Here is a 56,907-nt window from a genome sequence, read left to right on the forward strand (position 1 = left end):
TGGGAAACGCCAATCTGTAGAGAAGCTCACTACCAAGAATCTAGCCTGGACTTCAGCTAGGGCGCGATTTAAGCTACCCTCATAACGACGAGCCGGATCAAAATAATCTAGCGCTCTCGTAATCAGCAAATAAGTGTTGGCATCAAAGTAAGTGGAAAACTTATCGCCTTGATGGCGTAAATAACTTTCAACCTCAAACTCAACATCAAAACTAAAACGATAGTCCTGGGATTCGCCATGGGGTCTTTGCAGCTCGCGCCCAAACTTTTCTGCCATGTCATCGTCAGATAAATAGGTAATATGGCCTACCATGCGAGCGAGTTTTAGGCCGCGCTTTGGCACTACGCCATGCTCGTAGTAATTACCACCATGAAAGTCGGGATCTGACAAAATCGCATTGCGTGCTACTTCATTAAATGCAATGTTCTGTGCGCTCAGTTTTGGCGTCGAGGCGATTACCAAGCAATGAGCAAGGCGTTTTGGGAATTGAATAGACCAGGCTAATGCCTGCATTCCGCCTAAGCTTCCACCCATTACTGCGGCAAAACGGCGAATGCCTAACTTATCGGCTAAGCGCGCCTGGGTGTTTACCCAATCTTCCACCGTAATCACTGGGAAGTCTGCGCCATACGGCTTGCTAGTGGCAGGATTGATGCTCATGGGACCAGTAGATCCAAAGCAAGAACCTAGATTATTAACGCCAATCACAAAGAAGCGATTGGTGTCTACCGGCTTGCCTGGCCCAATCATGTTATCCCACCAGCCGATATCTTTTGCATCATCTGGATTAGGACCAGCTACATGGTGTGATGCATTGAGCGCATGACAAACTAGAACAGCATTACTTTTATCGGCATTGAGCTTGCCGTAAGTTTCAATAACTAAATCGTAGCTCGATAAAATGGCGCCACTTTGCAAAGGCAAGGGCTCGGCAAAATGGATAGTATTTCTAGAGAGGTTTAGCTCGCTCATTCGGATAGAAGAATGCGAAGACTGATGTCAGACGCTTCAGTTGGAAGCTTTTTAAAGCCGCTACGAGCAAAGCGATGCCAACGGCCCAAAACATAACTCATCAACATCGCCGCACGAATGCTGACTTCATCTTGAGATACATTTGCCCACGAACCACCTTGAGTTTGAGCGATACGCAGTGCCTGCTTTAAAGATGCCTCAACACGATCAAGTACTTGTGTAATACGCTCTTGCAAGCGATCGTCTTCTTGCAATAGAGCGTCACCCAAAAGCACGCGCGTCATACCAGGATTCTTTTCTGCAAAGAATAAAAGCATCTGCAAAATGCCACGCGCTTGCGCAAGCCCAGACTCTTCTTTTTGGTTAATCTGATTAATCAGACCAAAAACCGTTTGCTCAATAAATGCAATTAGGCCCTCAAACATCTGCGCCTTACTGGCGAAATGTCGATAGAGCGCCGCTTCTGAGACTTGAATTTTTGCAGCTAATGCCGCAGTCGTTACACGCTCACCTTTGGGGTTTTGCAACATCTCTGCCAACACTTGCAAAATCTGTAGGCGGCGCTCCCCCGGACGTGGGCGCTTGCGTGTCTTGCCCTCTTCGGCAGTTGTCGTCTCAATCTCTGAGGCGCTAGGGTCAAAAGAATCACGCATATTTATATCTCTTGTTCAACTCTTAACGGGAACGGATCATTGTTCCAAATGCTTGCTCTGTCAGAATCTCCAACAATAGGGAGTGCTCAATTCGTCCATCAATGATATGTACTGAATTGACGCCGCTCTTTGCGGCATCTAATGCAGAAGAAATCTTTGGCAACATACCGCCAGAAATAGTACCGTCAGCAAATAGACCATCAATTTCACGTGCAGTCAGGTCCGTTAAAAGCTTACCGCTTTTATCCATCACTCCAGGAATATTCGTCATCATGACTAATTTCTCTGCATGCAAAATTTCTGCCATCTTACCAGCCACTAAGTCGGCATTAATGTTGTAGGCCTGACCCTCTTCGCTAAATCCAATCGGAGAGATCACGGGAATAAAGGCGTCGTCCTGTAATGCTTTTACAACTGCAGGGTTAATCGCCTCAATCTCGCCAACAAAACCTAAATCAATAGTTCCACCAGCCTTTTTTTCATCGGCAACCAGCATCTTCTTTGCACGAATCAAGCCGCCGTCTTTGCCAGTCAAACCGACTGCCTGACCACCAAAGTGATTAATCAACATCACAATATCTTGCTGTACTTCGCCACCGAGAACCCACTCCACCACTTCCATAGTCTCTTCATCGGTGACGCGCATACCTTGAATAAAGGTACCAGTCTTACCAATCTTCTTGAGGGCTTCATCAATTTGCGGGCCGCCGCCATGCACTACTACGGGGTTCATACCAACCAGCTTAAGCAAAATGACATCGCGCGCAAAACTTTCTTTGAGGCGCTCTTCGACCATCGCGTTTCCGCCGTACTTAATCACAATCGTTTTACCGTGATAAGCACGAATGTAAGGCAGGGCCTCGGCCAAAATCTCTGCCTTTAATAAAGGAGGGATTTCGCTAATGGATGGGGATTGCTTAGTCATTGCTACTTTTATATTCGGTGTAGTAATTAATCGCCAAACAACTTTTGACGTAGTTCACGGCGCTCTTGCGCCTCTAGAGATAGGTTGGCCGTTGGTCGTGCAATGAGGCGGTTCAAGCCAATTGGCTCACCAGTCTCTTCACACCAACCGTAATCACCCGATTCAATGCGGGCTAAAGCCTGCTCTACTTTTTTCAATAGCTTACGCTCACGATCACGTGTGCGTAGCTCAAGAGCATGCTCTTCTTCAATCGTTGCACGGTCCGCAGGATCGGGAACCAAAATGTTTTCGCGTAAATGCTCTGTCGTTTCTGAAGCATTCTTCAGAATGTCAGACTTTAAGGTCAATAACTTCTGACGGAAAAAATCTAACTGGCCTGCATTCATATAGTCCTTTTCGGACATCTTGAGTAATTCAGCTTCTGTTAAAGGGGCACCTTTGGCAACTTTTGCGCTTGCCGCTTTACTAGGGGCTTTTGCTGCAGCCGTAGATTTCGTTGGTGTTTTTACCGTCATTTCATTCTTTCCATGGATCTAAATCATTATTGCTTCATTCTGCCAAAGTTTTACTACCCTTTTAGCCAATATTTATTAATCTTGGCCGTGGCGCGGGATTGTACTTTAAATTTCCTAGGCCAAACAGCCTTCAAGCCCAGCCAGCAGGGTGTCCTTGGGCAAATCTATCCCGATAAAGACCATGCGGGTTTGCTTGGGTTCTGCACCCCATAAACCAGCCATATCACTGCCCATCATCTGATGGACGCCCTGGAACACGACTTTTCGGTTGCTACCCTTCACATAGAGGACGCCTTTGTAGCGCAACATCTTCTCCCCGAAGACCTCCAAAATTCCGCCCAGGAAGTCCTCTAATTTTTTATGGTCAAAGGGTTTATCACTACGAAAAACGAAGGATTGGATGCGGTCTGTATGCCCCGCATGACCATGATGATCGTGGCTATGGTCATGGCCACAGCTACTGTGATCGTGGTGGTCATGACTGTGATCATGACCACAAGTAGCATGGTCATGATCATCTTGCTCCAAGAAGTGAGGATCAATATCGAGCTTCGCGTTTAAATTAAAGCCCTTAAGATCCAAAACGGCATCTAATGGAACAACTCCTTTAGAGATCCCCTGAATCGGTGCGCGCGGGTTCATATGCATTAGGCGATTACGTAAGGCGTCCACTTCGGCGGGCGTCACCAAATCCGTCTTGGTAATGAAAATTTGATCTGCAAAGCCTACTTGGCGTTGCGCCTCCTCATGCTCAGTCAGTTGCTGCGGGCCATGCTTGGCATCCACCAAAGTGACTATGGCATCCAGAACATAGTGGTCCGCTACGTCATCGTCCATAAAGAAGGTTTGAGCGACTGGGCCTGGATTAGCCACTCCAGTGGTTTCAATAACCACGCGCTCAAAACTAATTTTTTTGTCCCTACGTTGCTCCCAAAGCTCATTCAGGGCTTCAACCAGATCCCCACGGATGGTGCAGCAAATGCAGCCATTGCTCATTTGCACAATATTCTCTTGATTGTCTTGAACCAAGATGTCGTTATCGATATTTTCTTCGCCGAACTCGTTCTCAATCACAGCAATTTTTTTGCCATGCTCTGCAGTCAGGATATGTTTGAGCAAAGTGGTTTTGCCGCTCCCCAAAAAGCCTGTGAGAATTGTTACCGGAATTAACGCCATTTTTGATCCTATCAAAAGCTATAAATACATTCCCCAAACGGGAAACCTTCTATCTTACCGAGTTCCTCAAGCTTTGCCGGCTTTTGCACGAGGATGAGCCTTATCGTATGCCTGCGCTAAGTGCTGGAAATCTAAGGAGGTGTAAATTTGGGTGCTGGCAATGCTGGCATGCCCTAGCATCTCCTGCACCGCCCTCAAATCCTGAGAGGACTGCAATACATGGCTAGCGAAGCTATGACGCATCATATGTGGATGAACATGGGTTGGTAGGCCCGCCCTCATCGCCAAAGTCCGTAAACGCGCCTGAACCGTCCGGGGAGATAAGCGAGCGCCTGTTGCAGAAATAAATAAAGCCATTGATACATCTGCCTGCGCAAGCAGGTCTCGAGCTGCACGCCAGACTTTGAGAGATTGCATTGCTGGCCCACCTATGGGAACTGAGCGACGTTTGCCGCCTTTACCCAAAACCGTGACCTCTGCAGCATCCCAATCCAACCACCCGGCAGACTCCTGTTGGCGATCTTTGCTTTGCATTACATCAATCCCAAGAAGTTCTGATAAACGTAGGCCCGAGGAATAGAGCAAATCAATGATCGCTGCGTCACGCACAGTCTCTAGATCTTTTTTTTCTTCAGCCTCTTTTACGGCTTGATTTACTAAAGAGAGTGCCTGCTCAACTGAAAGTGCTTTAGGTAAAGACTTTAAACGTTTGGGTGCCTTTACATCATCAACAGGATTAGCCACTAGATTTGCAGTCAACCTTCCCGCCTGCGTATCTCGACGCGCATCTTTCTCGGTCAACCAGTCATACCAGCCACGCCAAGCAGAAAGCGCTCTTGCAATCGTGCGAGATGATTTTCCCTTTGAATGTAAGCGACCTGCCCAGCGACGTACATGAGCATTGCTTACCTTTAATAAGTCAATAGCATCATCTGCTGCCAGCGCCTGCAACTCACTGAGATCCATACGGTAGGCTTTAAGCGTATGCGGTGAGAGCTGTCTCAATACATGCAGCTCATGCAAATATTCCAGCACCAGGGGATGCAGATCAGCTGGCGCTTGGCTCATAAGCCTGGGTACGATCCAAAGCTGCAGCGGTGAGTTCAGCAATCTGACGCAAATAGAACGCGCCCATATCGGCAGTAAAACGGGACTCGTCTTTGCTTGCCAACAAAAGTACTGCTGGCGATTGCGCTACGCCAATACTTTTACCTAGCGGTAGACCAATAGCCACCATACTTTGCCACTCAGGATCGATAGTCACTTGGGTTGCCAGCAAATCCACACTCGCTGCAGCCAGCTCTTTGGCTGAGCCACATAATGGCGTATCAATCCATGGGCCAAATGCAGTATTGGGTGACAAGAGTTTTGCTGACTCGACTTCAAACACTTCGGCCAAACCTGCAGTCACTGCAGATTCCACATCCGCCTTGGTGTTGGCCCGCATTAAACGTAATAACCAAGCCACTAAGCTTTGCTGGGTTTTGTCATTACGACTTCCAAAATGCAGCATCTCACTCAAGCGACGATTGAGCTCTTGATTCTGTGTGCGCAACAAAGTCATCTGGCGTTCTTGCAAAGAGATTGCACGATCCTCGTGAGGATGTTTTAAACGAATCTCATTCAAGAGATTGGCATAACGCTCAAAAAAACCTGGGGTAGCTCGCAACCACTCTGCTACCAATTCTTCTTGCTCGGCTTGCTTAGGATCGATTGCGCTCATCTGTGTTTTTCTCGCTTATTTTCTAATTTAATTTTTTAGCTCAGCTTTTTACGCAGAAGCTCATTCACTTGCCCTGGATTAGCCTTACCTTGCGAGGCTTTCATGATCTGACCAACTAAAGCGTTAAATGCTTTTTCCTTACCAGAGCGGAACTCTTCAACCGACTTCTCGTTTGCCGCCAAAACCTTATCAATCATGGCCTCAAGTTCGCCACTATCGCTAATCTGCTTTAAACCCCTAGCTTCAATCACTTGATCAACAGTGCTGATGGCTTTGCCTGCGATAGCCTCTTCCCACAAAATTGCGAAGATTTCTTTTGCAATTTTGTTGGAGATCGTGCCGTCTGATACGCGAGTTAATAGCGGTGCCAAATGCTCTGCTTTTAGTGGCACATCTGCAGTAGCAATTCCAGCGCGATTGAGCGATGAAGCAAGCTCACCCGCTATCAGGTTAGCCGCAGCCTTTGCCAAAGACTTACCAACAATCGCTAGTAGCTCTTCAAATATCTTGGCAGTGTCGCGATCTTGCGTAAGCAATTGCGTATCGTAGGCGCTTAAGCCAAATTCGCTTTGCCACTCTTCACGAAGCTGTGCCGGTAACGCTGGCATCTTGCTGCGGACATCCGCAATCCAAGCATCATCAATCACTACTGGCAATAAATCTGGATCCGGGAAATATCGATAGTCATTTGCGTCTTCTTTACTGCGCATGCTGCGAGTCTCTTGACGATCGGGATCGTATAGGCGGGTTTCTTGGACAACTTTGCCACCATCCTCAATCAATTCAATTTGTCTACGCACTTCGTATTGAATCGCCTCTTCTAAAAAGCGGAAGGAATTTAAGTTCTTAATCTCGCAACGGGTGCCAAATTCTTTTTGACCTATAGGGCGAACAGATACATTCGCATCACATCGGAAAGAACCTTCTTGCATATTGCCATCGCATACTCCCAACCAGACCACGAGAGTGTGAAGTGCTTTTGCATAAGCCACCGCCTCAGCAGCACTACGCATCACTGGCTCTGTCACAATTTCCAACAATGGGGTGCCGGCACGATTTAAGTCGATACCACTAGATGCCTCACCGTGGGGGCCTAAGAAGCCTTCTTCATGAACCGACTTACCGGCGTCTTCTTCCATGTGGGCGCGTGTGAGCTCCACCACTTTGATTTGATCACCAACTAATATTTCCAAATGACCACCAACGACTATGGGAAGGTCCATCTGACTAATCTGGTAACCCTTTGGCAAGTCAGGATAGAAATAATTCTTGCGCGCAAAAATACTTGCTGGCGAAATCTTGGCATTTACTGCCAAGCCAAATCGAATAGCATGCTCAACCGCTTGACGGTTTAATACTGGTAATACCCCAGGTAAAGCCAAGTCAACTGCGCAGGCTTGGGTATTTGGGCCGGCACCAAAACGTGTACTAGCCCCACTAAAGATTTTAGATTGTGTTTGTAACTGCGCATGGGTCTCAAGACCAATAACGATTTCCCATTGCATCATGCCACCTCGCTTGCTTGCCGCAAATGCCAATCAGTGTTTTGTTGATATTGATGTGCTACTTGAAGCAGGCGCGCCTCAGAAAAATAGTTGCCAATTAACTGCATGCCAATCGGCAAATTACTCGCGTTGAAGCCACAAGGAACGCTCATTGCGGGCAGCCCTGCTAAGTTGGTGGAGAGTGTATAAATATCTTCTAAATACATTTGTACAGGGTCTTTTGATTTTTCGCCTAAGCGCCATGCAACGTCTGGAGCCACTGGCCCTAGGATGACATCGCATCGCTCAAATGCTGCTTGGAAGTCCGCAGCAATAATGCGACGTATTTTTTGAGCCTGCAAATAATAAGCATCGTAATAGCCATGACAAAGTACATAAGTGCCAACTAAGATGCGACGCTTTACTTCTGCGCCAAATCCTTCCGTACGTGATTTCTTATACATGTCAGATAAATCACGATATTCATTTGCTCGATGTCCGTAACGCACACCATCAAAACGACTCAAATTGCTTGAGGCTTCAGCTGGAGCTAAAACGTAATACACCGGGATTGATAGCTTCGTTTTTGGCAAACTCACTTCAAGCAACTCTGCGCCTAATTCTTGTAAAGCTTTTGCTGCAGCGTTGACTGCATTGGCCACTTCTGGTGCAAGCCCTTCTGCAAAGAATTCTTTTGGCAAGCCCACTCTCAATCCTTCTAAAGGCTTCGCTGAGTTAGCGCCGCCTTTTTTCCAAGACTGATTGAGATAGCGCCCATAGTCTTCTCCAGAATCAGCCAGCGAGGTTGAGTCGCGGGGATCATGCGAGGACATCGCCGACAGCAATAAAGCGCAATCTTCAGCTGTTTTTCCCATTGGACCCGCCTGATCCAGAGAGGAGGCATAGGCAATCATCCCGTAACGAGATACACGCCCATAACTAGGCTTGATACCAGTCAGCCCGCAAAAAGCTGCTGGCTGACGTATGGAGCCGCCAGTATCTGTACCTGTTGCAATGGGAGCTAATCCCGCTGCCACTGCCGCTGCAGATCCTCCAGATGAGCCGCCAGCAACATATTCTGAATTCCAAGGATTTAAGACTGGTCCATAGGCTGAATTTTCATTGGAGGAGCCCATTGCGAACTCATCCATATTGGTCTTGCCAAGGCAAACCATGCCAGCGCCATTTGGGTTTAGCTCATCGGGAATTCCGAGATTTGAGACTACTGTCGCATCAAATGGACTGAGGTAACCCTCGAGCATTTTGGAAGCGGCTGTCGACTTCCAGCCACGTGTCACAAAGACATCTTTATGGGCAACCGGGATGCCCGTTAACTTTCCAGCCTTGCCAGAGGCAATAATTTTGTCTGCTTTAGAAGCTTGGTCTAAACTTAAGTGAGCACTTACATCAAGATATGCATTCCAGTGCTTTCCGGCTTCAATGCGACTCAGAAAGTACTTCGTCAACTCCACACTGGAGACCTCTTTGGCGGCTAATGCTTTAGCCATCAATGCAATGGGGGTTTGATGCCAGCTCATTCGATCACCCGTGGAACTAAGAAGTAGCCATCCTGAGTAGCAGGGGCAGATTGCATGTTTTCAGCGCGATGATCTACCTCGGTCACCGCATCATTGCGCAAGGGTTGCGCCAAATCGCGCAAAAATAGAATTGGGTGCGCCAAGGGGTCGAGACCGGTGGTATCGACAGCCTGCATCTCCTCGACTAAAGCAAAAACTGCCTGTAATTGAGGTAATACCGCCTCGGCTTCTGCCTGACTTAAGTCAAGGTTGGAAAGGTGCGCAATGCGCTGGACATCGTTAAGTTTCATGGGGCGCTAGAGTATCATTCATATATATATTTTTTAACACTTACTTATTTTCCCACTACATCATGTTTGGTTTTTTTCGCAGCTACTTTTCTAATGACCTGGCCATCGACCTAGGCACCGCTAACACCTTAATTTACATGCGTGAACGAGGTATTGTGCTTGATGAACCTTCAGTTGTGGCAATTCGCACTGAAGGCGGTCCAAATGGCAAAAAAACCATTTTGGCCGTTGGAAAAGAAGCAAAAGCCATGCTGGGACGGGTTCCTGGAAATATTGAGGCTATTCGCCCAATGAAAGACGGCGTTATCGCCGATTTCACCATTACTGAGCAAATGCTCAAGCAATTTATCAAAATGGTGCATGAGAGCAAGCTACTCAAGCCAAGCCCCCGCATCATTATTTGCGTTCCTTGTGGCTCCACCCAAGTTGAGCGTCGCGCTATTCGCGAATCCGCATTAGGTGCTGGCGCATCACAAGTATTTTTAATCGAAGAGCCTATGGCCGCTGCGATTGGTGCAGGTCTACCAGTCTCCGAGGCGGCCGGCTCTATGGTCGTTGATATTGGTGGCGGCACAACTGAAGTTGGCGTGATGTCACTAGGTGGCATGGTTTACAAAGGCTCTGTTCGTGTTGGTGGCGATAAGTTTGATGAAGCCATCACAAACTACATTCGTCGTAACTACGGCATGTTGATCGGGGAGCAAACCGCTGAGTTGATTAAAAAAACGATTGGCTCCGCTTTCCCTGGTGCTGAAGTACGCGAAATGGAAGTGAAAGGTCGTAATCTTTCTGAAGGTATTCCACGCAGCTTCACTGTGACCAGCAATGAAATTTTGGAAGCGTTAACCGATCCATTAAATCAAATCGTTACTGCTGTAAAAGCAGCCCTCGAACAGATTCCGCCCGAGCTCGCATCTGATATCGCTGAGCGCGGCATGATGCTCACTGGTGGTGGCGCACTATTGCGCGACCTCGATCGTCTATTGCTAGAAGAAACTGGTCTGCCAATTCATGTTGCTGAAGATCCTCTCACTTGCGTCGCTCGTGGTTGCGGTATTGCTTTAGAGCGCATGGACAAGCTGGGCGGCGTGTTCTCACAAGAGTAATTGACTTAAGCGTCGATTAGGGAATTGCAACATAGCGCTCCACCTCTTTTTAGACAAGGCGTTCCGGCTTTAGTAAAACTGATTGTCTGTCTTTCGATTAGCATCGCATTGATGTTGATCGATTTTCGTTATAAAGCACTTGACCCCATTCGCAATAACGTCAATTGGTTATTGCGCCCCCTAGAGTATGTGATGATGATGCCGCGCAATGTATTTGAGGCGACATCAGAATATTTCACTAGTCGCGGAACTCTAGAAAAAGAAAATCAAGAAATGAAAGTACGGCAAGCGGAGCTCTCTTTGCTTGCCAATCAATCGGAGTTTCTGCTCATAGAGAACCAAAATCTACGTCAGCTGATGGATTTGCAAAAGCAAGTTCTATTCGAAACATTACCAGTCGAAATTCTTTTTAATCCACCCAATCCAATTTCTCAGCGCATTGTGATTAATCGTGGAAGTAATGACGGTCTTAAACTGGGCAATCCCATTGCAAGTGATTCCGGCATCTTAGGTCAAGTAGTGCGCGTCTACGATCACTCTGCAGAAGTGTCTCTATTAGAGGATCGTGACTTTGCGGTACCAGTACAAGTTGCACGCAATGGCTTAAGGGCAGCTGTTTTTGGAGCAGGACGCGGTAACCCACTCGAGTTGCGCTACCTTCCCGTAGCTAGCGACTTAGAAGTAGGCGATGTGTTGATTACCTCAGGTATTGATGGCGTCTACCCACCAGGCTTTGCAGTAGCTGTGATTAGTCGCATTGAACGAAATGCTGATAAAAATTCTTCTAATGTTTTCTGTGTGCCAGTTGCACCAGCAAACCGCTACCGACAGGCTCTCGCATTACTTTACGATCCACAATGGGATGCCAAAGCATCTACCGCAAATAGCAAGCCTGACGCACCGCTAACCAATACTCCAGGGCGTCGCCAAACCCGTGCGCGAGGCATGCAATGATCGACTTTCAAAGCGGGTATATTCTTCGTCCGGTAAGTGCGGTCTTTATTTATTTCAGCCTGTTTTGCGCATTACTACTCAATCTTTTGCCTATTGGTAATTACGGCTGGGTGCCAGACTGGCTAATTATTTGTATCATATTTTGGAACATCCACCAGCATCGCTACGTTGGCGTAATCATTGCATTTATCCTTGGCTTGTTAATGGATGTTCACAACTCTGACTTATTAGGCCTTAACGCTTTTAGCTACTCATTGGTGGCTTATCTAGCTATCTCCTGGCATCGACGGATCGTCGCTTTAAATGTTTTCACCCAAGCGATGCATTTACTGCCAATCTTCTTGCTAGTTTCATTATTCCCGGTACTCGTCCATTGGTTCTTAAGTGGTGAAGTCTATTGGTGGGCGCTGACCGGCGCTATTCAAGCATTGATTGAGGGAATGCTGTGGCCCTTAGCAACAAGCATCTTGCTATCGCCTCAACGTCGCCCTATTGATGTTGATCACAATCGTCCGCTTTAAAGCACTAAATGGTTTCTTTTAAAAAACCAGATCTCGACTCGTTTCAAGAGCGCATTCATATTGCGACCCTGTTTGTCACCTTCTGTTTCTTATTATTGGTTACGAGATTAGTCTGGCTGCAACTAGTGAGCCATAGCAAATACACGCTGCTGGCAGAAAGCAATAGAATCGCTTTAGTACCAGCACCCGCCAATCGCGGCCTCTTAATAGACCGCAATGGAATCGTGATTGGCAGAAACTACTCAGCGCTGACCTTAGATGTAAACGCTGAAGAAGTTAAAGGCAATGTTGATGAACTAATCGATGAGCTTTCGCAAATCGTATTGATTTCTCCCAGAGATCGAAGAAATTTCAAGCGCTCACTTGAAGATTCTCGCAAAATGGGCACCTTTCCCCTCCGCTCGATGCTCACCGAAGTTGAAACAGCCCGCTTTATGGTTAATCGCTATCGCTTTCCGGGTGTCGAGATACGCGCCCGAAGCTTTCGAGAGTATCCCTATAACGAGCTCGCATCGCATCTGATTGGTTATATTGGGCGAGCCTCTAAGCGAGATATCGAGCGGATGCAAATTGAAATTGATAACTCCAAAGCGGGTGATCCTGATGCGCTACAAACTTCATTTTTGCCGGGCATTCAGTATGTTGGGAAAATTGGTATCGAGCAAAGTTATGAGACGGTATTACGAGGTAGGCCAGGATATGATGAAGTGGAGATTACTGCAGGCGGCAAACCCGTGCGTACACTTTCTAGCTCACCATCGGTACCAGGAAAAAATGTGGTCCTTTCGGTTGATATCAAGCTGCAATACTTAGTTGAGCAGCTCTATGGAAATTTCCGTGGTGCATTTGTTGCGATTGAGCCCGAGACTGGGGATATCTTGGCATTTGTTTCTAAGCCTAACTTCAATCCCAATGACTTTGTGGAGGGCATCGACTCAGTCACGTGGAAAGAGCTGAATGACTCGCCACAAAAGCCACTCTATAACCGCCCGCTTAAAGGCATTTATCCGCCAGGGTCAACCTACAAACCATTTATGGCGCTGGCAGCTTTAGAAACTAAAAAGCGCACACCGTCACAAACCATATCCGACCCGGGTTATTTTGATTTTGGTAACCACACTTTCCGTGATGATAAGAAAGGTGGGCACGGCATTGTTGATATGCAAAAGTCGATTGTTGAATCTTGTGATACCTATTACTACCTTTTAGCGCGTGATATGGGTGTCAACATGATGCATGACTTCATGAAACCATTTGGCTTTGGTCAAATTACTGGCATCGACCTACAAGGTGAATCAAAAGGTGTGTTGCCATCCACCGAGTGGAAGAAAAATACTTTCAAAAAACCAGAGCAGCAAAAATGGTACGAAGGCGAAACAATTTCCTTGGGAATTGGTCAGGGCTATAACGCATTTACTATTCTGCAATTAGCCCATGCAATGGCAAATATGGCAAATAACGGTATCGTCATGAAGCCGCACTTAGTAAAAGCGATTGAAGACCCCTTTACAAGAAATCGCACCCTGACAACGCCCAAAGAAAGTTATCGAATTGATCTCGTACCCGAGAATATTGAGTTCATTAAGAAAGCGATGGTCGAGGTAAATAATTCTGGAACGTCTGCCTCTGTTTTTAAAGGTACGGGCTATCAAGTTGGCGGCAAGACTGGAACAGCGCAAGTGTTTAGCTTGAACTCGAAAGAATATAACCACGGATCTACAGCAGAATTTTTACGTGATCATGCTTTATATGTTGCCTTTGCCCCCGCAGAAAAACCGACAATCGTCATTGCGATGGTAGTAGAAAACGCAGGATTTGGTGCGCAATATGCTGCGCCGATTGCGCGTAAGGCGCTAGATTTTTATCTTGAAGGTAAATGGCCCAAGGAGATTCCTGAATGGAAAAGAGCGCCATAAATAAAGCAAAGAAAATATTCCTCAGCATTTTCAGCGGACTCGATCGCCAGCTAGGCTATATTCTGCTTGGGTTGGCAGGCATTGGATTTATTACTTTTTTATCTGCAAGTCAAAATACGCCTGTTCGTTTTGAGGATGAATTGCGCAATTTAGCACTTTCTTTCGCAGTCATGTGGATTGTTTCTCGCATTCCACCAAAGTGGTTAGAGATGGCTGCAGTATGGATTTATGGTGTTGGGGTTGCACTACTGATTGCAGTCGCTATATTTGGACTGATTAAAAAAGGTGCAAGACGTTGGCTCAATATTGGCTTCGTAATTCAACCATCTGAGCTCATGAAAATTGCTATGCCACTCATGCTGGCCTGGTATTTTCAAAAACGGGAAGGCATTCAAAAATCTTGGGACTATGGAGTAGCGGCAATCATCCTTGGGATTCCAGTGATGCTCATTGCGCGTCAACCTGACTTGGGCACTGCGCTCTTGGTGTTTGCCGCAGGCATGTATGTGATCATTCTTGCTGGATTACCGTGGAAATGGATCCTGCCATTCATCGGTATTGGCGCATTTGGAATCATCCTCATCATTATTTTTGGTAGCACTATTTGTGCGCATGATGTTGCGTGGCCACTAGTTCATAACTATCAAAAACACCGAGTGTGCACTTTGCTTGACCCGAGTAGCGACCCCCTTGGAAAAGGCTTTCATACAATTCAGTCGATGATTGCAATCGGCTCAGGTGGATTTTTTGGTAAAGGTTGGTTTCAGGGTACTCAAGCCCATCTCGAATTTATTCCAGAAAAGCATACCGACTTTGTCTTTGCTGTGTTCTCAGAAGAGTTTGGCTTATTGGGCAACTTAGTTATGTTGGCACTTTTCTTCGCTTTGATTAAACGAGGCTTGGCCATTTCTGCTAGCGCACCCAATCTATTCACTCGCCTACTAGGCGCATCTGTGACACTGATTTTCTTTACCTACGCCTTTGTCAACATCGGCATGGTAAGCGGTTTATTGCCCGTAGTTGGAGTTCCACTACCCTTCATCAGTTATGGAGGAACTGCTTTAGTGACTCTGGGATTTGGAGCCGGTATTTTGATGAGTATTCATCGCCATCGACGCTTGGTACAAAGCTAAAACTAAACTTGGGTAGGTGTGCAAAAAATTTGCACTCTCTATGAAAACAAAAAAGCCCGGCATGCCGGGCTTTTTCTCCAACAAAGCAAGAATTACTTCTTACGCTTGTTAACTGAATCTTTAAATGCTTTACCAGCAGAAAACTTAACAGTTTTAGCAGCAGCAATTTTGAGTGGCTCACCAGTTTTTGGGTTACGACCCATACGTGCAGCACGCTTACCAGAAGAGAAAGTACCGAAACCGATCAGCTGTACTGAGTCGCCTTTAGTAACAGCTTTAATGATTTGCTCAATAGCAGAATTCAATGCAAATTCAGCTTTGGCTTTTGAGATCTCAGCGTCGTCAGCAATCGCTGCGATTAGTTCTGCTTTGTTCAAGTGAAGCTCCTTATAGATATTGATATCAGCGCACCTTGCGCTTACATGATTTTAACCACAAAAAATTACAAAAATAAAGCTGCGTTACAGCAAATTTTTTTATTGCCTATTTTTTACTCTTCTATAACTGTCACATCAGACACAAAATACTCGGTATCGCCAAAACAGCTTGTAGGCAATCCGATATGCTGCTCATATTTCAGGGCAACTTTTTTACCTAAATTAGCGTTAATTTTTTGTGCCACAGCATCTTCACGGACCGTAAAGAGGAATTTTTCTGACATGGTTCCAGGCATTGAAACCATGGCTAACTCGCCTTCCCAGGTTTTACAGACATAACCTCGATTGGAAAACTTTTGTACATAGCCAGCACGCTCTCCACTCCCGTAGCTCCAATTAAGCATAATCCAGGTATACGCCACTAGGCCTGCCAAACCAATCAATATCAGGCTGAAAAGCCATTTTACGAATCTATTCATACGAATTTCCTTAACAAATCATCTTTGCAGCACTCATTGGGTGCATTTTTGACCTCAATCAACATTGGAGCATATTCATTTCAAAAATAGGGATGAAATGGCACCCTATACAAATTAAAATATTGGTATTAACGCTAATTGGTACATTCCATGGAACTTCGTCACGTCATTTTTCTAATCTTTATTGTATCGGCTGTTTATGTTTACTTTAGAGGAAAGGTGCGATTTGGCTTGGTTCGCTCTCTAACAGACTACCAAGTACTTTTAGCCCCAATTAATAGTCTGCTCTACTTGTTTTCAAAAACCAAGGCAGGGGCATTTATTCCCGTTACGGATTTTCCCGAAATGAAGCCCCTACAAGATCATTGGCAGATCATCCGTGATGAAGCGCTTGCTTTGAACGCAGATGGCGCCATAGCAGCTGCTACGGGATATAACGATATTGGATTTAACTCTTTTTTTCGGACAGGCTGGAAACGCTTTCACCTCTATTGGTATGGCAAAGAAATGCCGTCAGCGCAGCTCCAATGCCCTAAAACTGTTGCCCTCCTTAAATCAATCCCTTCGATCAAGGCAGCAATGTTTGCCTCACTACCCCCCGGGGCAACCCTGGTAAGGCATCGAGACCCTTATGCAGGCTCGCTACGCTATCACATTGGCCTTGTCACCCCAAATGATCCCAAGTGCTTTATTGATGTCGATAATGAGCGCTATTTTTGGAAGGATGGTGAGCCTGTGATGTTTGATGAAACCTATATCCACTATGCGGCCAACGAAACAGATCACCAACGAATTGTCTTATTTTGCGATGTAGAACGGCCGGTTCACACTAAATTGGTGCAATTATTAAATCGCTGGTTTGGGCGTTACATCATGAGCGCAGCCTCTTCCCAAAATGTTGAAGGCGAAAAGGTAGGATTTGTAAACGTTCTTTTTAAATATTTTTACCACCTCAGGGCGCAGGCCAAAAAGCTCAAAGCAAAACATCGCAGCGTGTATTACATCGGAAAATGGGTTTTAATTTTAGGAATTCTGTACGCAATATTTTGGTAGCCCTAGGGGCTTAGGGCTTCAGTAATCTGCTCTGGAGTGATAGAACCCCAGATTTCGACTCGCTTTACCCGGCTGCTTTGTCCCGATAAGAGCTGAATTTGTTTTTGCGGCACTCTCAATTGCTTAGAAAGCCAAGACAGCAGCATTTCATTTGCCCTGTTTTCGAGGGCAGGAGCCTGCAGGGATATCTTGAGACAGCCGTCATGCAGACCAACTACCTTAGTCAGCTTTGCGCCCGGCTGGCAATGTAGATGAAGAACAATGCCAGTGGGGGTTTGCTTTAACCAAATAGGCATCATTAAAGTACTTTAAACTCAAACCATGATTATGAAGAATTCCAGTGCCTTAGACCAGCTATTTGCCAATAATCGCGAATGGGCGGAAGCCATGATCGCTAAGGATGCTAATTTTTTTAAGCGCTTAGTTTCACAGCAGGCGCCAGAATATTTATGGATTGGCTGTTCAGATAGCCGTGTACCCGCAAACGATATTGTGAACTTGCTGCCTGGCGAACTTTTTGTACATCGCAATGTTGCCAATGTGGTGGTTCATACCGATCTGAACTGCTTATCTGTGATTCAGTTTGCTATCGATTTATTGAAGGTTAAGCATATCTTGGTAGTGGGTCATTACGGTTGCTCTGGCGTCCATGCCGCCCTAACCGATAAACGGGTTGGCCTTGCTGACAATTGGTTGCGTCATGTGAAGGATGTGCATCAAAAACATGAGCGCTATCTTGGCGAAGTGATCCCATCTCCAAAACGTCAAGATCGCTTATGCGAACTGAATGTGATAGAGCAAGTAGTAAATGTATGTGAGACCACCATTGTTCAGGATGCATGGGCTAGAGGACAAGATCTCACGGTGCATGGATGGACCTACCGTCTCGAGACCGGCTTAGTCAATGATTTAGGTATGTCTACTAGCTCTGCCGAAGAAATGAATGTGCGCTACGCCAAATCTTTATCTCGCTATGACACCGAATAAATTGAGTTTTGTTTAAAAATTTTTCAAACTACTCTGGGGTAGCACTTCTTAGATTTCTGGTATCGCTGCCCTACAAGACTTTAGTCTCTATTGGCTATGGCCTAGGCTATCTGGCAGCCCACATTCCCAACGATCGCAATCGCGTAGTCCAGAAAAACTTGGAGCTCTGTTTCCCTGAGCTAAGCGCAACAGAAGTTGATCAACTTAGAAAGCAGCATTGGCGACTGCTGGGACGCAGCTTAGTTGAAAAAAGTATTATTTGGCTGGGCAGCAAAAAACAGCTTGCCGAGATGATTGAGGTTCGCCCTGAGGTTGATCTAAATGATAGACAGCCACGTATTTTAGTGAACATGCATTTTATTGGCATTGAAGGTAGCATTATTCTGAGTGCACTTGCCAAGGAAAAAGGTTGGCCTCGTACTTCTGGCTTTTTTCAAAGAATGAAAAGCCCTTTCTTCAATAAGAAGATTATTGAATGGCGCAATCGTTTCGGTGGAAATTCAATTGATCGCCAAGGAAACTCGCTTGCGCTCATTCGAGAGATCCGCAAGGGCAGCTTCATTATCATTGCGCCTGATATTGATTTAGGCCTCAAGGACTCTACCTTCGTTCCCTTCTTTAATATTCAAACTAATACGATCACAGCTGTATCGCGTCTTGCTAAAATCACAGGGGCGCAGGTCTGCATGATGATCACTACTCTCAAAAAAGATGGGGCTGGCTATGTTTGCACTATTAGCAAGCCCCTTGAAAATTTCCCCACCGAAAATCCTGAAGCCGATACAGCGCGACTCAACACAATTTTTGAAAAAGAAATTAGACTCAGGCCAGCCGAATACTACTGGGTTCATAAGCGCTTTAAAAACAGGCCTCACAATGAGGCGAGTCCCTACTAGCACTTCTGCTAGGGCTACTTTTGCCCTATCATTAAAGAATGAATGAACGCATTGGCTTATTTGCTGATCTACATAGCAATTTAGAAGCTTTTGAAGCCTGCATGGAGCGGGCTCAAGAGCTTGGCGTTACTCGCATGGTCTTCTTGGGTGATATTGTTGGCTATAACGCTGACCCCGGCATTGTGATTGATCGCATTGGTGAAATGGTCGCCAATAAAAAAGCAATTGCTGTTTTGGGAAATCATGATCAGGCAATCTTTGAAGACCGCAGCAAGCAAATGAATGTAAGCGCAAATGCAGCAATAGAGTGGACTAAGGCTCAGCTCAATCCTCAGCAAATTCGATTTCTAAAAGAATTACCACTCATGGTTCAAGAGGAGACGATGTGTTTTGTTCATGCATCAGCTCACAATCCTGCTGACTGGAATTACATTACTGACAGCATGAGCGCTTGGCGTTGCGTACAAAGCTCAGGAAAGACGTATACCTTTGTTGGCCATGCTCATGAACAAGCACTTTTCTATCAAAGCGCTGTCGGTAAATTGATTCGTTTTGCACCATACCCCGGCGATGGAATTCCAGTGATGCATCATCGTCAGTGGGTTGGCGTGGTTGGCTCACTTGGTCAACCACGAGATGGAAATCCAGAAGCTTGCTTTGCTATATTTGAACCAGGATTAGAAGTGCTTACCTTTCACCGAACTCCATACGATCAATTTACAGCAGCTGAAAAAGTGCGTCGCGCTGGGTTACCAGAAGATCTTGCCAACCGTCTGATTACAGGTAAATAATTTACCTATGTCGATTAATACCGATATTGAAGCAGTTGATGAAATTTTCCAAGAAGGCAAAGTAGTTGATGGATTTGTATTGGGAGCAGAGGTGCATCGCGGCGGTATGGCCAGCCTCTACTCCGCAAGCAAAGAAGGGATTGATGTCCCTATTCTCCTGAAGATTCCTAGGGTAGGTCGTGATCAGCCCGTGGAAAGTCTCATTGGCTTTGAAACTGAGCTCACTATTCTGCGCTCACTGAAGAGTCCTTACGTTCCCAAGTATCTCGGCTCTGGAAATATGGCAACACGCCCCTACATTGCTATGGAGCGCGTGGCAGGGAGACCACTTGAGGACTTTATTAAAGAAGGTAGAGTTTTTACAATTGATGAGGTTGTGAAGATTGGTGTTGATTTAGCGCAAGCGGTGCAATCTCTACATGCGCAAGATGCCATTCATTTAGATATTAAGCCCGAAAACATTCTGATTGATGATCAAGGCAAGATCACGTTAATTGACTTTGGCTTATCGCATCATGCGCGTTTTCCAGACTTACTCGCGGAAGAGATGCGCAAAGGGGTTGGCTCGGCACCCTATATTGCACCAGAGCAAGTGATTGGCATTCGCTCAGACTATCGTAGCGATATTTTTTCTATTGGCGTCATCTTGTATGAGCTACTCACGGGCGAGCTTCCCTTTGGAAACCCTCAGTCGATGTACGGCTTACGCAAAAGAATGTGGGCGCAGGCATTTCCTCCGCGTGCCATTCGAAAAGAAATTCCCCGCTGGTTACAAGAAGTTGTTTTGCGTTGTCTTGAGCCCCGTGCAGCAGATCGCTATCAGAGCGCTACTCGTTTACGTCAAGTCTTGCGCGATCATGAGAGCGTCATCCTAACAGAGCGCGCTGATCGAGTTGATCCCCTGAGCTTTTGGGAAAACCTCAAGCGCATGTTCCGTGCGGCGGGTTACGAGCCCTCCCCGAGTCCCCGCCCCAGCATTGGTAATGATGATGCGCCTCTGATGATTGCAGCGATTGATACGCGCCAGTCTGATGAAGACTTGCGTGTACGCATGCAAACAACTGCAAAGAACTTACTGCAGGCCTACCCCGAAAGTCGGCTTGTTTGTATCAGTACGATTGCAAGTACTCCGACTTTTGAAGGCAATCAAGAAAGTGAAACTGCTAGCGGTATTGTGCGCGGGCATCTCGTGCAACTTATGGAATGGGCAAAGCCTTTGAAATTGCCACCGGAGCGGATTTCATATCATGTATTGGAAGCGCTTGATCCAGCTAGTCGAATTGTGGAATTTGCCAAAGATAACGATGCATCACTGATTCTCATTGGGGCATCTCATAAGCCGCCAAATAAAGTAACGCCTTGGCGAACCTCTATGACAAAGATTGCTGAAGAGGCTCCTTGCAGCGTTCATATTGTCAGAACCTAGTCTTTCATAGGGCAATTGCCCGATAATATGATGATGGAAGAAAAAATACGTGTATCCAAGCTACTCTCTGAGTTGGGTCTATGCTCCCGACGTGAGGCAGACTCTTATATTGAGCAAGGCTTAGTCACTGTTGATGGTGAAGTGGTCAATGAGCTAGGTTCTCGGGCTTTTCGTCATCAGAAGATTGAGCTCCAGTCTAGCGCCAAAGCACAGCAGGCATCGCGCATTACAGTCATTTTGAATAAACCAGTCGGCTTCATCTCTCACTATGATGACGAACAAGAGTATCAACCAGCAGCTTCGCTCATCACTCCTGAGAATTACTTTGCAAGCCCCTTAGACAAGGGTCGCAACCCACGCTTTAATACCCGCGGCTTAGCGCCCGCAGGTCGGCTTGATATTGATTCCACTGGCATGCTGGTCTTAACTCAAGATGGTCGTACCGCAAAACTCCTCATTGGTGAAAATAGCCCCATCGAAAAAGAGTATTTAGTCCGAGTGGAAGGCGCACTCTCTTTTGAAAATTTAGATCGCCTCAAACATGGTCTGGAATTAGATGGGGTCGTTTTAAAGCCAGCCCAAGTCAGCTGGCAAAACGAAGATCAACTTCGCTTCGTTTTGCGCGAGGGCCGCAAGCGTCAAATTCGTCGCATGTGTGAAATGGTTGGCCTCCGGGTTTTAGGCCTCAAGCGCGTGCGCATGGGTAGAATTTCGCTAGGCGCCCTACCGCCCGGCAAATGGCGCTTTGTAAGGCCAGAAGAGCAATTTTAAGTGGCTCTACGCGTCTATAATTCTGTCAATTAGATTAAGCGCAGAATTACCATCGATACCACCACCAGCACTCCCGGCGCAGAAGTTTTAAGACGCCGTAGCTTTGCCATCATCTCTCACCCAGATGCCGGCAAGACCACGCTTACTGAAAAACTCTTACTATACGCGGGAGCAATTCAGATTGCGGGCAGTGTAAAGGCTCGTAAAGCTAGTCGACATGCGACCTCTGACTGGATGGAAATTGAGAAGCAGCGTGGTATTTCTGTAGCCAGCTCAGTAATGCAAATGGAGTATCGCGATTGCATTATTAATCTTCTAGATACTCCAGGCCACCAAGACTTCTCCGAAGATACTTATCGCGTATTGACTGCGGTTGATTCTGCATTGATGGTGATTGATGCTGCTAATGGTGTTGAGTCACAGACCTTGCGCTTGCTTGAAGTATGTCGTGCACGTAACACGCCAATTGTGACCTTCATCAACAAAATGGACCGCGAAGTAAAGCCACCCATGGAGTTGATGGATGAAATTGAAACTGCACTAGGTATTGAAGTGGTTCCTTTTACTTGGCCGGTAGGTATGGGCAAATCTTTCGCCGGCGTGATTGATATTGCCAATTCTCAAATGCGCATGTTCAAAGCAGGTGAAGATCGCGTAACCGAAGATTCTCATGCAATTGTTGACATTAATGATCCCGCCCTAAAAGAGCGCCTCGGCACTGATCTTGAAAATGCGCTTGCTGAAGTAGATTTAATTAAAAATGCGATGCCTGCCTTTGACCGGGAAGCCTTTTTAGCCGGTCGTCAGTCGCCGGTATTCTTTGGCTCAGCCATTAATAATTTTGGTGTACGGGAAATTCTCAATACTTTAGTTGAACTTGCACCATCACCAGGATCACGCAAAGCTTTACAGCGCGAAGTAAGTCCTGCAGAGAATAAATTTTCTGCTGTGGTCTTTAAGATTCAGGCGAACATGGATCCAGCTCATCGAGATCGTGTTGCCTTCTTGCGTATTTGCTCAGGGCATTTTCAGCGTGGCATGAAACTGAAGATTTGTCGTAACGGCAAAGAAGTGCGCACTAATAATGCACTATCTTTCTTATCGCAACGACGCGATATTTTGGATGAAGCTTTTCCTGGAGATATTATTGGATTGCCGAACCATGGCCTACTTCGGTTGGGCGATACGCTAACCGAAGGCGAGCAATTGCAATTTACAGGCTTACCATTTTTTGCTCCAGAAATTTTCCGTATGGTCGAGTCCGCAGATCCATTACGCTCAAAACAATTGCGCACCGGTCTAATGCAACTTGGTGAAGAGGGTGCGATTCAAGTATTTCGCCCTATGACTGGCGGCACCATGCTGCTTGGGGCATTTGGACAGCTTCAGTTTGAAGTGGTGAGCCATCGCCTACAAACTGAATACGGGGCGGAAGTACGCTTATTACCGGCACGTTATAACTTGGCTCGCTGGGTAAGCTCCGAAGATCCTGTAGCACTCAAAAAGTTCATGCTGGAGAATATTCACCGTATGGCAGAAGATGTTGTGGGCGCTTCTGTATTTTTAGCTAGCCATAAATCTGAACTCGATGTTGCTCAACAGCGCTGGGAATCCATTCAGTTCCATGCCCTAAGAGAGCATGCAGGTCTTATCTATCAATCAGACCTCGCTGGTTAGCTCTAGCGTGGGCTTGATTGCGGCCAATTGCAATCAAATACCGCAAGTAACTGCGTATCGTTTTTTCTAAACGATGCAGTCTTGCCATATTGTGCGCAATACGCATTAGCCTTTGCTGTAAGTGAGGCAATAGGTTCGCCATCACTATTTAGAAAGGTCACATGATTTGAATCTGATGCATCGGTATAAACCGCAGCGCAAGCACTCAAGCCAACCATGCCTAGCAATACAATATATTTGAAATGCGTCATAAAAAATCTCTTATTCAATAAAGTTATTCGCCCACTCATCGCTCCAGCTTCTTAACTAAACTTGCAGTGAGCTTGCTAGCAAATGGGCGATAGATCAAAATGCAAATAATCGCAACAGGGTAAGCAACCGCCCAAAGCTCAAGCCATACCCAAAAGAAATTCTTCGCAAAGCCTATACGAACCAAAGTGGTTGCTAAAGTAATGCTTAATGACATGAGCCCACCCATAATGGCGGCAAAAATAAGATTAGGAATATTTATCATGAGCTAGACATGTAGTACACCATGCTTTTTAAGGATAAAGCCGACAGAGATCTTTCAATCATAGCGCCTAGATCACTTAACTGTTATTCTGATCTGTGATCACTATTTCGCGCCCTACATAGGGGAGTCTGCTGAGCATGCTCAGAGGTTCATCATTCCAAGACTCTAGGAAAATATATGGCTGTTGGCCAAAATCAAAGAAATAGAAAAAACGACCCCATGGTGAGTAAAACTGGTAAAGCTAAATTGGGGCCACTTACCGTTACTCAACTCAGTAAATTGCTCGAATCTAGCACTAAGCCCAAAGAGAAGGCAAAGATACAGAGGGCTCTCAATAAGCGCCCTCCGGTCGCAGTACCCACTGCAACGGCAGCTGTAGCCTAAGTACTAAGCCCCGAAATTACCGGGGCTTTTTCTTATGTAATATCCTGTCATCATGAAGGCATTCCCTCAAATTCACTCCATGTATATTGCTCCTCGAGCGGGCGAGCTGATGGCGCCGCTTGAAAGAGCGGAGATCATTGCCGGCAAAGGAATTGTCGGAGATCGCTACGCACTAGGTCTAGGCGCCTTCTCTAAGACCAAGCCAAAAATACGCCACATTTCCCTAATTACCCTCTCAGGGATAGAAAATGCTAATGCCCAATTACGCGCTAAGCAGCAAACCCTCTTTGGCGAGGGCGATACCCGAAGAAATCTTGTGATTAGTGGCATCTCTGAGGATGAGTTAAATAGCTTAGTTGGCAAGATTTTCTATTTAGGGGGCATTGCATTCAAGGGCACTGAATTATGCGAACCCTGTCAGCGACCGGCCAACTTACTAAAAAGACCTGACTTCATGAACGTTTTTGAGAATAGGGGCGGTCTCAGAGCAGAAGCGCTAGACTCTGGGATCCTGAGTAATGGCGATTCGCTCACATACCCATCAGAGTAAGAAAATGATTACTTATACCGAGCACGCAAGTATTAGCCCAGAACAGGCTATCGACCTCTATATTCGATCCACTCTTGGGGAGCGCCGTCCAATCGATAGTGCCGAAACCTTTGCAGCAATGCTTGCCAATGCGAATCTGACTATTTCAGCATGGGATGGTGAAAAACTAGTCGGCATCAGTCGCAGCCTAACAGACTTTGCCTATGTGGCTTATTTAGCCGACCTTGCTGTAGATGAAGATTACCAGCGACAGGGAATAGGAAAGCAGCTCATTGAAGAAACTCGGAAGCGCTTGAAGCCTAGCTGCATGATTGTGTTACTTGCAGCTCCGAAAGCAAATACCTACTATGAGCACCTGGGCTTTGAGCACAATCCACGCGCTTGGACCATGAAAAAATAATTTCACTGAATACCGCAATATGCCGACCACAAAACTCTGCCTTATTCGCCATGGCGAAACTACCTGGAATGCTGAAAGGCGCCTGCAAGGACATACTGATATTCCACTGAATGCAAAAGGCATTCTGCAAGCTCGCCAAATGGCACAAGCACTTAAGAATGCAAATCTCATATTCGATGTTTTATATACCAGCGACCTTAAAAGAGCGGCTGATACTGCAAATGCTATTGTTGAATTATTTGGCATAGAGGCAAAAGTTGATAGCACTTTACGAGAGCGCCATTTTGGCGCGCTTCAGGGACTCTCTATTCAAGAGGCGCCATTAGTACAACCTGCAATTTGGCAAGCCCATATTGCTCGTGACTTAGAGCATGAACTCGAAGGTGGTGAAAGTATTCAGCAATTCGCATTGCGTGTTCAAACTGTTTTAGACAAAATACAAGCGCAACATTCAGGAAAAACAATTTTGCTTGTTAGTCATGGCGGCACGCTCGACATGATGTATCGAATTGCTAGCAAGCAAGCTTTAAGTACAGAGCGGGTAGCCTCAGTGCCAAATGCTTCACTAAATTGGATTACACATCAGCAAGATGATGGTTGGTCAATCGAGAGATGGGCCGATACTCGCCATCTTGAAGGCCCTGCACTAGAAGGTGTAGATCTTTAAGCAAAAAATCACCCGTAGGTGACTTTTTGCTTATCTAGTAAAAGTTTACTTTCTAATATGAGCGTGACGAGCAGCGTCTTGTGACATGCCTTCACCCTTTGGCTTACCTTCAAGTGCTTCTTTTTCTGCAGTAATTTCTTTACGGCGCTCTTTGCAAGAACCAGCAATCTCTTGCAAAGCTTTACGAGCTCTTGCTGCAGAAGCTTTAACTCCTTTTCCGTGGAATTTTTCATTCTCTGATTGGTACACCTCAAAAGCAGCCATTAGCTTGTCATGATGGGACATATTTTTCCTTATAAATGATTGAAATAATCGACTTAAGAAACACTTTAACCCAATCTATATGAATAATTTCAATTTATTGAGTCCAGCGATCAATAATAGCCTTTAACTTTTCTGGTCCGAGCTCAGCAAGATACAGGTTAAAGTCATCACGCAGCTTGGAACCTTTCTTGAAGGCAAATCCGAGGCTATCAAAACCTACTACTTGATAGCTGCTACTCACTGGGAGATTCAAAGTTTTTTGATAATTGACCAGCATTACGTTATCAACAAACACTAAATCTACATTACCGTTTTGTAATGCAATTAAAGCTTCTGTTGGCGACGGATATAGCTTTACTTGCTCAACCGAGTAATAGCCTTTTGGCTGTAGTACATTTTTCACATAATCATCAAATACGCTTCCTGTTGGATAGGCAATTGTGTATTTGTTGAGTTGTGATAAATCAGTTATTTTGATATTGCGGTTTTTTAAACCAATCAACTGCCAAGTGCTAGTGAAATATGGATTGGAAAAATCCATCACTTCTTTGCGTTTATCTGTAATTGAGATTCCAGAGAATGCAACATCAGCCTGGCCACTACTTACAGCGCCTAGCATTCCCAGCCAATCGTAGGCGGTTGTTTTAAATGTGCAGCCTCTCGATTTACAGTAGCCCTCGAATATCTCTAAATCTATACCTGAATATTTTCCATCCTTTTCAAAAAGCATTGGAGGAATCGCAGGAGATATGGCAACCTTAATCAGATTGGATGGCTCTTCTTTGGAGCATCCCCCAAGAAGAACGAGGCTTAGTAATAGTGCGGCTGTTATGCGCTCAAGTCTCATGGTGTACTCAAAAAATGTATTTAAGGAATTATCTTATCAAGAATTGAATCAAAAAAACCCCGCATATACGGGGTTTTTTATTGATAAGTGAACCGCTAATTACTTGGTGCGACTTTTTGCCGCTTTAGAAGTCTGACTAAATTGCCCCTGGGAGTTCTTCATTGCAGTTTCTACACTTTTCTCAAAATTTGCAAATGCATCTTGAGCACTTGAGCGTACTTGGTCAAAGTTTTGCATTGTTGTATTGAATGCTGCTGTAAAAGCGCTGACATATGCCTCTGACCCAGCAGGCGCCTTTGATGTAGCGGCAGCCACAAAACTTTTTAGGTCATCCTGTGATTGATCGATAGCGGCTTCTACAGCTGCAACCAGCTCTTGGTTTCCACGTCGCAGTACTGCAGCAACTTTTTTCTGATACGCAGCAACTTCAGCAACAGCCTCCTGTACTTCCGGGCTTTGCAGAAGGTCTAAGGCTGCTTTTGCATCTTTACCCTTCATTAACTCGGCTGCTTTAGCTTGTGCATTTGTCACGGCCTGTTGGGCAGCTTGGTAATTAATCTCTGCTAATTCTTGAGCATTTTCAAGGGCTGTTTGTCCTAGTGCGCGTGCGCTTTCTACGGATTTAGTTTGATTTTCTGTAAATTGATTTTTGAACATGATTTTTCCTATGAATGGTTATTTGTTGCACTGCACCATATTAATAGCTTATTTTGAGCTTAGCAAGGAAAAATTGCTGCAAAGCAACATTTCCTACCCCTAGCAGTCAAAACGTCAGGAAAATCTTGTTCGAGTGGGCAAAATACCTACTGCCCCAATAAAAATTAAGCGCTTCTATTTTTTAAATAATCAATCACCCAAGCCGGATCACTGTCGCTTGGAAAGATGGGGTAGTGAACAGCCTCGATCACGCCATCATTTGCGATCAGAGTGATGCGCTTTAATAGCGTCATCCCAGCAGCAACGAAGGTGGGCAAGCGCAAAGCTTGTTGAAATCGATATTCTTCATCACTTAAAACTGGAAATGGCAAATGCAAACGATCCGCCATCTCTTGTTGATATTCAGTGGATTGCACGCTCAGCCCCACAACATCCGCACCAAGCGACCGAAGCTCTTGATAGTGATCCCTAAATGAACAGCTTTGCGGAGTGCATCCCCTTGCCCCCGGGATTTGATCCCATCCATCCGGTAATGGAACGTTGGGCTGACCTGTCATGGGATAGCAGTAAATCACCAAACGCCCCTTAATTTCACCGAAATTAAATTGGCTATGGGCCGTTGTTTTAAGGGAAATAGCAGGCAAGCTCATGCCTATTAAGTGATCTGCGGCCCCATCATCTTCAGGGATAGGCAAGTCGCCAGGTAATTGATTGAGATTTGTCATAAATGTAATCTTAGCCTAGCAAACCATCATCTATCTACAATTTTTTAGCGGCGCCGACTTCTTCAGTGAAGCGACCTCGGCTATTGACTCAAACTGCCGACGCAAAATATTTTTAATGAAGAATTCGATGACTGCTGATGGCACTAAAGAGTTTGGCTCAATCTGGGCATCGTACTTAAAGGTAGTGAAATCTTTCTCGGGTAATAAGCGCCAACTTCCCTTGTAATACTTTGTGTCTCCGCTAAATTGCTCAAAAAGTAATGCTTTGTTGGGGATCTCTACGTACTCCAACTCAGAACGCATCTCAAATGGGATGAATAGAATTCTTTCCTCAAGCAAGCGAGCGACCTTTACTTTATTGCCTGATCTAGAGAGCACTTTTGAATCAACGATCCCGGGTAAATTTTTAGCACCCTCATAGTCAGTGATAAATGCAAACGCTTCACAAATAGTGATCGGCACCTCATAGCTTGCACTCACCTGAAAGCGATCGCCAGCTCTCGTGACGGCGACCTTTAAGTCATACCCATTGGATGACTCTTGTGCCAAGGCAATGCTGCACGATGCAATCAGAAAAAAATAAATGAGCCGCTTCATGTTGGTAGTTTAGTGGTATTAAATGGCCTACTTCTTACGAATGCCATCTAGCTTTTCACTTAAAGCCTCAACAGCCTTCGTTAAGGCGAATAGCTCTTTTTCTTTTAGTAGGTCAATTTTCTGGTGTAGAAGCTCAATCTCTAACTCCGCCTTCACATTGACCTCAAAATCATTGCTAGCCTGTTGACGATCTATCTCTGAAAGTCGATTCTGACTCATCATGATTGCTGGAGCGGTGTATGCAGCCTGAAAAGAAAGCATCAAATTAAGCAAAATAAATGGGTAGGGATCCCATGTATTTGTGTTGCTCATTGAGTTGTAACTAATCCAAGCAAAAATACATGCACTTTGAACTAAGATGAACTTCCACGAGCCTACCGTTTTTGCGACAACATCAGAAATTTTTTGGCCAGTCGTTAGCCCGGGAGCGTAACCCTCAACATGACTTGAGATATTGCGAGGAAAGCCTTTACGATGCTTTCGTCTGTGGACCCGAAGGGACTCTAGAATTTGTAGCTCTTCAATGGTGGGTGTAATAGCAGTCATAGTCTCTCCCTTTATATAGCTACTTTACGCTCATGGCGAGAGAGTCATACTAGTGCTTATTTATCGTCCAACCGCATGGGTCAGGCAGGGAATGCTACATCTCACTCCCGCCTGAATTCAAAACTCAGACTTAAATGGCCTCCAACACTTTACTTAAGGAGTTACCCTCGTAGTTTGGCTTTTCACCAATCTCTTCAAAGGGGTGACCCAAGCGATTGACCCAAAATACATCGAAGCCATACCACTTGGCCGCTAGAGCATCCCATGCGTTACTGGATACAAACAGAATTTCTTCTTTCTTGACGGGAAATGCTTTTAACAAAAGTCCATAGGCCTGAGGGTCAGTCTTAAATAAACGCACATCTTCAATCGTCACCACCTTATCTAGGTAAGGCTTTAAGCCGTTGCTCTCCACTACAGTAGCGAGCATCTCTCTGCTTCCATTGGACAAGATGGCCGTTGATAAACCTTGTTCTTTAATGGTTTTGAGAACACTCAAACTATCCTCAAAACCAGTCAGTTTTGCGTACTGATCCATCAGTCGCTTCTCATATTCTGCTGTGAGATTTAGACTCATCCGCTTACAGACATAACGCAAAGAACGAATCGTCAATTCCCAAAATGGCAGATAGTGTTTACTGCCATTGGGGTTGGGATCGCTCATAGTGACAAGGCGGGTGTACTCGATTTGACGATCGCGCCACATCAAGGCAAAGTCTTGACCATGCCCTGGAAATAATTCTTCTGCCAACTGCCCCATGGAATACACATCAAACAATGTGCCATAGGCATCAAAAGCAATTAACTTGTACATGCTATCTCCTGCTTTTTATTATGAATTTCTATTGTCGTTTAAAACAACATCTTTTGAGTCCAGCATTAAGCCCACAAATTAGAAAACCACCCGAAGGTGGTTTTAGTGTTTCTTACTATTCCGAGCTAAAGTCTATGAAGGCAGAGTTCAGCCAAAATTACTTAATCAAGCCGCACGCAATTCTTGGGCCTGAATTACCTGCTGGTTGTGATTTGTAATCATCGGGGTCACGATGTACAACAACAGACCTTCCCACAATTCCAGTTGGCCCATTATTAACAGCAAAGCCACTCAGTTTTGCAGAGTAAGTCGCATTGCCGTTTGCATCTGATTTGATATTTGGCATATCTCCAGCATGATTGGCTCCGCTTCCAGGCATTCCATGTGATTTTGTGTCTGGATTAAAGTGGCCGCCTGCGCTAGTAGCATCAGGAGCGGAACAATCTCCTTTTTCATGAACATGAAATCCTTGCTCAGCATTTGGCTTTAATCCGGAAAAGTTTCCAGTAACCAAAACATCATGCCCTTGCCATACAAAATTGACTGTACCTTTTGTATTTGAGCCTGAACGCGGCTCCAGGCTCGCAGACGCTTTTTGACCAGTGCCATGCTCCATTGACTGACAAGCTGCCAACAGTAAAACTGACATGGCGCCAAGTGCTAGGGAACTTTTTTTAATCATTGCTTGCCTCTTTATGTTTATGTTTATGTTTATGTTTATGTTTATGTTTATGTTGCTTCAGAATAGATCTTGTGCGGATACTCTTCAACCAAAACAAAAACCTTACTGTAAGTAGTCTTATTACGCTGACCTAGCAATCAGCATGAATCTGCCTAAAAAAACCACCCGGGGGTGGTTTTGGTGTCTCTGATTAGACCAAGGCTGCCAATACCTAATCCTATGCCCAAAATTCTTTAATTTTTGGTGCCTCAATTTTTGATCGCTCATAGCCAGTTCGCAATGCTCCAGTAATTTGCTTTGGATCAAGCAAGTCAACGCCTTTGGGTGTGCCGGCAACTATCCACTTTACTTTTGTGCCAACTGATTTAATGTCTTCAATATTTTGAGCAATGGGATGTGGAATAGTAGTTAATATTGCACCTGTTACTCCGTCAGTCAAAGTGATGATCAGAGCTCTTTTAGAGCCCGCCACCAAATCTACGTGCGCTGGATTAGAGCAAATGCCCCCATCCATGACATATCGTTGACCCAATAATGTTGGTCCAGCGACCCCAGGTAAGGAGCTGCTTGCGGCCGCACCATGCGCTAAGGGAATGCTATTTTTTCTAGCAGTTTGTTGCCCCACAACGATGCGTTCGCCCGTATAGCAATCAACACCAGTTGTATACATCCGACTTGTAGGCCAATCTTTTTTGCTATCGCCCGTTAACAGTCTGACTAAATTTTCAATCCGATCGCTGTTTAATTTATTGTTAGCTGCTAAAGCGGCATTGCCGATTATTTTGCGTGTCTCTATGCTGCCATCTGTTGCGCTCATGTTAATTTGGTCGGCCCTCATCTGACTTAAATTGGGCTTAGCTAGAGGCGCAATCTTGGCAAAAATCTCTGGAAATTTCCCGAAAAAATCAAACTCGCTTCGTAGGCGATTAAATTCGCCCGAAAGTAGCGATGAGCCCATATATGACCCGGCTGAAGTGCCAACAACCATTTCTGGAACTTGGGCCATATCTAGCCCCGCCTCAAGAAGGCCATGAAAAAATCCACAATACCAAGCGATGTAATATTCTCCACCACCACCAAGCACCAGTGTTCGATCCAAGCCGTTTGCTAATTTTGAAACCGTAGGCGTAGCAGCAATAGGAATTGCTAGACCATCGTTAGCAAATAATTTATTAGATATTTCGTTGGCCTTGGTTTGAATATTTGACTTTGAGGGTATTGGTTGCGCTGTAACAGAATTAGTCACAACCCCAGAAGCGCCAGCAATAGCTACAGCGCCAACAGCAGAAGTTTTTAAGAAATTACGGCGGGAAGATTCGGTCATACTTGCTCCATAGCTCTTTTATTGATTTATAGCAGATCCTCGTATAGCAGATCCTCGAATGAAAAAACCACTCGAAGGTGGTTTTGGTGTTTCTGGGTGGCTTGAGCCGGAATCGACCAAGGCCTGAAGATTTCTCTCTTCTAAATACTAAACACCATGGCCATTAATATAAGTTTCTAAAAACTTGATTTGACTGCCCTGAAGTTCAATGATGCTTTTTACTAGATCTCCAACAGAAATAACTCCAATCACTTTATTTTTTTCTACTACAGGGAGATGTCTAATATGTTTGTGAACCATTATTGCCATACATTCTTCTAGTGAGTTAGATGGCAATACAGTTAGCGGGTTTGCGGTCATTATTTTTGAAACGGCCACTTGTTTTGGGTTGTTGTGTGGCAACAATACCTTTATAGCGCAATCTCCTTGTGAAACAATCCCTACTAAAGCTCCATCATCTACGACCAAAATAGCTCTTACTCGATGATCGCGCATCAGCATCAAGACATTTTCTACAGTGTCAGATGATCGTACAGAAAAAATGGTATTTGCTTTTTGCTCAATAACTTGCTTTACTGTTGTCATAAAAATTTGCCTATTAAATTGAAATTTGAACGTAGTCGCTGATGCTTAATCATTTTTTATTTAAGTGAAATAATTATATTCTGAGACGTCCTCTTATCCAAGACGGGACTATTGAATTTCTTGGCTGCACAGGGCCAAATTTACTAGGGCCTAGAATGGCTGACCCTAAGTTATGCACTTATACAAAGCCCATCCCAGATTCAAAACAACTAATGTTATTAGCGTATAAAAAGTAAATTTCATACCAAGAACCCGCTTACTGAAATCGGGTGGTGGCACATTAATCCCTTTAGCATGAATTAACCGGCCAATAATTAAAGTGATACCAGGTATGGCAACCAACCACCAAGGAGCACCGTTTAACTCTAAGCATGCAATCAAAATAATTCCAAAAGGAACATACTCTGCAAAGTTCCCCTGGGCTCGAATCGCCCTCTCAAGATCATCAATGCCACCACTTCCTAAGCCAACCTGATTCTTTCTTCTCAAGCCAATGACGGCAAAAGAGAGCTTTACAAAGATGGCGGTTAACACAGAGGCAATGATTGAGGTGACTAATAGCATTTAGAGCTCCCGAGAGAATTCCTAGATATTAATCAGAAAAAGGGGGAACCGCCCGAGGGTGATTTATAGAATCTTGGCGGCCGGGGCGGAGGAGCGGGACTCACTCATCGATTTATTCGATTGCCTTGCCCAGTTAAATTCGTTGGACTGATATCCACATAAAGAACAAGATAACTACATAGCAATCAATAACTGATGGAGTTAAAAATGAAAGTTCAAAATAGATTAGCCTGGCATGGGCATAAGTTGACCACTGCCTAAGGCACCGCCCTATCTTTTGGTTACATAGTGGCGCATGATGAGCGGATGAGTAACTTCACATTAAAATTTTTACGAAAAACAGGGGCATAGAATGAGCACAAAAATAGATATTGGTATTAACGAAAAAGATCGAAAAGCCATCGCCAAAGGACTAGCAGAGCTTTTAGCTGACAGCTACTCTTTATATTTGATGACACATAACTTCCATTGGAATGTAAAGGGTCCGATGTTCAACACTCTTCACACTATGTTTATGGCTCAATATACAGAACAGTGGGCGGCACTTGATTTAATAGCTGAACGCATAAGGGCACTTGGGGAGCCAGCACCAGGCACTTATAAAGAGTTCTCAAAACTAACCTCAATTAAGGAAGTTGAGGGAACACCCAAGGCGATGGATATGGTTAAGTATCTTGTAAAAGCTCAAGAAGCAACGGCGAAAACTGCTCGCAAACTTTTTCCCCTGGTTGAAAAAGCAAACGATCAACCTTCAGCAGATCTTCTGACTCAACGACAAGATATACATGAGAAAACTGCTTGGATGCTGAGAAGTCTACTAGAGGAGTGATTACGAAAAAACCACCCTAAGGTGGTTTTAATGTTTCATGGGGGCCCGGGGCAGAATCGACCAGGGCCTAGAGCGCCAAATACTTAAGGCATTAATGGGTATGCCCTTGACTATTCATTGGCATCCGACCATTCATCATTTTCTGATGTTGCTTCATCATGTCACCATGCCCATCTGGATGGCAAAACTCATGATCCGAGTTACCACTCATTTGATGAGTATTGGCGCCCTTGTATCCCGGAATACTTGGATCAAGCATGCCGGCAATCATGGCGATGTGTCCAAACACCAAGAACAAGGCAACACATATCGCATGAATTTTTAACTTACCCATTTGGTCTAGTGCTCGATTAACTAAACCCAACTCTTGTAGGGCAATCCAGATCAGCGGCAATCCTGCGATGACATAAGTGCTGACAGCAATTACATCAATCACTGTTCTCCACTCGCCTGCCTGTGTAATGGGAATTATGGCGTTAGTCACAATGTAGTAAATGATCCCAACAAAGTAAACGCCTACAGCAATTCCAGAAAAGCGATTGAGGTAATAAACAGCACCGTCGAACTTGCGAGTAAATAGTAGATATAGTTCAGTAATAGCTAAAGTCTCTGCTAAGACGATTGGGATGGCCATAAAAATAATTAAATTCCAGGGCTGATTAACAGCCAATAACTCCATGTAGTGAGTCATGTTCATAAGATTTCTCCAATAGATTACGGTGGCTAGATGCCACAAAAATTAGTTAATACGTAGTTAACTAATCAGTCTTGGAGGTTTGAATATATGGCTTGGAACTGCCTCAACAATGAGTTGGGGCACTTGAGAAACAAAGTGATTTGAGAAATCTGGCTCAATATATTGGCTGGTAGATAAGTTTGCTACTACGCCCAAACAGCATTGATGCTGTGCTTGATGGTTGGTTGATTGCGACTTCTCAACATTCACATCACTTTTTGTATGGCAATCATGCTGAACTACATGCCCAGAATGAGCTTGTGATTTGAAGTCAGCAGATAAGGGCATGCTGCCCGCGTGGATCAGGCTGGCAAATAAACTAAAGCAAAGGGTGATACATATCCTTCTCATAATTCCATTCTACGCCCAACAAATAAAAAATCACCCGAAGATGGTTTTGGTGTTTCTTGGTGGCCCGGGGCGGAATCGAACCACCGACACAAGGATTTTCAATTATCCGCCTAAGCCAACTTTTGCAAGCCACCTTGGAAAGTTGACGCTATTCTTCAAATTTTTGGAATACCTGCTCAGAACCAATAGTCGTTAAGTACCCATTCGTCCTATAAAGCAGTCCTCCGTTAATTCTCATTTCACAGTCCTGCTCATTACAAACTTGTGGATAAGTGTCATATGATTTAATTTTTAACTCATTGACTAACTTTTTAAGATTTTCTCTACCAATAAAATATTGTCCATCAATATCTTTAACTTTTTGAGCGCACCCTACATTCAATACCGGACGGAAAGGCGGCATACCTACACACTCAATTGGGTCAAATGACAGATGCGGCGGCGGATATATAAAGATTACTTGTTTATTATTTTTTCTAAAAAATTCAATTGTCCTTCTCAACTGCGCTGTTATTAAATTTGTAATTTCAGGTTGAGTCATTGTTAATACAACAGCTCTTATATTCTTATCTTCAGCAACGCCATTAATTAATTTATTCATTTGCTCTGATTGCTCTGAATCATAGTTTTTGTCGGAGGACAGTTTAATCAATGGCTGCCTGCCAGGCCATCCAACCATAGCAAAGTTTTTTCCATCTTCTAAATATTTTTTTGCCAAACCGGAGTAGTCATTGTGAGCAATACTATCGCCAATCAATACTGTTTCTAATTTCTGAGTAACATTTGATAGCCTACAAAATGTTGGCTGATACTTAGCAAACATTATTAGGCAGCCTTCATCCGATTGCGGAGGGCGTCCGCCGTGTAAATCTAATACGTGCTTCTCCCTAAACTCTAATCCATTTCTAACATAGGCACTCCAGCCCTGTGTTCCCACCAATATCACTAAAAATAGTAATGTTATGGTTACTTTATTGCCCTTACGTCGTAATAGCTTTTCCCAGTACCGATAAGTTAGATAAGCTAAGGCTATAGAAATAATTATTAAAATTATTTTGTAAAACGCAGATAATTTTCCAGCAGTAATGATTTGCCCAAAACTTAATAAAGGCCAATGCCAAAGATAAAGCGGGTAACTAATTAATCCAAACCAAATTATTAATTTATTTGAAAAGATATTTTTATTTGCCCAACCATCTTTTCCTGCCGCAATAAGAAATACAGTGCCCAATGTAGGAAGCAATGCCCACCATCCGGGGAATGCACTCTTTTTATTTAAGGCGTAAATGGCAAGGGCTATTAAAAACAATCCTGCAACAGACAGGACGTTTGAATACTTAACACTAAATTTATTAGTGATACTTTCTTTTGTAAGGGACATGTATGCCCATACAGCACCAATTAGTAATTCCCAAAAACGACTAATAGGGGAATAAAAAGCGGCAATAGGATTGCTTCCGATTGTTAATACATTTGTAGCAAAAGATATGATGAGAATGAGTAGTACAACTTTGAGTACATTAAATTTTTTCTTAAAAGCAGCCCACAACACTAATGGCCAAAATATATAGAACTGCTCTTCTATAGCTAATGACCATAAATGTAGCAATGGTTTTGTATCAGAAGCATTATCAAAGTAACCACTCTCCCTCCATAAAGCAAAGTTCTGTAAGAAGCCAGCCCCAGCGGCAATGTGCTCACCTAACTGCTTATATTCTGAGGCGTATAAAGCAAACCAACCAAATGCGTAGCAAGTCAATAGCACTAAAAATAATGCCGGAAATATTCTTCTTATACGTCGGCTATAAAACTCAATAAAACTAAAAGAACCGCTTTGTAAATTTTCTAAAATAATTGTTGTTATTAGAAAACCAGATATTACAAAAAAAATGTCTACCCCAATAAATCCACCGCTAATTACATTTGGAAAGGCGTGAAAAGTCACTACAGATAAAACTGCTAACGCACGTAAGCCATCAATATCGGGGCGATACTTTTGGTGAAGTAAAAATAAATTTATGATTTTATGTTTTTAAAAAGTATGTAGTCTAACTTTACCCCACCCTCCGTCACTTAAATCGACGCTTCATGCCGGGGATGTCTAAGACTAATGGCGCCTAACCCTGCTAGAGCATAAAAAATAGCCAAACAAGTGGGCTATTGAGATTCTTGGTGGCCCGGGGCGGAATCGAACCACCGACACAAGGATTTTCAATCCTCTGCTCTACCGACTGAGCTACCAGGCCAAGAGTGGGAATTATAAATGAAACTGTGTTTTAGCCTAGAAAATGCGGAAAACTGGGTTTACTCTAGAGAAACGCTGTTGATCCTGTAAGGGTGCGGATGTTTCATCCTGTTTAACGGTGGACGACTGGCAGAGATATGGGAATCCTCTGCTCTACGGCTTTATGGTCTTAGCTTTTATTAAACTTTGCTGTGCCTTAGCGACCTGCTGACGCTGTCTTTCCGCTTTAACAGCCTGCTGACTGCGCTTAACTTGTAGCCTAAGCGCATTGATACGCTGCTGCTCAGGTGTTAGTGGTTTTTGTGGCTTGATTGTGGCGACTTCTTTGATCAGCATAAAGATATTTAGTAGTGCCATGCCAAACACGGCACTACCTACTCTTAAATTAATACCTTCAAAATCATGTCTCGCTTCTGTTCGAGTGTATAGCCTACTGTTCCATACATATTAAATTCACTGCCGCCGCTACTGTGTCCAGTAATGCTCTCAGCAAGGCGGGTGGGGATATCATTGCGAGCCTTCATCCTGTCAATAATGGCATGCCTAAACATATGACTCTTAAAGTCAAATACCTTTAATGTTTTTTTAATAATTTGTGAGCAACTTGAATTGCCATTATCCCTTGCGTAATGTGGCACAAACCATTCACTATTTCGCCTCTTCGCAATCTTGTATAACTCTTTCGCAGCATCCAAAGATACCCCGCATAATGGAACAGCTCTAATACTTGACTTGGTCTTTCTGTCACTTAAGGTATTTCTCCGAATCCATAGATGCGGTATGTCGTGATCTAGTACACAGTCTTCCAATCGAGCAAACAAGGGCTCGCTTAGTCTAAATCCAGTATTAAGCTGAATTAAGGCAACCAACTTGTGTGGGGTTGAGTTCTTTAACAAATGCTCTTTTACTTGTTGTATCAATTGAGTGGTAATGATTGGCATTGGACGCCTTGTTTCACCCTCACCCCTAATCTTTAATGCCCTAAATGGGCTTAGTCTATCTATATCCAAATGCTTAAAAGCAACATTGAGCATGGCGTTAAGGGTGTTGTTATGTTTACGAATACTTACAGGACTTAATCCTCTATTCAATTGGTAATCCCTATATTCAGTAATGTGCCAGTGCTTTAGCTCATCTAAAGTCAAGTCTCCAAAAAATTCTTTAAAGCTACGAAAGTGATAATTCGCATGTTTGACAAATGTAGGACGATGAGCAGATTTTGCTTCATTCATGTATATCTGAAAGGCATCTGTAATTGTAGGTAGCCTGCCACTTTTCTGTCTTGATAAATGCTCGCTAATAACTTTAGCAATGAACTCTTCTTCAAAGTTCATGCCGTTGACATTGATTAACCGCTCGATTTTATCGAAGACGATTGGGTTTGGTTTTATTACGATGCTTCGCATAGTTTTCCTTGTTAAAGTAAAGTTGGATTACTCCGCGAACAAGGTGCCGTGGTTGACACGACACCTCTTAACAACTTACTTACGAAAACCTGCTCTTAGTGCGCCACTAGCAAACTCAATTTGACCATCTAGTTCACCCGCTTCTACTGCGCTTTTCACTAGCTCAAGCGCTTTCACTAACTCCGTAGGATTACCGACTTCAACGCTATGCTTGCCTTTAGCAAGCTCAAGTGGACGACTGCCGTATTTCACACAAAAGCAGACTTTGCCCAACTCGTTCTTAAACCACCATTCGCGAATACGCTTTGGCATTTCTATTTGCTTGCGTAGCCCCGTTTCTTTATCCGTAAAGCTACGATACTTTTTGACTACAAATTGCGTGCCATCTATTTGACTTTTAGCTAACTGAATTTGTTCCCACAATTTATTTGATAGCTTTTGCCTACGCATCACTAAAGCTGGTAAATGCGTCGGCTTTTTGGCACTAGTAATTTTTAATCCGTCTAAAACACCCATTTTCTTTCTCCTAAATTAACTTGGTTTACTTGGTTCTTTAGGTCACTTGGTGACTTGGTGAACTTGGTCGATATAGGTTTAAGAAAACGCAGGTTTTTTGCTGTTTCTGAGTGATAAAAAACCTGCTTTTCCATAAACCCTTTATAAACATTAGCTTCAAAGGCAATAAAGGACTACCAAAAAAGGCAGAAATTCGTCGTTTTTTGACTATACGGGGGGTGTTGTTAAAACTTCGTAATCAGCAATTTCGTGAAATGCGCTTAATACCGAAACAAGAAATTTACAAAAATAGCCCTAGCAATACCTATTAATTTCGCAAATACAAAATTGATTATTAGGTCTAACTAGGTGGTAATTACGTCAAAACCTTCTTGTCGCTTCACTGCGCATAGTGTTCTTGTCAAAGAGCAATTAAAAGCACTCAAATCAGCACTACAAGCGTGCGATATATCGAATCAGTTAGCTGAGTAGCTGAAATACGCAAAACAGCGCAGTGAGCTTGTAATTAACCCCTTAAATACACCATACCAAATAAGACTAATTTATTTGCGGTGTTTTATTAGGTTAGCTAAATAAACACATACAAATGAGACTTAAAGTTGGCACGCTGAATGTAATAGTGCTGTGAAATCCGTTCTGATGTGTGACGGTACACAAGAGTTGCTCATTACTCGCTTCTTCGCACTAACTAGCTGATGGCTAGATGCTTAAACGACGTCTCGATATGACAGCACCGTTTGCGAAGTCGTAATAGTTGGTAACGCAGTAATGCGTGAATAAAGTGAGTGGGATGCCACAAATTAACCCACAAACACACCCACATGGCTTCTGGCATTGGTAGTGAGTGTGTTGCGTAAGACGAGTACATAAAAGGAGATCGCAAAACCTGCCTTTCTTGTTAAATCAAGTTGTGCGTGCCAGTTGTTAATCCTCAGTAATGATTAGCTATCGCTACGCCTTTATTAAGGCGTGGCTTGACTTCCTAGCAATGACCAACCCAAAAGCAAAACCCTTAATAAATCATTTAATAAAAAATTAAAGAAATGAGCGGCAAACAAAAGCGTTAGCTTTTGTGTAGACGCAAGCGAACTTTAGTTCGCTCTTAAATGAGCTCTGAAGTTAAGCTAAAGATTTAAGGGAAATTATGAGCGCATACAAAGTGACCTATACCGCTTATTCAAAGGGAAGTACTGAAGTAGTAAGTGAAGGGGTAATGGAGATTAATACAAGCACTGCTTATCAAGCCGAACAAGCAGTAAAAGCAATATTTGCTGGACTTGATGTGCTTATTAGGTATACAAATTGAGTATGGTGAACTTTTACAAGATTACCTGCCTTACTCACAATGGATGCTCAATGAAAACATATAAGAATTACTTGATAGCAACAGCCTTGGCCCTCGCCGCCTTTCTTGTTCTTAAGTTTCCTATGCTTTTTTCCCTTTCGGGTGATGTAGCTGCCGCAGCCTCTTTATGTGGCGCCCTAATTGCTGCGGCGGCAATATTTGTTGGAAATCAAATAAACATTAATGCGACCAATGACTTAAGGGCTGAAGAGCGGGAACAAGAGCGGGAATCGATCAGATGTCTGTTGATGTCTGAAATTGTTCCAATCTTCATCAGGCATGTAAAAGAAGCCAAACAATATATTGACTTATGTCAATTCATTACCCAAGGCGGACAAGCTGTAGTGCCATGGAGTGGTCACTATCAAATACTTGAAGCCAGCATCTATCATTCATTGATTAAAGAGCTTATTAAGCTGCCAGCTAAAGAAGCGGACGCATTGGTTACGCTCTACAGCCAGATGGTTGATACGCAAAAGGGCTTGGATAGCCTAATTGGATTGAATCTAGGTCAAATCAATCATTCAACAGCTCTAAAGTTAGCGAATCAGCTATCGGCAGATTGTGAGGCGGCAGCAAAAGTAGTTCAACTAATTGCCCCAAAACGACAAATTAAGTTAGTAAATGGCAAAGTCATTAACTTCGTAGAGTTACTAAAAGATCCATCCCTTTTTGGGTAGACTCCTCAAAATTTAACTAAATACCAATACATAAGGTTTCGTGTGAAACCTTATGTTTTATGGGATAGAGGGCATAACCTCTTGAAATAACTGAGGAAAAATATTGATAAGAAAAGATGAAATTTCGGTAGGAAAAAATTACATAAGAAATTACGCTGCTGCTATAGCAACCTTATATTTGGACAAGAAAACTATGGCAAAGCAGGCAAAAACACTCAATCAGCAAGAGTTACGCAAAGTACTCGATTACATATCAACCCGCAAACATGCTGCCCGTAATAGAGCGTTACTAATGACTACTTTTTTAAGCGGTATGCGTGTCGGGGAAGTTAGCAGTTTGAGATTTAAGGATGTTGTAGATAGTGATGGCAATATCCGTCATGAAATACGCTTAACGCCAGAAATGACTAAGGGTGAGTTTGCTAGGGTGGTATTCGTAAATGAGCGATTGCGTAAAGAGCTACACCAATACATACGCTTCTATAACCCACAAGACAAGACTATGAAGTTCTTTTATAGTCAAAAGCGGAATAGCGATGGCTTTACTGCTAATACCTTGACACAGCACTTCCACTTTCTATACAAACGGGCTGGCATAGATGGCGCATCCAGCCATAGTGGTCGCAGGAGCTTTATTACCAATCTCGCTAGCAAGGGCGTATCTGTTCGTGTGCTAATGAGCCTTGCGGGCCATAGATCCATCTCTACTACTCAGGCCTATATCGACATTAATGACAATATGCTCCGAGGTGCTGTCGAGTTAGTTTAATTGCCCCCTACCAGCAGAGGCTGTGGCAAGTCTTTTAAACTAAGGTACTTAATAAATTGATCTCCAATTTGCCAGTATTCAGAAGGCTCTATCTCATTCGTCAAAGTTAATGTTTGCTCAATAAACTGCGCATCTTTGAGCAAGTCTGGCAAAAGGAGGTATTTGAAATAATTTTCCCATTGCTGAATTTGTAGACGATTTCCTTTTACTGGCTTTGATGCCCCCTTGTATATATTAATCATCTTCAAAAATTTACTATGTAAAAAATAGTAATACCGCTTGTAAGTGAAGTTAATAAGATATGACAACGCTTTATTTGTTGGTATTTCAGTCAAGCAAATATCTTCTAGCCTCTCAAGCTCTTCAGCCTCATAAGACCCATAGGTTTTGATTAATTGCGCTGCTTTCTTATATTCATCTATACAGCTTATTAGCCATAATTCAGTTAGACCTAACCTTGCCCCATCAGCAGCATCTTTATATTCTTTGTATTGCTTGTGGGCATCAGAAAATTCAAGGATTGCCTCAGCCTGCTCTTGGGGTCTGGATATTGATAGTATGTGCGACTTATTTGCCTCATTTAAATATGTCGTCCATATCTCCTCCAACTCTTCGCTATGAAATGATTCTTGAAGATCAAAAGGAAAGCCATACTCTCTTTCATAATCACGCTGACTTTCATACTTTTCTAGTATCTGTTTCATACTTCTGTATTGACCAGTTTCAGTGTCATAGACCTCAAAGTAATTTGGGACGTAGAAATCTGGGTCATTAATAATTGATCTAATAATTTGCTCGACTCTTACTCTATTAGCATCCCATAATCGTTGACCATTCTCAACTAAATTATTGATAAGAAAATATCTCAGCCCTGAGGTGTTTGCTAAAAAAATTTGGTCTTGAAGGTATTGGTCAATCAACTGCTGAACTGTTTGATATAAAGGATCTTTCTGGCCTAGACTTAATATCTCTGGATATTCGCCAATCAAATCTAACTTGGATTGCCTGAGAGCGCCCGCTTTGTTCTTAATATATGAGTTCCACTCGGGCTGGTTTTGAATTAAGTTCATGGCTGTATCAAATTAGTTAAGACTTTTTGAATTCTAAGCCCAGCCGAATACTTTGGGATTGATTAAAAAGCAGGTTTTTCATAACATACCAAAAAAAACCTGCTTTTCCTTAAACCTATATTTCTACCTTTGCCCCCAACTCAACAACCCTATTGGTTGGTATTGAAAAGAAGTCTGATGGCTTGGCGGCATTTTGATACATCCATGCGAATAGCCTTTCTCTCCATAACGCCATTCCTGGGATTGCCGAAGGAACCACCGTATCTCGAGCCAAGAAGAAAGAAGTTTCCATTGGCTCACATTTAATGTCGTATTGATTGGCCAATAACTCCATAATTTGATTAATGTCTGGAGTCTCTTTAAAGCCATACATTGCTCTTACTAGATAAACTCCACCACCCATCTCCTTCAAGTTGATGCGATCCTTGTCCTCAACATAAGGAACATCCCAAATACTCATTTTGAGAAAAATAACTCTCTTGTGGAGAACTTGATTGTGCTTAAGGTTATGAAGCATTGCGACAGGTACATAGTCAACATGCGCCGTCAAAAATACTGCCGTACCATTAACTCGAATTGGCTCACTTACCAATAAAGACTTGATAAATGCTTCAAGTGGAATGCCGCCCTCGATTGCCTTCTGGCGCAATAACATTCTGCCTTTGTACCAAGTAATCAATAAAAGGAAGCATAGTGCCCCAAGCAATAATGGGAACCATCCACCTTCAGCAATTTTTAAAGCATTAGCCGCAAAGAAGGCAATATCTACCAGAAGAAAGACTCCAATCACAGTCGAAACTAAGATTGAATTCCACTTCCACACAGACTTCATTACTATTGCCGCTAATAAAGTAGTGATCACCATAGTCGTTGTTACCGCAATTCCATAAGCGGCCGCTAGATTACTTGATTGCTTAAATGCCAACACTACAGCAATGACCAAAGCCAATAACATCCAGTTAATTGTTGGCATATAAATTTGTCCAACTTCTTTGTCTGATGTGTAGGCAATTTTCATGCGCGGAACAAAGCCTAGCAATATGGCTTGGCTGGTCATGGAATACGCGCCAGATATTACTGCTTGCGAAGCAATGACGGTAGCCATTGTTGCGAGGATCACGAGGCCAAGCGTATACGCCTCAGGAACCATTAAGAAAAATGGATTTGATATTGCCTCTGGATTAGACAAGAGCATGGCTCCTTGTCCAAAATAATTAATGAGCAGGCAAGGCATTGTTAATAAGAACCATGCGTATTGAATCGGTCTAATACCAAAGTGCCCCATATCAGCATAGAGCGCTTCTGCGCCTGTTAATACTAAAAATACTGCCCCCAAAACTATGAATGCTTGTAGGGAATGCTCAAGTAAAAAGTTAATGGCAAATATTGGATTGGCCGCAAGTAAAATATTGGGGTTATCAATAATGTTGTATGCGCCCATTAACCCAAGAACCAAGAACCATGCCACCATGATTGGCCCAAATAAAAAACCAACTAAAGCAGTTCCTTTTTTCTGAATTAAAAATAGGGCGACAAGAATAGTGAGCGTTATAGGAATGACATACTTGGTAAATTGAGGAGAAACAATTTCAAGCCCTTCGACTGCCGATAGCACTGAAATTGCGGGTGTAATAACAGCGTCTCCATAAAACATACAAGCACCAAATACGCCTAGCATCATGATCATCAATGCCCTCTTGGAGTTTGCTGGCGCAGTTCTGAGGGCTAATGCCATCAAAGCCAGTATTCCGCCTTCGCCATGATTATTGGCTCGCATAACAAAGAGGACATATTTGAGAGAAACAACAATTAAGAAAGCCCAGAAGACCATCGATATCACTCCAAACACCGCATCCGATGAAAACGGAATGCCATGCTCAGGGCTAAAACATTCTTTTAGCGCATACAGGGGGCTGGTTCCAATATCTCCGAAAACTACACCAATGGCCGCAAGAGTTAGGGCGGGAACGCTCCCTTTGCTGTGGTGGCCACCCTTAATCTCTATTGGACGAAGAATGTTTGACTGTGAATACTCTGGATTACTAATGGACATGGTCTTACTCGTTGATTTGAATACCCCATCAGATCATGTGCGATGTATCAATCGCATAAACAACTATGAAATAGCTAAGCGGTAGCCTACACCAAGCTCAGTTAATAGGTATTCAGGCTCAGAAGATACTTTTTCTATCTTGGCCCTTAATCTACCCATATGAATTCTGAGGTAATGGGTGTCATCCACATATTCAGAACCCCAAATTTCTGAAAGTAATTGGCGCTGGGTAAAGATTCTTCCTGGCTTTGTAGCCAATAGCATTAGCAACTTATGCTCTATTGGGCTTAGATGTATGTCATTACCCTCCAGCTTTACCAGTCCAGCAGACACATCAATTAGCAAGTCTTTGTATTGATAGCACTGATCGCGCATAGACATCTTTTGAGTGCGTCTTAAGCAAACATTGATTCTTGCTAATAGCTCTTGAACATTAAATGGCTTAGACAAATAATCGTCTGCGCCTTCATTGAGGGCAATAATCTTTTCCTGCTCCTCTTGCCTTGCTGAGAGGACAATAATCGGAAAATCATATTGCTTTCTTACTTGCTGAATTAAATCTTTTCCATCACCATCTGGCAACCCTAAATCGAGAATCATGAGCTTTGGCGTATTTTCAGCCAAACATTTATTTGCCTCTTCTAAAGATTTGGCTAATTTAGGAAGGTGCTTTGCGGCACTCAAGCTAGCTACTAAGAAATGGGCAATTTGCTCATCATCTTCTACAACCAAGATGTAATCTGAAATCATGCGCTTGCTTTAAAAGGAAAGGCCATACCAACATATGTCTTCTTATTATCGCCAAATGGAGACTCGATGATTAGCCAGCCTTGATGCTTATCCATCACTGCCCTAACTATAGGCAAACCCAAACCAAACCCTTTTTTATTGCGCTGATATGACTGTTGCTGTCCCGCTAATTCCTTATCAAAATCCTTAGGAAATCCAGCACCCTCATCAATTACGCCAATCCGAATTTCGCCATCAACCCTATCTACCAATATCTGTATTGGATTGCTGCCTAAATGTGCCTTGCTTGCGTTCTCAATCAAATTAGTTAATGCCAATACGATTAAGGCTTGATCACCATAGATAAGTTCATCTTTTGCCATCATTAGCAATTCTAGTGATGGCTTTACTTCTCTATTGTTATATCTCGACATAACCGCCCCAACAATTTCTTCGGGCGACTGCCAATCCATTCGCATCTGGTTACCATCAGACATTCCCAGCTTAACCAAAGATAGTATGTTTTCAGTTGAGTCATTGAGATATACAGATTCTGAATGAATTAGCTCTAACAGCTGTATGGATTGCGCTTCTCCCAACTGCTGACCCTGCTTCAAAAGTGATGAGCTGGCGCCAATAATAGTAGTTAAAGGAGTTCTCATATCATGCGAGATAGACGACAAGAAAGCCTTTTGAATAGACTCGCGATGCGCTAACTCGCTGGCATCTTTTGCTTTAATTTCTGCTATTCTTTTTTGATAATGAACTGATAGCTGATCAGCAATTGCCCTTATCAGGCTCACTTCAATATTTTCTTCGTGCGCCCTCTCAATTACCAAAGCAGGAAGCTCGTGGCTTTTGTAATATCTTCCAAGTGGAACACACCAATAATCTATTGCCTCTGAGGTTCCCGTATGTGGACCCAACATAGCTCCGTACTCAATTGCGTGTGAGAGGTACCAAAAGTCGAGCTTTACTTCACCCGGCCTAGAGCTTGCTAATTCAATACTGTCTTTGGTTGTTGGATCTAACTTCAAAATCGCAACCTCACATCCCAGCTCTCTTTTAAGCAATAGGCAGAATTTCTGTAAAGCAACCATAGAGTCAGTCTCTACTGAGAATATTTCGATAATCGCTCGTAATAGATTGGCTTTAAAGGTTTCTTTTTCGGCAATGTCCTTTTGGCCTCTTAACTGATGTACCAAAGAGGTAATCGCAATAGATACCAATAAAAATCCAAGCAATGCGCTCCAAGACTCAATACTTCCGATAACAAAGGTATATCTCGGCTCTACATAAAAGAAATTAATGAGAAGAAAAGATGCTATTGCTACAAAGATAGAGGTGGCTAATTGGCTCTTGTAGGAAACCCAGATGACAAGAATCAAATAGAGAAATGACACTCCCGCCAAACCAAGATAATCATCAACCACATGGGATAAGGCGGTTATCCCAATCATTCCCAGAAAAATGCTCATTGCCTCAAGTAAGAGCGGGCGTTTCGAAGATTTTCTATTTGTCATACGATCAATATACATTCGACCATATATCAATCGCATATACATCTTTGAGGTGGCTAAAAAGTCACTAAACATAAGGTTTATTAAAAAGCAGATTTTTTCACGACCCTCCAAAAAAACCTACTTTTCCTTAAACCTATACCTTCTTAGTCTTTTTGGCAGGCTTTTTTCCTTCCCTTAGCCATTCAAGATGCTCTCGCTCTTCATCACTAAGGGTATCTTCAGCCCGCTCAAGTGTTTGCTTTTCTAACTCTCTTATTTCTTTATCTCTTTTATTTGCCACGCCTCTGTCAAGGCTTGGCGTAAATCCCGCCTGTCTCACAGCAATGTTTCCAGCGCTATGTTTATCTTGTAATCCCGTAGCGCCAAAAAAACCCTTTAAGTAAGCCTTAGTAGCTTGCGCCTGCTCTCTAGCTAACTGCTTTAGATGAATATTTATAATATCTCCCTCTAACTCACCCAATGCCTGCCTATAGATTTCAATACGCACTTCGCGCTTATCTTTCCAACCTAGATTTTGCTTTTCTTCTTCAGTCTTTGGTGGTTTATGTTTTTTGCGCAATGCTTGTTGTTGAGTCCACGCATCAGCCAGCGCTCTTTGTTGCCCTTCAGTTAGCAAAGTGCCATTCTTATTCTGGTGAACTTCTTCACCACGCTCTAGCTGATCAATGACTTCTTGTATGCGGCTTGGTAAGTGTGTGGCATTTAACTTTGGCATAGGTAGCAGTTCCGCTATGTATTTTAGCCAAGGATATCAGCCTTTAACATCGGCGTGAGCTTGCTGTAATGCCGCTCAATCATCCCAACACTCGTACCCATTTGCTTGGCCAAGGTGTGTATGTCGACGCCCTTGGCTAACGCTTGGGTAGCATAGGTATGGCGAAGGCTGTAAAGCGTCCTGTTCTGCCCACTAGTATCTTTACGCAAATGGCTACGCATCATTAAGTTACGAAAGATGTTCTCCATGTGGCTTAGCTGACTGTTATCAGGCAATACGAAGATCAACTTATTCAATCTTGCTTCAATCACCGTATTCAAGTTCTTGTATTCCAGCTTTTGCCACTTAATCAATTGCTCTAGTACAGCGACTACTTCACGCCTAGCAATTAAGTAGCGCGGTCCTGTTTTGCCACTGACCCAAATACGCAGATACTTTTTATTACCAACCCAATACCACTGTAGATGTTGCCATCGCACACGCAAGGCTTCTGTGCCGTGCCTAACACCTGTATGTAGCAAGAACTGAACATACGCGCCGCAGAGTATGCGCATCTTTAGCGTGTGTTCTGTGTAGGAACTCTTTTGCCAAGTCTCTAAGTAGCTCAGCATCGTTGCCACTTCTTCGTTATTAAACGCGGGGCGCGGCATACCCTTTGCGCCTTTGCTGTTTAAGGCCGGCACGATATGGCTTGCCGTAACCATGCCACGCTCGCGAGCTAGATTAATTACGCGGTTATAAGCACTTGAGTGATTTAGCTTCGTGCTTCCTTTTGGCACCTTGCCCATCATCGCAATACGCCACGCTTCAAAGTCCGCAATGAGTTCAGGCGTGATGTCTTTAATTTCATAAGCGCCGAAGAAAGGAATTAAGTATTTGTTAATCGCAAATTCGTAATCTCTATACGCACGCTTACCTGTACTGGCATTAATTAAGCGACGCATATTTTCTAATTCGTCTAACGCAATTTGCTTAAACGACCTCATCGTCAACGCTAAGCCGAAGTTTATTTTTATTTGTGCTGTGTGATAAATCGAGACTGCTTGTATCTTTGCTTGCTCAACATCATCTGTGCCTGTTGTTGCGTGATGCCACTTGTTGTTCGCTAACTTAAATCGACACTGCCACTGTGACGAGCTGGGACGCTTATAAACATTGATTTTTCCGTCCATTAGCTTAATGACAGCATCGTCACTAACAACTGCGTTAGCAAAAAGAAAATTGAGATTAGACATAGCAACTCGCGAAATAAAAATTACGCTTGCTATTGTGTTGTCAGATAATTATTTGTGCGACTGAAATATTTTTGCCGCGCGACGCTCTGTGTATGCGTGTGATGTTTGTAGTTTTTTTATTTGTCGCCGAACCCGCAGATGCCTATTTTACAAGGGTTTGCGGGTAGCTTAAGTCAATGTCTTAGCACTGTTTTTTACTCAAAAATTAGCGTTTTCAATCCTCTGCTCTACCGACTGAGCTACCAGGCCAAGAGTGGAAATTATAAATGAAAGTGCGTTCCCGCCTGAAAATCGGGTCAATTCTTCTTAAGTCTTGGATAAATCCCGATATTCCTTAGCTAGAGGCTCTTACATCAAGGCCTAACTGGTCGCGCCTGTTAATTTAGCTCTGGCAGCATGCAATTTTCTATAACTATCAATCAAACGGTGATGCCTATCGAGGCCCTCGAGCTTCATGCTTGTGGGGGTCAGGCCATAGAAGCGGGTAGTTCCATCTACGGACCCCACTACAGCATCCATTCTCTCGCTACTAAACATCCGGCGAAGGTTAACTATGTAGTCATCAAGCGCTAAGTCATCATCTAGCGCTATCTCTAACACTGCATTTAAGGCCTGATAAAACAATTTACGCTCGACTGTATTGTCGTTGTACTGGAGGAAGGCACCAACGAGCTCATGCGCCTCGTCAAGTTGCTTTAAGGCAAGATGAATAAGCAGCTTCAACTCCAACACGGTTAGCTGACCCCAGGGCGTATTTTCATCAAACTCGATACCGATCAGCGTGGCGATATCACCGTACTCGTCAAGCTCATTATTTTCCAAGCGCTCAAGCAGTGCGCCTAAGCTTGCATCATCTAAATTGGCTATATTCAAAATATCGGCGCGGAACAGTAATGCCTTATTCGTGTTATCCCAAACCAAATCTTCAATTGGATAAACCTCAGAATAGCCTGGCACTAAGATCCGACATGCAATTGCCCCAAGCTGGTCATACACTGCAACGTAAGCTTCTTTGCCAATGGATTTAAGAATGCCGAACAAGCTAGCAAGCTCTTCATCGTTCGAGTTTTGACCTTTACCGGAAAAGTCCCACTCAACAAAATCGTAATCTGGTTTTGTGCTAAAAAAACGCCAAGAGACGATGCCGCTCGAATCAATAAAGTGCTCAACAAAGTTATTGGGTTCAGTGACCGCTTCACTTGCAAAAGTGGGTGGGGGTAAATCATTGAGGCCCTCTAAACTGCGTCCCTGAAGTAGCTCAGTCAAACTTCGCTCCAACGCCACCTCTAAACTTGGGTGCGCACCGAATGATGCAAACACTCCGCCTGTTCTTGGGTTCATCAAGGTAACGCACATAACTGGATATACACCGCCCAGTGAAGCGTCCTTTACTAGCACTGGAAAGCCCTGCTCCTCAAGGCCCTGAATACCCGCCAAGATGCTAGGGTACTTTGCGAGCACTTCTTGCGGAACATCTGGCAAAGTAATTTCACGTTCAAGAATCTCACGTTTAACTGCTCGCTCAAATATCTCAGATAAGCATTGCACCTGAGCTTCAGCCAGCGTATTACCAGCGCTCATGCCATTACTGACATAGAGATTTTCAATCAGGTTCGAAGGAAAATACACAGTCTTGCCATCGGACTGGCGCTGATAAGGCAAAGAACAAATCCCGCGCTCGCTATTACCAGAATTGGTATCAATTAAATGTGACCCACGCAACTCGCCATCAGCGTTAAAAACGTTGAGGCAATACTCATCAAGTATTTCTTTAGGTAGGGTATCTTTAGGGCCAGGCTTAAACCAGCGCTCATTCGGATAGTGGACAAAAGCGCCATTAGCAATCTCTTCACCCCAGTAAGCGCCCGCGTAGAAATGGTTATTACTCAGTCGCTCGATATACTCACCTAAGGCTGAGGCAAGAGCGCTTTCTTTTGTAGAACCCTTGCCATTGGTAAAGCACATTGGTGAGTGTGCATCGCGAATATGCAAAGACCATACATTCGGGATTAAATTGCGCCACGAAGCGATCTCAATCTTAATTCCTAAATTAGCCAACACACCAGACATATTGGCAATAGTTTGCTCTAGCGGTAAATCCTTTCCGGCAATGTAAGTGCTCAAATTTGAATCTGGCTTTAAAGCCAATAAAGTTTGAGCATCGGCATCTAAGTTTTTAACCTCTTCAATCACAAACTCTGGACCTGCTTGCACCACCTTCTTCACTGTGCAGCGCTCGATGGAGCGCAAAATACCTTGCCGATCGTTGGCAGAAATATCTTCGGGCAGCTCAACTTGAATTTTGAAAATCTGTTGGTAACGATTTTCTGGGTCGACAATATTATTTTGAGAAAGGCGAATATGCTCAGTTGAGATATTGCGCGTATCACAATATAACTTCACAAAATAGGCTGCACATAAGGCTGACGAAGCTAAGAAATAATCAAAGGGGCCCGGGGCCGAACCGTCACCTTTGTAACGGATGGGCTGATCAGCAATTACCGTGAAGTCATCGAACTTGGCTTCAAGGCGTAGCTTATCGAGAAAATGAACCTTTATTTCCATGGGAATAATTCCGGAATGATATGAGCACTATTATCCGTCGCAACGGTGATGCTGTGTGCCCTATCAACAGCCTCAGAATCATTAGCAGCGACTGATGGCGGGGGGCGCCTTATTGCTCAGCTTTATTGCGTGAAGTATCGATTCCTAAAGCTTTTAGCTTGCGATATAGATGGGTCCGCTCTAGGCCAGTGTATTCAGAAATTTTGGTCATGCTGCCACCCATGATAATCATTTGATGCTCGAAGTAGGCTTTTTCGAATAAGTCCCTAGCCTCTCGAAGCGGTAAATCAAAATAAGTTTTTGCAATCCCGCTGATGTACTCGCCGCTCTGAACTTGTGAGGCTTGCTCACTGACTACCGCTTTAGGGCTTGGACTTGTTGAGGGTGCTACTGACATTTTTTCTTCAGCGAGCTCAACATACTTAGGCGAACTTTCTAAGGCCTTACTTACCGTCTTGAGTAGCTTTTGGAGCGCAATCGGCTTTTCTAAGAAATTGAGTGCGCCTATGCGGGTAGCCTCAACAGCAGTATCAATCGTGGCATGCCCAGACATCATCACCACAGGCATGGTGAGCTGCCCAGTTTTAGACCACTCCTTTAACAAGCTAATACCGTCAACATCTGGCATCCAAATATCAAGCAAGACAAGGTCTGGACGCATTTGTTCGCGAATTGTTCGAGCCTGCATAGCACTCTCAGCCGCATACACGGTATGGCCCTCATCCGTCAGAATCTCATTGAGAAGCTCACGAATTCCCATCTCATCGTCGACCACCAAAATACTTGCCATTCTTATGCTGCCTCTTTTGCCAGATTCATAAACAAAATTGATACTTGCGCACCGATCACCTCATCCGCCTGCATGCGATTCCGGATTTCGATCTTGGCACCGTGATCATCTACGATTTTCTTCACCACCGCCAAGCCCAATCCAGTACCCTTACTCTTCGTTGTTACATAGGGCTCAAAGGCTCTTGCCAATATCTTAGCTGGAAAACCTGAACCGCTATCACTTATTGTTAAACGCACCGCATTTTGTGGCACACCATTCAGTTCACCATAAGGCACTAATTCTGTTTTTACTTCAACCGGCTCAGATTGATGAATACCCTCAAGAGTAGCATCTTGCGCATTTTGTAAAAGATTATGAATAATCTGCCTGAGTTGTGTGGGGTCACCCATAATATTTGGTGAGCGCGGATCAAGCCGAGTCTTTATGGGACTTCCTTCATACAAGCCCAGAATCTCTTGCGTCAAAGTATTGATCGAAACAGGCTTCAGTTGCGGACTTGGCGTCTTAGCAAAGTCTCTGAAGTCATTCACCATTTGCTTCATGGCCTGCACCTGTCCAATGATGGTTTCCGTACTGCGATTCATCATCTCTTCCTGCTCAGGGCTCAACTTGCCAGCCAACTTATGCTGCAACCTCTCTGCTGAGAGCTGTATAGGGGTGAGTGGGTTCTTAATCTCGTGGGCCAGACGTCTAGCCACCTCGCTCCAAGCAATTGAGCGCTGCGCACTCACTACGTCAGTGATGTCATCAAACACCACCATACGCAAATCTGCTGTTAATTCAGTTCCACGTATAAATAAAGTAACGCCAGGCTCATTTTCAAACTCGTTTGTACTATGCAGCTGAATCTGTTTTTGCCACACTGGCGCTGATGTATTTTTATCTTTTGCTGTTTGACTACCCTCTACGCCAACAGCCAGCTTCATGGTGGCAAAACCCTCTTTGATGGCTTGATCAAACTCGACAAGACTGGGGCTATCACTTAAAGGGCGCCCATCCATTTGCGTTAAATCTTGCCCAAAGATACGATCAGCGCCGGCATTGCTAGAAACCATATTAAAGTTTTTATCGAAGATACAAACCCCGGCAGTTAAATTACCCAATACCGTTTCCAAAAATGATTTGGATTCTTGTAGGGAAGTTCTGGTGTCGGCAAGCTGGCGGGTCATCACATTAAATTGACGCGTCAACATCCCTAGCTCATCGCCTGTATCTAACTCGGGCTTGGGTGATAAATCGCCTTGGGCAACAGCCTGCGTTCCTTTTAAAAGCATCAGTAGGGGTCGAGCCAACTGACGACCCAGAATTAAGGCCAAAGTAACTGCAACAAATAAGGCAAAGAACAAAGTTAAGGTCAGCGTACCCACAAACATTTTTCGCAAACCAGTTCGGCCTAATGACCTCTCTTGATAGTCACCATAGGCAGACTCAACCGCAACAATATTCTTAGCCAATGGCCCAGGAATGAATCGCACTAACTGTAAAAAATATTTATCTTCTACATCTTTTCCGGGAGCCTGCTTTTTACGAACAATCGGCACAATAGCTCTTACTCGATAACCTCGTTGACCACCATCCGCTTCAATTTGATCTATAAAGGTGGCGCCTTTCTTTCTAAAAGCGTCTGCAATCACGTCTGGGCTGGGTGCAGGAAAATATTTCTTGGGTCGTGCCTCGCTTGTCAATATCAGGTTACGCCCAATATTAAACAAACTAACCTCTTGAATGCCAAATTGGTTGCGTGCTTTCATCACTATGGCGGCAACCTGCTCTGAACTTGTGCCCGAAGGAACTGCGACTATTTGCTCGGCAATATAATTACCCTCAGCCAGAATTTCTTCTTGAGCAACTCGCAAGGTAACGCGCCCTAATTCAAGACCCGCATCTAGTGCGGACTCCACCTGAACATCGAACCAGGTTTCAATGCTCCGAGATACGAACTGTAGAGAAACTCCATACAAAATTAATCCTGGGACAACTCCAACTAAAGCAAAAATCATGGCCAACTTTGCCACTAGCCGCGTCCCAAAACGCCCTTTACGCCAACGAATCGCAATCACAGTCACCAAGGTCAAAATGACTAAGGTTAGACAAATTCCAATCACCACATTGGCTGCATAAAGCCAAATGAAGTAGTTATCAAAGAACTCGGTATTAGATGTTGCAATTGATAAGAGTGCCAACAATAAAAGTGCAAAGGTGCCAATCAATGCCATTGCCGTGGGCAATGCACGCCTTTTCCAGGCGTCTTTTTCAAACGCATTTGACCCAATGAAGTCTAAAGATATCTTCATCGTTTAATTAAGTTAGGGCCATTGTGTGAAAACGGGAAGCGCACCCAGTCACTTGTGACATTCCAGTCGCGATTGTTGAGCGCATTTATCTGAAATGGCTTGGGCAACTTACCTAAATCTAGGCTCATTCTTAACGCTGCAGTGTAAGACTTGCTCGAATCAATCTGGCCGCCATCAATTACCCTCCAACCCCCAATACTTCCAACAGCCTGTAAAGCCTCAAACATGGTGTTGGCAGAAAAGGTAAAGCCTTCAGAAGCAATGCGGTATTGCTGAGTCATTGGTTGATAAGAAAGACGGGTTGATCGTTGAGCAAGCGCAGGCTTTTCATCAAACCAGTACCAACGCGAACGTGTTAAGTCAAACTCAGTTTGAAAATATAAAACAATGCCTTTTTGAACAGCGTCCTCTAAGCCCGGTGTTAACTCAATCTTAAACGTGGCATTCAGCAGCCAATCGTTATCCACACGCTCCAGATCGGCAGTTTTGAGCTTGATTCCCTCTGCACGCACCGCCACTGAAAATAGACTCAGGGCTATCAAAACACAAAGGGTGAATTGTTTAATGCCTTGGCTCATGGCCCATTTTTCTTAAACAAAGCATAGTAAAAACCGTCATTTAGCTCAGCAGGCAAAATTTGCCCTGGTGCGCTTAATCGTAATGCATCAGCATGCTCCGCAGCAAACCACGTCGCCTGCTCCTCGCCCTCCTCTGGAAATACCGAGCAGGTTACGTACAAAAGTGTGCCGCCAATCTTGAGCATCTTCCAGGCTTGCTCCAAAATGGCGCGCTGCCTAAATTGCAAAGCCTTAATATCAGCCTCACGTCGCAAAAAAGGAATGTCAGGGTGCCTTGCAACAATACCCGATGCTGAGCAAGGTGCATCCAAAAGAATTTTGTCAAACAGCTTGCCATCCCACCATGCTGCCTTTGAGGCATCACCGCGTACCACGCGAACGAGATCAGACTGCAGACGCAAACGGTCTAAATTGCCGCCAATTTTTCTAAGACGCTCACCATCTAACTCCAAGGCTGTCATATCGCACTGCGCCAACTCCAGTAAGTGAGCGGTCTTCCCGCCCGGTGCAGCACAGGCATCCAATATGCGCTCACCTGGTTTTGGATCTAACAATACAGCCGCAATTTGTGCCCCTGCGTCTTGAACAGAAACTGCGCCACTATAAAAGCCTGGTAAGTCTGAAACTGGCACCGCCTCCTGTAATAACAAAGCGGAATCCAATGCGACCCCAGCAACACTATCAATTGGTTCGGCTGCGATACCAGCTTGATGCAATAACTCTTGATATTCCTTGCGCGTATGCTGTTTAATATTTACCCGCAAAATCAAGGGGGCTCGTTGGGCCTGCTGAATCAGCATGGCTTGCCAAGTCTTTGAATAGTTTCGCTTCAGGCTAGCTCGCCACCAGGGTGGGAAAAACATGGGAATAGGATCTGGCGCATAAGGCTTTTCATTTTCAGCCTGTACCGCAAGGCTAATCTTGCGAAGCACTGCATTCACTAGACCCTTTGCATACATCGTGGGCTCATATGCGCTGCAAGCTTTTACAGC

Annotated in this window: 63 protein-coding genes and 1 tRNA gene (2 of these 64 running past the window's edge); 20 read left to right on the forward strand and 44 right to left on the reverse strand. The window is 44.0% G+C overall.

Annotation, left to right across the window (positions count from 1 at the left end):
- The 10 genes from ICV89_RS10525 to gatC all read right to left on the reverse strand — a co-directional run.
- A protein-coding gene (locus ICV89_RS10525; protein WP_215308592.1) for a homoserine O-acetyltransferase crosses the window boundary here: on the reverse strand, positions 1-972 show its 5' portion. 168 nt of this gene lie to the left of the window's left edge; the window shows 972 of its 1,140 coding nt (coding positions 1-972); it begins with the start codon at positions 970-972; the stop codon falls past the left edge of the window.
- Positions 969-1,625, reverse strand: a complete 657-nt coding sequence (slmA, locus tag ICV89_RS10530) for a nucleoid occlusion factor SlmA (protein WP_215308593.1) — start codon at positions 1,623-1,625, stop codon at positions 969-971. The genes ICV89_RS10525 and slmA overlap by 4 nt, the downstream gene beginning before the upstream one ends.
- Positions 1,626-1,647: 22 nt before the next feature.
- Positions 1,648-2,550, reverse strand: coding sequence for an acetylglutamate kinase (argB, locus tag ICV89_RS10535; RefSeq protein WP_215308594.1), 903 nt, complete (start codon positions 2,548-2,550; stop codon positions 1,648-1,650).
- Positions 2,551-2,576: 26 nt separating this feature from the next.
- Positions 2,577-2,954, reverse strand: a complete 378-nt coding sequence (gene dksA / locus ICV89_RS10540; RefSeq protein WP_215310404.1) for an RNA polymerase-binding protein DksA — start codon at positions 2,952-2,954, stop codon at positions 2,577-2,579.
- Positions 2,955-3,179: 225 nt separating this feature from the next.
- Complete coding sequence (locus tag ICV89_RS10545; protein WP_215308595.1) at positions 3,180-4,241, reverse strand: GTP-binding protein; 1,062 nt, start codon at positions 4,239-4,241, stop codon at positions 3,180-3,182.
- 66 nt (positions 4,242-4,307) lie between these two features.
- Entirely contained in the window at positions 4,308-5,309 is a 1,002-nt protein-coding gene (locus ICV89_RS10550; RefSeq protein WP_215308596.1) for a tyrosine recombinase XerC, read from the reverse strand.
- Entirely contained in the window at positions 5,290-5,964 is a 675-nt protein-coding gene (locus ICV89_RS10555; RefSeq protein WP_215308597.1) for a DUF484 family protein, read from the reverse strand. Before ICV89_RS10555 ends, ICV89_RS10550 begins: the two co-directional genes overlap by 20 nt.
- A gap of 35 nt (positions 5,965-5,999) precedes the next feature.
- Positions 6,000-7,472 carry an Asp-tRNA(Asn)/Glu-tRNA(Gln) amidotransferase subunit GatB gene (gatB, locus tag ICV89_RS10560; protein WP_215308598.1) on the reverse strand — a complete coding sequence of 491 codons (1,473 nt, stop codon included), beginning with the start codon at positions 7,470-7,472 and terminating at the stop codon, positions 6,000-6,002.
- Positions 7,469-8,986, reverse strand: a complete 1,518-nt coding sequence (gene gatA, locus ICV89_RS10565; RefSeq protein WP_215308599.1) for an Asp-tRNA(Asn)/Glu-tRNA(Gln) amidotransferase subunit GatA — start codon at positions 8,984-8,986, stop codon at positions 7,469-7,471. The genes gatB and gatA overlap by 4 nt, the downstream gene beginning before the upstream one ends.
- Positions 8,983-9,276: an Asp-tRNA(Asn)/Glu-tRNA(Gln) amidotransferase subunit GatC gene (gene gatC, locus ICV89_RS10570; protein WP_215308600.1), complete on the reverse strand. Its 294-nt coding sequence runs from the start codon at positions 9,274-9,276 to the stop codon at positions 8,983-8,985. Before gatC ends, gatA begins: the two co-directional genes overlap by 4 nt.
- Positions 9,277-9,338: 62 nt before the next feature.
- Here gatC and ICV89_RS10575 point away from each other — a divergent pair, with 62 nt between their 5' ends.
- Genes ICV89_RS10575 through rodA form a run of 5 tightly spaced genes read left to right on the forward strand, consistent with a single transcriptional unit; the run spans position 9,339 to position 14,906 of the window.
- Positions 9,339-10,382, forward strand: coding sequence for a rod shape-determining protein (locus ICV89_RS10575; protein WP_046330974.1), 1,044 nt, complete (start codon positions 9,339-9,341; stop codon positions 10,380-10,382).
- Positions 10,383-10,406: 24 nt separating this feature from the next.
- Entirely contained in the window at positions 10,407-11,336 is a 930-nt protein-coding gene (gene mreC, locus ICV89_RS10580; protein WP_215308601.1) for a rod shape-determining protein MreC, read from the forward strand.
- Positions 11,333-11,857 carry a rod shape-determining protein MreD gene (mreD, locus tag ICV89_RS10585; RefSeq protein ID WP_215308602.1) on the forward strand — a complete coding sequence of 175 codons (525 nt, stop codon included), beginning with the start codon at positions 11,333-11,335 and terminating at the stop codon, positions 11,855-11,857. The genes mreC and mreD overlap by 4 nt, the downstream gene beginning before the upstream one ends.
- 8 nt (positions 11,858-11,865) lie before the next feature.
- A complete protein-coding gene (mrdA, locus tag ICV89_RS10590; protein ID WP_215308603.1) occupies positions 11,866-13,773 on the forward strand; it encodes a penicillin-binding protein 2 in 1,908 nt (635 codons plus the stop codon).
- The gene (gene rodA / locus ICV89_RS10595; protein WP_215308604.1) at positions 13,755-14,906 is read left to right on the forward strand and encodes a rod shape-determining protein RodA; all 1,152 of its coding nucleotides are present in this window, start codon (positions 13,755-13,757) and stop codon (positions 14,904-14,906) included. Before mrdA ends, rodA begins: the two co-directional genes overlap by 19 nt.
- Before the next feature lie 92 nt (positions 14,907-14,998).
- Here the strand turns inward: rodA and ICV89_RS10600 are convergent, their stop codons facing one another.
- Together ICV89_RS10600 and ICV89_RS10605 are read right to left on the reverse strand one after the other, a co-directional pair.
- A complete protein-coding gene (locus tag ICV89_RS10600) occupies positions 14,999-15,301 on the reverse strand; it encodes an HU family DNA-binding protein (RefSeq protein ID WP_256442663.1) in 303 nt (100 codons plus the stop codon).
- A 95-nt stretch (positions 15,302-15,396) separates the two neighbouring features.
- Entirely contained in the window at positions 15,397-15,762 is a 366-nt protein-coding gene (locus ICV89_RS10605; protein ID WP_215308605.1) for a hypothetical protein, read from the reverse strand.
- A 150-nt stretch (positions 15,763-15,912) separates the two neighbouring features.
- On the opposite strand from ICV89_RS10605, the gene ICV89_RS10610 reads away from it, so the two are divergent.
- Positions 15,913-16,815, forward strand: coding sequence for an aspartyl/asparaginyl beta-hydroxylase domain-containing protein (locus tag ICV89_RS10610; RefSeq protein ID WP_215308606.1), 903 nt, complete (start codon positions 15,913-15,915; stop codon positions 16,813-16,815).
- A 2-nt stretch (positions 16,816-16,817) separates the two neighbouring features.
- Here the strand turns inward: ICV89_RS10610 and ICV89_RS10615 are convergent, their stop codons facing one another.
- A complete protein-coding gene (locus ICV89_RS10615) occupies positions 16,818-17,114 on the reverse strand; it encodes a DUF167 domain-containing protein (protein WP_215308607.1) in 297 nt (98 codons plus the stop codon).
- 22 nt (positions 17,115-17,136) lie between these two features.
- Between ICV89_RS10615 and can the strand changes: the two genes are divergently transcribed.
- Genes can through ICV89_RS10645 form a run of 6 tightly spaced genes read left to right on the forward strand, consistent with a single transcriptional unit; the run spans position 17,137 to position 23,363 of the window.
- A complete protein-coding gene (gene can / locus ICV89_RS10620) occupies positions 17,137-17,802 on the forward strand; it encodes a carbonate dehydratase (RefSeq protein WP_215308608.1) in 666 nt (221 codons plus the stop codon).
- 8 nt (positions 17,803-17,810) lie between these two features.
- On the forward strand, positions 17,811-18,698 hold the full coding sequence (locus tag ICV89_RS10625) for a lipid A biosynthesis acyltransferase (RefSeq protein ID WP_215308609.1): 888 nt from the start codon (positions 17,811-17,813) through the stop codon (positions 18,696-18,698).
- Positions 18,699-18,736: 38 nt separating this feature from the next.
- A complete protein-coding gene (locus tag ICV89_RS10630; protein ID WP_215308610.1) occupies positions 18,737-19,489 on the forward strand; it encodes a metallophosphoesterase in 753 nt (250 codons plus the stop codon).
- Positions 19,490-19,496: 7 nt separating this feature from the next.
- The gene (locus ICV89_RS10635; RefSeq protein WP_215308611.1) at positions 19,497-20,915 is read left to right on the forward strand and encodes a serine/threonine-protein kinase; all 1,419 of its coding nucleotides are present in this window, start codon (positions 19,497-19,499) and stop codon (positions 20,913-20,915) included.
- Positions 20,916-20,948: 33 nt separating this feature from the next.
- Entirely contained in the window at positions 20,949-21,686 is a 738-nt protein-coding gene (locus tag ICV89_RS10640) for a pseudouridine synthase (protein ID WP_215310405.1), read from the forward strand.
- Positions 21,687-21,737: 51 nt separating this feature from the next.
- Positions 21,738-23,363, forward strand: a complete 1,626-nt coding sequence (locus ICV89_RS10645) for a peptide chain release factor 3 (protein ID WP_215310406.1) — start codon at positions 21,738-21,740, stop codon at positions 23,361-23,363.
- Positions 23,364-23,365: 2 nt separating this feature from the next.
- Here the strand turns inward: ICV89_RS10645 and ICV89_RS10650 are convergent, their stop codons facing one another.
- Together ICV89_RS10650 and ICV89_RS10655 are read right to left on the reverse strand one after the other, a co-directional pair.
- Positions 23,366-23,614, reverse strand: coding sequence for a hypothetical protein (locus tag ICV89_RS10650; RefSeq protein WP_215308612.1), 249 nt, complete (start codon positions 23,612-23,614; stop codon positions 23,366-23,368).
- Positions 23,615-23,649: 35 nt separating this feature from the next.
- Positions 23,650-23,877 (reverse strand): DUF2798 domain-containing protein, encoded by a 228-nt coding sequence (locus tag ICV89_RS10655; protein WP_215308613.1) that lies wholly within the window; start codon positions 23,875-23,877, stop codon positions 23,650-23,652.
- A gap of 177 nt (positions 23,878-24,054) precedes the next feature.
- On the opposite strand from ICV89_RS10655, the gene ICV89_RS10660 reads away from it, so the two are divergent.
- Genes ICV89_RS10660 through ICV89_RS10675 form a run of 4 tightly spaced genes read left to right on the forward strand, consistent with a single transcriptional unit; the run spans position 24,055 to position 25,878 of the window.
- Positions 24,055-24,261: a hypothetical protein gene (locus ICV89_RS10660; RefSeq protein ID WP_215308614.1), complete on the forward strand. Its 207-nt coding sequence runs from the start codon at positions 24,055-24,057 to the stop codon at positions 24,259-24,261.
- 52 nt (positions 24,262-24,313) lie between these two features.
- Entirely contained in the window at positions 24,314-24,811 is a 498-nt protein-coding gene (locus ICV89_RS10665) for an MOSC domain-containing protein (protein WP_251370847.1), read from the forward strand.
- A gap of 4 nt (positions 24,812-24,815) precedes the next feature.
- Positions 24,816-25,211, forward strand: a complete 396-nt coding sequence (locus ICV89_RS10670; RefSeq protein ID WP_215308615.1) for a GNAT family N-acetyltransferase — start codon at positions 24,816-24,818, stop codon at positions 25,209-25,211.
- Positions 25,212-25,230: 19 nt separating this feature from the next.
- The gene (locus ICV89_RS10675; protein WP_215308616.1) at positions 25,231-25,878 is read left to right on the forward strand and encodes a histidine phosphatase family protein; all 648 of its coding nucleotides are present in this window, start codon (positions 25,231-25,233) and stop codon (positions 25,876-25,878) included.
- Positions 25,879-25,923: 45 nt separating this feature from the next.
- Here ICV89_RS10675 and ICV89_RS10680 read toward each other — a convergent pair whose 3' ends face one another.
- The 11 genes from ICV89_RS10680 to ICV89_RS10730 all read right to left on the reverse strand — a co-directional run bounded on the left by ICV89_RS10680 (position 25,924) and on the right by ICV89_RS10730 (position 33,483).
- Positions 25,924-26,163, reverse strand: a complete 240-nt coding sequence (locus ICV89_RS10680; RefSeq protein WP_215308617.1) for a hypothetical protein — start codon at positions 26,161-26,163, stop codon at positions 25,924-25,926.
- Between the two features lie 73 nt (positions 26,164-26,236).
- Positions 26,237-26,989, reverse strand: coding sequence for a transporter substrate-binding domain-containing protein (locus ICV89_RS10685; RefSeq protein ID WP_215308618.1), 753 nt, complete (start codon positions 26,987-26,989; stop codon positions 26,237-26,239).
- Positions 26,990-27,088: 99 nt separating this feature from the next.
- Entirely contained in the window at positions 27,089-27,646 is a 558-nt protein-coding gene (locus ICV89_RS10690; RefSeq protein ID WP_215308619.1) for a phasin family protein, read from the reverse strand.
- 164 nt (positions 27,647-27,810) lie between these two features.
- Entirely contained in the window at positions 27,811-28,371 is a 561-nt protein-coding gene (locus tag ICV89_RS10695) for a peroxiredoxin (RefSeq protein ID WP_215308620.1), read from the reverse strand.
- 30 nt (positions 28,372-28,401) lie between these two features.
- Positions 28,402-28,968 carry an SRPBCC family protein gene (locus ICV89_RS10700; RefSeq protein ID WP_215308621.1) on the reverse strand — a complete coding sequence of 189 codons (567 nt, stop codon included), beginning with the start codon at positions 28,966-28,968 and terminating at the stop codon, positions 28,402-28,404.
- 27 nt (positions 28,969-28,995) lie between these two features.
- The gene (locus ICV89_RS10705) at positions 28,996-29,514 is read right to left on the reverse strand and encodes a DUF1003 domain-containing protein (protein WP_215308622.1); all 519 of its coding nucleotides are present in this window, start codon (positions 29,512-29,514) and stop codon (positions 28,996-28,998) included.
- Between the two features lie 130 nt (positions 29,515-29,644).
- Positions 29,645-30,328: a haloacid dehalogenase type II gene (locus ICV89_RS10710; protein WP_215308623.1), complete on the reverse strand. Its 684-nt coding sequence runs from the start codon at positions 30,326-30,328 to the stop codon at positions 29,645-29,647.
- A 157-nt stretch (positions 30,329-30,485) separates the two neighbouring features.
- Positions 30,486-31,010: a superoxide dismutase family protein gene (locus ICV89_RS10715; protein WP_215308624.1), complete on the reverse strand. Its 525-nt coding sequence runs from the start codon at positions 31,008-31,010 to the stop codon at positions 30,486-30,488.
- Between the two features lie 217 nt (positions 31,011-31,227).
- The gene (locus tag ICV89_RS10720; RefSeq protein ID WP_215310408.1) at positions 31,228-32,334 is read right to left on the reverse strand and encodes a patatin-like phospholipase family protein; all 1,107 of its coding nucleotides are present in this window, start codon (positions 32,332-32,334) and stop codon (positions 31,228-31,230) included.
- Positions 32,335-32,481: 147 nt separating this feature from the next.
- Entirely contained in the window at positions 32,482-32,919 is a 438-nt protein-coding gene (locus ICV89_RS10725; RefSeq protein WP_215308625.1) for a CBS domain-containing protein, read from the reverse strand.
- Between the two features lie 165 nt (positions 32,920-33,084).
- Positions 33,085-33,483 (reverse strand): MAPEG family protein, encoded by a 399-nt coding sequence (locus ICV89_RS10730; protein WP_215308626.1) that lies wholly within the window; start codon positions 33,481-33,483, stop codon positions 33,085-33,087.
- Positions 33,484-33,835: 352 nt separating this feature from the next.
- Between ICV89_RS10730 and ICV89_RS10735 the strand changes: the two genes are divergently transcribed.
- Positions 33,836-34,312 carry a Dps family protein gene (locus ICV89_RS10735; protein ID WP_215308627.1) on the forward strand — a complete coding sequence of 159 codons (477 nt, stop codon included), beginning with the start codon at positions 33,836-33,838 and terminating at the stop codon, positions 34,310-34,312.
- A 91-nt stretch (positions 34,313-34,403) separates the two neighbouring features.
- Here the strand turns inward: ICV89_RS10735 and ICV89_RS10740 are convergent, their stop codons facing one another.
- The 7 genes from ICV89_RS10740 to ICV89_RS10770 all read right to left on the reverse strand — a co-directional run bounded on the left by ICV89_RS10740 (position 34,404) and on the right by ICV89_RS10770 (position 39,566).
- Positions 34,404-35,009: a DUF6803 family protein gene (locus ICV89_RS10740; protein ID WP_215308628.1), complete on the reverse strand. Its 606-nt coding sequence runs from the start codon at positions 35,007-35,009 to the stop codon at positions 34,404-34,406.
- 57 nt (positions 35,010-35,066) lie between these two features.
- Complete coding sequence (locus ICV89_RS10745; protein ID WP_215308629.1) at positions 35,067-35,336, reverse strand: hypothetical protein; 270 nt, start codon at positions 35,334-35,336, stop codon at positions 35,067-35,069.
- Between the two features lie 211 nt (positions 35,337-35,547).
- On the reverse strand, positions 35,548-37,422 hold the full coding sequence (locus ICV89_RS10750; RefSeq protein ID WP_215310409.1) for an acyltransferase family protein: 1,875 nt from the start codon (positions 37,420-37,422) through the stop codon (positions 35,548-35,550).
- Positions 37,423-37,569: 147 nt separating this feature from the next.
- Positions 37,570-37,645, reverse strand: a tRNA-Phe gene (locus ICV89_RS10755).
- 152 nt (positions 37,646-37,797) lie between these two features.
- Positions 37,798-37,980 (reverse strand): hypothetical protein, encoded by a 183-nt coding sequence (locus ICV89_RS10760; RefSeq protein ID WP_215308630.1) that lies wholly within the window; start codon positions 37,978-37,980, stop codon positions 37,798-37,800.
- A 44-nt stretch (positions 37,981-38,024) separates the two neighbouring features.
- Positions 38,025-39,050 (reverse strand): tyrosine-type recombinase/integrase, encoded by a 1,026-nt coding sequence (locus ICV89_RS10765; protein ID WP_215308631.1) that lies wholly within the window; start codon positions 39,048-39,050, stop codon positions 38,025-38,027.
- A 75-nt stretch (positions 39,051-39,125) separates the two neighbouring features.
- Positions 39,126-39,566 carry a DUF6641 family protein gene (locus ICV89_RS10770; RefSeq protein WP_215308632.1) on the reverse strand — a complete coding sequence of 147 codons (441 nt, stop codon included), beginning with the start codon at positions 39,564-39,566 and terminating at the stop codon, positions 39,126-39,128.
- A 1,144-nt stretch (positions 39,567-40,710) separates the two neighbouring features.
- Between ICV89_RS10770 and ICV89_RS10775 the strand changes: the two genes are divergently transcribed.
- From ICV89_RS10775 to ICV89_RS10785, 3 genes are all read left to right on the forward strand, one after another.
- Positions 40,711-40,872, forward strand: a complete 162-nt coding sequence (locus tag ICV89_RS10775) for a hypothetical protein (protein WP_215308633.1) — start codon at positions 40,711-40,713, stop codon at positions 40,870-40,872.
- Between the two features lie 50 nt (positions 40,873-40,922).
- The gene (locus ICV89_RS10780) at positions 40,923-41,591 is read left to right on the forward strand and encodes a hypothetical protein (RefSeq protein WP_215308634.1); all 669 of its coding nucleotides are present in this window, start codon (positions 40,923-40,925) and stop codon (positions 41,589-41,591) included.
- Positions 41,592-41,784: 193 nt separating this feature from the next.
- A complete protein-coding gene (locus ICV89_RS10785) occupies positions 41,785-42,360 on the forward strand; it encodes a site-specific integrase (RefSeq protein WP_215308635.1) in 576 nt (191 codons plus the stop codon).
- On the opposite strand, the gene ICV89_RS10790 is transcribed toward ICV89_RS10785, so the two are convergent.
- The 11 genes from ICV89_RS10790 to rsmB form a co-directional block, all read right to left on the reverse strand.
- A complete protein-coding gene (locus ICV89_RS10790; RefSeq protein ID WP_215308636.1) occupies positions 42,357-43,430 on the reverse strand; it encodes a hypothetical protein in 1,074 nt (357 codons plus the stop codon). The genes ICV89_RS10785 and ICV89_RS10790 overlap by 4 nt on opposite strands.
- A 115-nt stretch (positions 43,431-43,545) precedes the next feature.
- The gene (locus tag ICV89_RS10795) at positions 43,546-45,447 is read right to left on the reverse strand and encodes a potassium transporter Kup (protein WP_371817895.1); all 1,902 of its coding nucleotides are present in this window, start codon (positions 45,445-45,447) and stop codon (positions 43,546-43,548) included.
- A gap of 99 nt (positions 45,448-45,546) precedes the next feature.
- The gene (locus ICV89_RS10800; RefSeq protein WP_215308638.1) at positions 45,547-46,233 is read right to left on the reverse strand and encodes a response regulator; all 687 of its coding nucleotides are present in this window, start codon (positions 46,231-46,233) and stop codon (positions 45,547-45,549) included.
- The gene (locus ICV89_RS10805; protein WP_215308639.1) at positions 46,230-47,735 is read right to left on the reverse strand and encodes a DUF4118 domain-containing protein; all 1,506 of its coding nucleotides are present in this window, start codon (positions 47,733-47,735) and stop codon (positions 46,230-46,232) included. Before ICV89_RS10805 ends, ICV89_RS10800 begins: the two co-directional genes overlap by 4 nt.
- Before the next feature lie 133 nt (positions 47,736-47,868).
- On the reverse strand, positions 47,869-48,450 hold the full coding sequence (locus ICV89_RS10810; RefSeq protein ID WP_215308640.1) for a hypothetical protein: 582 nt from the start codon (positions 48,448-48,450) through the stop codon (positions 47,869-47,871).
- Positions 48,451-48,473: 23 nt separating this feature from the next.
- Entirely contained in the window at positions 48,474-49,685 is a 1,212-nt protein-coding gene (locus ICV89_RS10815; protein ID WP_215308641.1) for a site-specific integrase, read from the reverse strand.
- A 360-nt stretch (positions 49,686-50,045) separates the two neighbouring features.
- Positions 50,046-52,250, reverse strand: coding sequence for an OsmC domain/YcaO domain-containing protein (locus ICV89_RS10820; protein WP_215308642.1), 2,205 nt, complete (start codon positions 52,248-52,250; stop codon positions 50,046-50,048).
- 109 nt (positions 52,251-52,359) lie between these two features.
- Positions 52,360-53,040, reverse strand: coding sequence for a response regulator (locus ICV89_RS10825; protein ID WP_215308643.1), 681 nt, complete (start codon positions 53,038-53,040; stop codon positions 52,360-52,362).
- A gap of 2 nt (positions 53,041-53,042) precedes the next feature.
- On the reverse strand, positions 53,043-55,337 hold the full coding sequence (locus ICV89_RS10830) for an ATP-binding protein (protein ID WP_215308644.1): 2,295 nt from the start codon (positions 55,335-55,337) through the stop codon (positions 53,043-53,045).
- A complete protein-coding gene (locus tag ICV89_RS10835; protein ID WP_215308645.1) occupies positions 55,334-55,915 on the reverse strand; it encodes a DUF4390 domain-containing protein in 582 nt (193 codons plus the stop codon). The genes ICV89_RS10830 and ICV89_RS10835 overlap by 4 nt, the downstream gene beginning before the upstream one ends.
- Positions 55,912-56,907: the 3' portion of a 16S rRNA (cytosine(967)-C(5))-methyltransferase RsmB gene (gene rsmB / locus ICV89_RS10840; RefSeq protein ID WP_215308646.1), read on the reverse strand. The gene runs 318 nt beyond the window's last position; the window shows 996 of its 1,314 coding nt (coding positions 319-1,314); the start codon falls outside the window, past its right edge; it ends in the stop codon at positions 55,912-55,914. The genes ICV89_RS10835 and rsmB overlap by 4 nt, the downstream gene beginning before the upstream one ends.

It is taken from the genome of Polynucleobacter sp. Adler-ghost (assembly GCF_018688495.1).
Taxonomy (GTDB): domain Bacteria; phylum Pseudomonadota; class Gammaproteobacteria; order Burkholderiales; family Burkholderiaceae; genus Polynucleobacter.

Coding starts and splice junctions, on each gene's coding strand:
- ICV89_RS10725 (WP_215308625.1), bottom strand. CDS start 32,919: ATGACAACAGTAAAGCAAGTTATTGAGCAAAAAGCAAATACCATTTTT.
- ICV89_RS10805 (WP_215308639.1), bottom strand. CDS start 47,735: ATGACAAATAGAAAATCTTCGAAACGCCCGCTCTTACTTGAGGCAATG.
- ICV89_RS10665 (WP_251370847.1), top strand. CDS start 24,314: ATGAAGGCATTCCCTCAAATTCACTCCATGTATATTGCTCCTCGAGCG.
- gatA (WP_215308599.1), bottom strand. CDS start 8,986: ATGAGCTGGCATCAAACCCCCATTGCATTGATGGCTAAAGCATTAGCC.
- ICV89_RS10660 (WP_215308614.1), top strand. CDS start 24,055: ATGGCTGTTGGCCAAAATCAAAGAAATAGAAAAAACGACCCCATGGTG.
- ICV89_RS10800 (WP_215308638.1), bottom strand. CDS start 46,233: ATGATTTCAGATTACATCTTGGTTGTAGAAGATGATGAGCAAATTGCC.
- ICV89_RS10785 (WP_215308635.1), top strand. CDS start 41,785: ATGGCAAAGCAGGCAAAAACACTCAATCAGCAAGAGTTACGCAAAGTA.
- ICV89_RS10685 (WP_215308618.1), bottom strand. CDS start 26,989: ATGAGACTTGAGCGCATAACAGCCGCACTATTACTAAGCCTCGTTCTT.
- can (WP_215308608.1), top strand. CDS start 17,137: ATGATTATGAAGAATTCCAGTGCCTTAGACCAGCTATTTGCCAATAAT.
- ICV89_RS10710 (WP_215308623.1), bottom strand. CDS start 30,328: ATGTACAAGTTAATTGCTTTTGATGCCTATGGCACATTGTTTGATGTG.
- ICV89_RS10775 (WP_215308633.1), top strand. CDS start 40,711: ATGAGCGCATACAAAGTGACCTATACCGCTTATTCAAAGGGAAGTACT.
- mreD (WP_215308602.1), top strand. CDS start 11,333: ATGATCGACTTTCAAAGCGGGTATATTCTTCGTCCGGTAAGTGCGGTC.
- ICV89_RS10790 (WP_215308636.1), bottom strand. CDS start 43,430: ATGAACTTAATTCAAAACCAGCCCGAGTGGAACTCATATATTAAGAAC.
- ICV89_RS10550 (WP_215308596.1), bottom strand. CDS start 5,309: ATGAGCCAAGCGCCAGCTGATCTGCATCCCCTGGTGCTGGAATATTTG.
- ICV89_RS10680 (WP_215308617.1), bottom strand. CDS start 26,163: ATGTCCCATCATGACAAGCTAATGGCTGCTTTTGAGGTGTACCAATCA.
- ICV89_RS10675 (WP_215308616.1), top strand. CDS start 25,231: ATGCCGACCACAAAACTCTGCCTTATTCGCCATGGCGAAACTACCTGG.
- ICV89_RS10715 (WP_215308624.1), bottom strand. CDS start 31,010: ATGATTAAAAAAAGTTCCCTAGCACTTGGCGCCATGTCAGTTTTACTG.
- slmA (WP_215308593.1), bottom strand. CDS start 1,625: ATGCGTGATTCTTTTGACCCTAGCGCCTCAGAGATTGAGACGACAACT.
- ICV89_RS10745 (WP_215308629.1), bottom strand. CDS start 35,336: ATGCCCTTATCTGCTGACTTCAAATCACAAGCTCATTCTGGGCATGTA.
- mrdA (WP_215308603.1), top strand. CDS start 11,866: ATGGTTTCTTTTAAAAAACCAGATCTCGACTCGTTTCAAGAGCGCATT.
- ICV89_RS10635 (WP_215308611.1), top strand. CDS start 19,497: ATGTCGATTAATACCGATATTGAAGCAGTTGATGAAATTTTCCAAGAA.
- ICV89_RS10770 (WP_215308632.1), bottom strand. CDS start 39,566: ATGGGTGTTTTAGACGGATTAAAAATTACTAGTGCCAAAAAGCCGACG.
- ICV89_RS10705 (WP_215308622.1), bottom strand. CDS start 29,514: ATGACTGCTATTACACCCACCATTGAAGAGCTACAAATTCTAGAGTCC.
- argB (WP_215308594.1), bottom strand. CDS start 2,550: ATGACTAAGCAATCCCCATCCATTAGCGAAATCCCTCCTTTATTAAAG.
- ICV89_RS10730 (WP_215308626.1), bottom strand. CDS start 33,483: ATGCTATTAGTCACCTCAATCATTGCCTCTGTGTTAACCGCCATCTTT.
- ICV89_RS10690 (WP_215308619.1), bottom strand. CDS start 27,646: ATGTTCAAAAATCAATTTACAGAAAATCAAACTAAATCCGTAGAAAGC.
- ICV89_RS10820 (WP_215308642.1), bottom strand. CDS start 52,250: ATGGAAATAAAGGTTCATTTTCTCGATAAGCTACGCCTTGAAGCCAAG.
- ICV89_RS10810 (WP_215308640.1), bottom strand. CDS start 48,450: ATGCCAAAGTTAAATGCCACACACTTACCAAGCCGCATACAAGAAGTC.
- ICV89_RS10650 (WP_215308612.1), bottom strand. CDS start 23,614: ATGACGCATTTCAAATATATTGTATTGCTAGGCATGGTTGGCTTGAGT.
- ICV89_RS10765 (WP_215308631.1), bottom strand. CDS start 39,050: ATGCGAAGCATCGTAATAAAACCAAACCCAATCGTCTTCGATAAAATC.
- dksA (WP_215310404.1), bottom strand. CDS start 2,954: ATGTCCGAAAAGGACTATATGAATGCAGGCCAGTTAGATTTTTTCCGT.
- ICV89_RS10780 (WP_215308634.1), top strand. CDS start 40,923: ATGAAAACATATAAGAATTACTTGATAGCAACAGCCTTGGCCCTCGCC.
- ICV89_RS10655 (WP_215308613.1), bottom strand. CDS start 23,877: ATGATAAATATTCCTAATCTTATTTTTGCCGCCATTATGGGTGGGCTC.
- ICV89_RS10825 (WP_215308643.1), bottom strand. CDS start 53,040: ATGGCAAGTATTTTGGTGGTCGACGATGAGATGGGAATTCGTGAGCTT.
- ICV89_RS10555 (WP_215308597.1), bottom strand. CDS start 5,964: ATGAGCGCAATCGATCCTAAGCAAGCCGAGCAAGAAGAATTGGTAGCA.
- ICV89_RS10605 (WP_215308605.1), bottom strand. CDS start 15,762: ATGAATAGATTCGTAAAATGGCTTTTCAGCCTGATATTGATTGGTTTG.
- ICV89_RS10815 (WP_215308641.1), bottom strand. CDS start 49,685: ATGTCTAATCTCAATTTTCTTTTTGCTAACGCAGTTGTTAGTGACGAT.
- ICV89_RS10640 (WP_215310405.1), top strand. CDS start 20,949: ATGGAAGAAAAAATACGTGTATCCAAGCTACTCTCTGAGTTGGGTCTA.
- ICV89_RS10670 (WP_215308615.1), top strand. CDS start 24,816: ATGATTACTTATACCGAGCACGCAAGTATTAGCCCAGAACAGGCTATC.
- ICV89_RS10695 (WP_215308620.1), bottom strand. CDS start 28,371: ATGACAAATCTCAATCAATTACCTGGCGACTTGCCTATCCCTGAAGAT.
- ICV89_RS10740 (WP_215308628.1), bottom strand. CDS start 35,009: ATGAACATGACTCACTACATGGAGTTATTGGCTGTTAATCAGCCCTGG.
- ICV89_RS10735 (WP_215308627.1), top strand. CDS start 33,836: ATGAGCACAAAAATAGATATTGGTATTAACGAAAAAGATCGAAAAGCC.
- ICV89_RS10700 (WP_215308621.1), bottom strand. CDS start 28,968: ATGAAGCGGCTCATTTATTTTTTTCTGATTGCATCGTGCAGCATTGCC.
- ICV89_RS10545 (WP_215308595.1), bottom strand. CDS start 4,241: ATGGCGTTAATTCCGGTAACAATTCTCACAGGCTTTTTGGGGAGCGGC.
- ICV89_RS10760 (WP_215308630.1), bottom strand. CDS start 37,980: ATGCTGATCAAAGAAGTCGCCACAATCAAGCCACAAAAACCACTAACA.
- rodA (WP_215308604.1), top strand. CDS start 13,755: ATGGAAAAGAGCGCCATAAATAAAGCAAAGAAAATATTCCTCAGCATT.
- gatC (WP_215308600.1), bottom strand. CDS start 9,276: ATGAAACTTAACGATGTCCAGCGCATTGCGCACCTTTCCAACCTTGAC.
- ICV89_RS10610 (WP_215308606.1), top strand. CDS start 15,913: ATGGAACTTCGTCACGTCATTTTTCTAATCTTTATTGTATCGGCTGTT.
- ICV89_RS10575 (WP_046330974.1), top strand. CDS start 9,339: ATGTTTGGTTTTTTTCGCAGCTACTTTTCTAATGACCTGGCCATCGAC.
- ICV89_RS10615 (WP_215308607.1), bottom strand. CDS start 17,114: ATGATGCCTATTTGGTTAAAGCAAACCCCCACTGGCATTGTTCTTCAT.
- ICV89_RS10720 (WP_215310408.1), bottom strand. CDS start 32,334: ATGACCGAATCTTCCCGCCGTAATTTCTTAAAAACTTCTGCTGTTGGC.
- ICV89_RS10630 (WP_215308610.1), top strand. CDS start 18,737: ATGAATGAACGCATTGGCTTATTTGCTGATCTACATAGCAATTTAGAA.
- ICV89_RS10830 (WP_215308644.1), bottom strand. CDS start 55,337: ATGAAGATATCTTTAGACTTCATTGGGTCAAATGCGTTTGAAAAAGAC.
- ICV89_RS10835 (WP_215308645.1), bottom strand. CDS start 55,915: ATGAGCCAAGGCATTAAACAATTCACCCTTTGTGTTTTGATAGCCCTG.
- gatB (WP_215308598.1), bottom strand. CDS start 7,472: ATGATGCAATGGGAAATCGTTATTGGTCTTGAGACCCATGCGCAGTTA.